Origin of the sequence: Pseudoalteromonas sp. APAL1 (assembly GCF_021532475.1) — a bacterium.
Lineage (GTDB): Bacteria > Pseudomonadota > Gammaproteobacteria > Enterobacterales > Alteromonadaceae > Pseudoalteromonas > Pseudoalteromonas lipolytica_C.
In genome coordinates, this window is record NZ_JAKGAW010000012.1 from 57672 (window position 1) to 111547 (window position 53876).

A 53876-nucleotide genomic window follows, 5' to 3' on the forward strand; every position below is an offset into this window, starting at 1 on the left:
TAATGATGAGTTAGATCTTGTGCTGACTTCTGATATTCGTGAACCCGATCAGCTTGAGTATGCTCACCTGTTTGATTTTAAATTAAAATTAATCGTTGCACCGGATCATGAGTTGGCAAAAAAAGCCTATGTCACCGCCCTTGATTTAAAAAACGAAACTATTATTTCGTACCCTATCCCGCGAGAGCGCCAAGATATCTTTAAACATTTTATTCAAAATGCACGCTTTGATGGCACGCTTAAAACTGTTGACCAAGGTTTATTAATTTTCCAATTAGTGAGCGCTGGAATGGGTGTTGCAGCATTACCAGACTGGCTAGTCACCCCTTATGAAAGCCAAGGACTCATTAAGTCGATTCCGTTAGGTGCACTTGGCCTTACTCGCCCTATGTATTTAGCGATGAAAAAGAATATGAAAGATAACCCTGTTTATCGCCACTTTTTAAATACGTGTAAGCAAAATAACGGTCGCTAAAGAAAGGCAAAATAATTAACATAGCTGCATATGTTACAAACAATAATGCTGATACATGTTTGAAATTAAAAAGATCATTGGCTCATTATTAATGCCCCTGCCGTTGTTGGGGCTGCTTACTTTAGTGATGGTATTTTTAGCCATTGCCCATAAACGCAAAGCACTCTATTTTGGCTTTGTTAGCATTTTAACTTTAATGATGATAAGCACGCCATTTATTGGTCAGTCACTGATAGCTGCAAGCAATAACCCTGCATGGCAATTTAACCAAGCAAAACACCCTAAACTCGATAATATTGTGGTACTTGGCTGCTCTATAATGCCCAACTCTCGCCTTGCCGCTAATCACCAGTTAGGCGATTGTGCGCTTGCTCGATTACTTGAAGGTGTTAAGCTTGCCCACCACTACCCAAACGCCACTCTCTATGTATCAGGGGGCGGTTTTGCTAACACCACCAATAGCCAGCTCATGTTTGAAACAGCAAAAGCGCTCGGCATTAAAGGCTCCCGAATTAAGCAAAATCACCTCGCTATGGATACCGCTGAAGAAGCGAAGCGACTTGCCATTTATTTAGTCGATAAAAAAACAGCCCTAGTCACCTCAGCAAGCCATATGCCACGAGCGAAAGATTTATTTAATGCACAAGGTGTTGATGTGCTCCCTGCTGCAACTGACTTCCAAGATTTTAGTCACTATCCGACGTATAAGCAGTTTATACCAGATGATGATGTACTGGTTGCCGTTACCAGAGTCGCTCATGAAAAAATTGGCAGTGCTTGGGTAAGTGTGCGCCGCTGGATTGATCCAGAGGCGCTGTAGACTTAATCAGACTGGATTGTCGATATCGATAAACGTTACATCAAAACCATGCTGCTCAGCTAAAAGTTCGCCTAAGGCTTTAATGCCATAACGCTCAGTAGCATGGTGTCCTGCTGCAAAAAAGTCGATGCCTTGCTCGCGTGAACTATGAATCGTTTGCTCAGAGGCCTCACCAGTAAGATAAGCATCAATCCCTTGAGCAGCCGCTAAATCAATATACCCTTGGCCACCCCCGGTGCACCAAGCGATGGTTTCGATTTTTTCTTTTCTGACCAAACTAGTTAATGGTGCTCTATTAAGTACTTTCGCAATTTTATCGGCAAATTCTTCACCGCTTAGTGGTGTTTTTAAACGCCCTTTTACCGGCACACTATTTGGGCCAGACTCAAGCCCACCAGTGAACTCAATACCAAGTAAATTTGCCAATTGTGCGTTATTACCAATGTCAGGATGAATATCTAGCGGTAAGTGATAGCCATATAAATTAATATCATTATTTAAAAGCGCTGCTATGCGGCGTTTTTTCATGCCCGTGATTGGCTGCGACTCACCTTTCCAGAAATAGCCATGATGTACCAAAATCGTATCTGCATTTTCTGCAATAGCGGCATCAATCAATGCTTGGCTTGCTGTGACACCCGTCACTATTTTTTTTACCTCGCTCGCCCCTTCAACTTGTAAGCCGTTTGGGCAAAAGTCAGCGATAGAATCAGGTTTAAGAATGTTGTTTAATAATTGAGTAAATTGTTTGCGTTGCATTTGAAAATCGTCCTTCAACCCTCTATTTTGTGCAAATTTTGGCGTTTATGAGTGAAAAATGGAAGGAAAATCGCAAAAAATTGAAAAGTAAGCTGAAAATAGGTATAAATATATATTCTTAATCTGTGTTTACAACGTATAGGGTCTCTGATGAGCAAACTAGACAAAACAGAAGTGTTAAATGCCTTCGAAGCAGCATACGAAGCAGCGAATGGTAAGAAACCTGAAATCACTACAAAACCTGGTTGGTATAGCATCGATGGTGGCAAAAACTTGCGCCTTGCTGATGTTGCAGCGCTGACTGAAGAGCTCACTTCTGGTAAAACAGCTGAGCCTAAAGCAGAAGAAGCACCAAAAGCACCAGCGAAAAAAACCAAAACTAAAACCGCTGCACCGGCTAAAACAGCTAAGAAAGCACCGTTTACTGTTGTTACAGCAAACGATGATGGTTACAAAGCTGAAGAGCTTTGGATTGTTAACCTAGCTGAAAAAGACCACGATTGTCGTTTACCGCGTGGTGTTGTGTAATCTCATTACACTCATTCATTTTAAAAAACCGCTACTCGTTAGCGGTTTTTTTATGACTATTCAATTGGTTGCTTAATATCCATTGACTTAAATAGCCAAACAACACAATAAATACGGTTCCGATTAATACGGGCATCACTAAAAAATCCCAGCTTTGCATAGATTGCATAATCAAAATAGGGTTTGCGCCTGCCGCTGGATGTACGGTATCTGTCAACATCATTAGGCTAATTGCCAGTCCTGTTGCTATAGCAATTTCAACAGCCCCTACACCGACATAATTTACAAATACAACACCGATTAAGGCAGTCAAAAGATGCCCACCGATAACATTCTTCGCTTTCGCAAGCGGACTGTGTGGCACACCAAACACTAGCACCGCTGTTGCTCCAAAGGGTGCCATCAACCACACACCGTAATGTCCTAATTGCTGTAAATAGGCCAATACAAAAATTGCCATACAAGCAAATATACCTGCAATAGCCGCTTTGCTTACTTTATTATCCATAAACCCTCCGAAAAGTAGACCGACTTGTCTACCCATCAAATAGTAGACAAGTCGGTCTACTTCTGTCAAGCTATCATTAGTCATCTAGTGAGGCCTTGTTATGGATAAACGAACACATATTATTTTGACCGCCTTGTCACTTTTTTATCAAAAAGGCATTCATAGTGTGGGAATAAACGAAATTATTAGTGTGGCGGGTGTCGCCAAAAAAACCATGTACCATCATTTCGCAAGTAAAGATGAGTTATTATTAGCGTGCCTTAGTGAGCGACATAACAGGTTTTTAAATTGGTTAACGCATGCCACCAGCAAGCTAACTACTGTTGAAGCATTTAAAGTAGCGTTGATAAGCTGCCATGAAGCTTGGTTTAACTCTGAGGTGACTGAATTAGGTGATTTCAATGGCTGTTTATTTATTAACACTGCCGCTGAGTTTGCTGATCCTGCAAGCCCGATAAATCAAGCCTGCAAAGAGCATAAAATGGCAGTACAGCAGTTAATTAAAAAGCGTTTATCAAACTGTAACAACATGGATAGTTCGCAGCTAAACTCACAGAGCCACTATTTGATGACGCTTGTTGAGGGCATGATCTGCCAAGCAAAACTAGTAGGAATTAAACAATTTCCTTATTTAAAACAATAAAAAAGCGGCACAATGGCCGCTTTCAGTTTAGATTTCCGCTAAGTTAAATTTCTTCAAAATATAACTTTTCGCGTTTTTTCTCACCCACTTCGTTCATGGTTGCAGCATCAAATAAACGACCATTGATCATGGTGTAATCGATTTTATCTGTATCACGAATGTTAGTTAGCGGATTACCGTCAATAACGATTAAATCGGCAAGTTTACCAGGCTCTAGAGAACCGATATTTTTATCAAGGCCAATGTATTTAGCAGGGTCTAACGTTGCTGCACGAATTGCTTGAAGTGGCGTCATACCACCTTGCGCAAACATCCAAATTTCCCAATGTGCTGCTAACCCCTCACGTTGACCGTGAGCACCAAGGTTCACTAATACACCTAAGTCTTGCAGCTCTTTTGCAACACGGGCATTGTTAAAGTGGTTATAGTGATGATCGGGCGCCTTAACACGGCGCATTGAGCGAGGTAAAAGCTGATTCTTTGGTACAAACTTACTTAAGCGCGGGTGATTCCACACATCGGTCTTATCGTACCAATAATTTTCCCCCCAAATACCACCGTATGCTACACCGAGTGTCGGCGTATAACCTACATCACTTTGTGACCAAAGCTGGCGAATATCATCGTAAATATTGGCAACAGGAATTGAGTGTTCAATACCCGTATGACCATCAACTACCATGGTTAAGTTGTGCTGTAGTAATGAACCGCCTTCTGGCACAACCATCATTTCAAGTTCACGACCTGCTTCAATAACTTGCTGGCGCTGTTCACGACGTGGTTGGTTATATGATTTAACACTAAACGCGCCCACTTTCTTTAAGCGCTCAAGATGGAACTTAGCATCTTCTAACGAATCAATATGCGATGTATAACCTGGCATATTTGCACCATATAAAATGGTACCCGTTGAGAAAATACGAGGAGCGACAATCATGCCCGCTTTTTGCATTTCGCTTGCAGCAAAAATCTCTGTGGTGTCGTTTGATGGATCGTGAATCGTTGTTACACCTAACGCTAAGCCCGCTAAGTTCTTCCAGTTTTGCTGTGGAATGATCTCATCGCTGCCTTGCGAGCCGTGAGCATGCGCATCAACAATACCCGGCATAATCGTCTTACCGGTTACATCAATGACTTCTGCGCCTTTAGGAATAGCAACACTGTCTTTACTGCCAACCGCTTTAATATGCTTACCATCAGTAACAATAACGCCGTTTTCAATGACTTGCTCACCGTTCATGGTGATAATACGTGCGCCAGTTAACGCAAATACTGATTTAGGCTCGGCCATGGTTTTTGTAAAACCGATGTTATCGCCGCTTTTAACTTTAAAGTCAGTCTCTGCATTTTGGTTAATATCAAATAAACCCGCTAGGCTTGCATGATATAACTCTGGTCCTAGGCTCCAATAAAGTTTATCGCTTGTGCCACTCCAGCTGATGTTTTCACCGGCGCGAACAGAAAGCTGCTCAATTGGGAATTGGCTATCTTTCGGTCCAATATTAATGGTTTTGCCACGCTCAACAAATGGCGTAACAAATACCTTAAAACGTTCTGCAAACGCTAGGTATTGACCATCTGGTGATACTCTAAACTCTGTTGCATGCTCTGACTCATAAAGTTTACGAACTTGTTTTGATTCCAGCTCAACAACACTTAATGTTGGTTTTGGCCAAGGGCTCATCACATAAATTCGGTCATTCGCTGCACCAAATTGCGGCTGATACCCTGATTTAGTGATAAGTGTTGAATTACCGCCTTTATTACTTACTGAGTAAATACCTGGCTCTAATGACCATGTTGGATTAAGGATACTGCCGCCAGACGCTTTACGGTAAACAACCGTTTTGCCATCTGGGCTAAATGTTGGCTCTACGTATTTACCTGGTTCTTTGGTAATAGTATCGCCACGACCACCACGTGCAGACACAACACGAACTGAGCCCTGCTCGTTGTCATCCCATGTGGTGTAAACAATCTTCTTACCATCACGAGAGAACTGCGGAAATAATTCAAAGTGATCGTCTTGCTTAGTCAGACGCTTTACTTTGCCAGACTCTAAATCACGCTTATAAATATGACCTAGCGCCTCAAAAATAGCTGTTTCACCATCTGGTGAAATTTGTACATTACGCAGCATTTTCACATCAAAATTATCGCTATCGATATTTTGTGTAAAGCGCACTGCTTTTTGAATCTGCTTATTGGTTTCAACTTTAAATGGAATAGTCGAGACAGACTTATCATCCACATCTAACTTATGGATTGACCCTCCCGCCCAAAATACTAGTTGTTCGTTGTCTGGTGTCCAAGCAATTGTCGGGTATACACCATGAATAGCCCATGTTTCTTGCATATCGCGCTCAAGCTCACCATAAAGCTTTGTATGCTTACCGGTATGGAGATCATATAAATACAAGCTTGTTTGGAAATCATCACGCTTGATATACGCAAGTTTTTTACCATCTGGTGAAGGTGTCGGTCGTATAGCCCCACCCATGCCATCAATAATTGTTTCAATCTCGCCGGTTTCACGGTCGTAGCGTTTAATTTTATAAATGCCCGCTACAGAGTCTTTTGAGTAATGGAATGTTTTACCCGGCGTTGCATCATGAGAGAAATAAACATAACGACCATCAGGTGAGAACATTGGCTCGCCTAAGTCTTTTTGGTCGTTCTCGCGTGCAGTTAGTTGCACACCCTTGCCACCCGCTTTGTGGTAAAGCCATACTTCACCAGCACCTAAAGAGCGGCTTGCTGTAAAGTGCTTACGCGCAACTAAATAATCGCCATCTGGGCTCCAAGCTGGGCTGTTTAACAAACGAAATGTTTCGTTCGTTACGGCTTTTTGGTTTTCACCATTTAAATCCATAACCCAAATATTGTCGCCACCTCCTTGGTCTGAAGTAAACGCAATGTGCTTACCATCAGGGCTAAAGCGTGGTTGCATTTGCCATGCAATATCACTGGTTAATTGCGTTGCTGTGCCACCTGACATTGGCATGGTATAAATATCGCCGAGTAGGTCAAACACCACTGTTTTACCATCAGGGCTAATATCTACGTTCATCCACGTGCCCTGCTCAACACTAATTTTAGCGTCTAGGAATTGGCCTTTTGGTGTATCTACTTGCCATTTGTCATCATTTGATTGCTCAGTTGCAGCCACTTGCCCTGATAGAGCAAGTGAAATCGATACAGCAAGCGCTGTATGAAGCATTTTCTTCATTGAAATCTCACTTTTTATTGTTTTGCTTATATGCACACTTTTAAGATTGCACCAAATAGCATAGCAAGATTCCAGCAATACGTGTTAAACAGACGTAAATAGACGACTAATGCCACGCAATCGGATCAAACTGATAAAAGCCAACCAGTAAATGATAAATTTCTGGGTCAAACTGCCTGAGTTCTGCAGGTTTTTCTAAAAAGGTTTCGGTGATAACAGCAAAAAACTCGGCCTCATTAGTTGCCCCGTAACTGTGAATAACATGAGGCATGCCATAGGCTAAGTGGGTTTTGAGTTGATTAAATGCGCGGCTAAATACTTTCGCCCATTTTTGGTAATCCTCATTACTCGAAAGCAATGGCGTGCCTGTGGTTTGCCCTGTTTCTTGGTCGAGTTGATGAGCAAATTCATGAAACACCAAATTATGTCCATCACTTGGTAAGCGATTGCCCTCAAGAACATCATGCCAGCTCAGTACTAAGGTTCCACCCGGCCAAGACTCTCCTTGGCGCACGGTATTGTGATAGCTTACGAGCCCTGCATTATCGCGGGAGGTTTGCGGCGCATAATAAGCGCTTGGATATAAAAGGATCTCTTTTACATTGCGATACAGGGGCCAAGGTTTATTAAGCACTAAAACACAGGCATCGGCCGCTACAATCAGCTTCATTGCATCATTAAGTTTAAGGCCATCACAGCCAATAAAGCGCTTTTCATTTAAAAACCAGACAATGTGACGCTCCAGCTTTTCACGGTCTGCATCCGTCATCTTTTGGTAGATGGGCATATAGTTTAATAGCAGTTTTTTTTGCTGAGCATTGAGGGAGTAATTAAGGTATTTTTTCTGCCAAAAGTGGTTACGGATGTCATCCCAGCGCCAGTAACAGACAATAAATATAATTAAAAAAACTAACAACAACAGGTTTAGCATTACTAACGCCTAAAAAACAGTCTTGTTACTTTAATGTGTGCAAACCAAAAAAGATCAATTGTTTGCACACTTTTTATTTTCAAAAACCTTAACTTGGTGTCATACAACCCTTATTATGCATGAAAACCCTGTTGCGGCCGCTATTTTTAGCACTGTATAAGGCATTGTCTGCATTAGATAGTAATCGATCATAGTCAGTGACTTTTGAATTATCTGCAACACCAAAGCTCACCGTAACACATAGTCCTGTTGCGATATCAGCAAAGTCATAGTCAGCTATCTGTAAACGTATATTTTCACACAACAGTGCTGCTTGTTCAGCATTTTTGTGCGGGAATAGTAAGGTAAACTCTTCACCTCCCCATCGTGCAGCATAGCCTTCATCTGGAAAACTCATTTGTAATAATCGTGCGATTTCACAAATCACCTTATCACCGATTAAATGAGAGAAATCATCATTAATCTGTTTAAAGTGATCAATATCCATAATCGCAATACTGAGCGCTTTATCCTCATCTTGAAACTGGTTAAAGTTATTTGCTAACCAACTATCAAAGGCGCGTCTATTCGGTAATTGCGTTAATTGGTCATGGTTTGCTAAGTGGGCAAATGCATCAGCTTGTGTTTTTAGTTCATGCATTTGCTGTTCAACTTTTTCCGTTAATTCGATTTCAATTCGCTTGTAGTGATATAGTCGATATTTATAAATGACATACGCGGTAAGAAGAACGGCAATTAAGATAAATAACTTAAAGCTGGTTTTTTGCCAAAAATAAGGAGCAATTTTAAAATGCAATACTTGCTCATTATTTTGCCAATCACTATTTGGGTAGCCTGCGCGCACTTTAAAGGTATATTCACCTGGCGGTAAATTTGTGTACTCGGTAATGGTCAGACGCCCCCGGTCTACCCATTGTTGATTGTACCCACTTAATTGAGTTTGATAGTTAAGCCGAGCAGGCATAATAAAACTAAGCCCTGCGTAATTAAAAGACACACGTGAGACACCTGCCGGCAAACTAATAAAATCAGTATCAGAAGTTAAAGGCATTGATTTACCATCTACCTCAAAACTTTCTATTACAGTCGACAAACGGCGTTTACTGGCCTCTTTTAAGCGCTCTGGTGCTGCAATAGCAACGCCCTTAGCGGTCGCAACCCATATTTGACCATCAGAATGTATTACCGCAGCAGGGTTTGAGCCACCATTCGCTTGCGCACTTAGCATGCCATCGCCTTCGTCATAAAGCTGCATGGAAACGTCCATTGGTTTAGCTGGGTTATCTAATAACGTATTGAGTTGTGATTTGTTAACCTGAATGACACCGCGATTACTGGTAAGCCAAAGTGAATCACCTTGTTCAATCACTTGGAACAGTTTATCAACGGGTAAACCTTGCTCTCGGCCAAACAAACTCATTTGATCTGTGCTGAGGTTGTAGCGAACTAGCCCTCGGTCTGTGGCGAGCCACATTATATCGCCATCCAAATAAAAACCGAATGCATACTCAGTGCTAAACTGATCAGGAAATTTTAATGAGCTGATTTGTCCAGAAGCTGAATCTAAGATAGATACGCCAACGCCTGTGCCAATCCAGATATTGCCATAAGCATCTTCAGCAAGGGCCATGATAAAGTCGCCAGCTAAACCATCGACTGTTGTATATGAATATGTTTGCCCTGAGGTATCTATTTTAGTTAACCCACCTGCAGTCCCAACCCACAAGTTATCAGACGAATCAAATAGCACCGCGCGAACTTCGTTACTAATAAGACCATTACTTCGATTTTTAACGGGATAAATTTTGTTATCTGCAACTTTCATTAAACCCGCAGTATAAGTACCAAGCCAAACACCTCCCTGTTTATCTTCGGTAAGGCTTAAAACTGATAAAGGGTCTTTGTCGTTAGCTTGTTCAAGCGTTGTTAACTCACCATTTTCAATACGATTTAAGCCGTTACTACTGCCCACCCATAAGCTGCCATCTGAGTGAGAGAGCACCGTACGAACATAATTTGATGCCAGGCCTCTACTCTTGTTCCAATTTGTAAAAGGGGCTTCTCTTAATCGAAATAAGCCCGCGTTAGTTCCTACCCAAATGCTTTTTTCACGATCTTGCATTAGCGATAAGATGCGATTATTTGGTAAACCATCGTCAGCGGCTAAATTTTCTAAACCCAATTCACTTAACCTAAACACCCCTTTATTAATGGTACCAAACCATAAATCACCATGTGCATCTTCAAGTAAGCTAGAGATAGATTCTTTATTAAGGACGGGGTCAACAGAAGTGAACTTGTCTTGTTGCTTTTTCCATACACCTTTTTCGGTGCCTACAATTAAGGTACCCGAATTCGTTAGTAGTAAAGTAAACACGGAGGCGTCGGGCAACCCTGAATCTCGGCCAACCTTACTAACCTTGTTATCTATAATTTGATACAAGCCATCACTGGTTGCCGCCCAAATAACGCCCTCTTGGTCTTGCAACAAGCGATAAACACTCAATTTATCAAGTAGTTTTTGTTCAGGTGCATGCTCTGCGGCCCGATAAGCAATCCCCTCTCCTTCGAGGGCAAGCCAAATCTCACCTTGTTCAGTTATAAGTGCATGATTTATCATAGCTGACGATGTTGCTAAAGCGCGCCATTGCCCTTGAGTTCGCTGTGCAATACCACCTCGTGCACCAACTATATATAAATCACCATTATCCATCGGAATAAGGCTACGCAATCCAGAGTCAGGTAAGCCGGGGATTTCTGTACGGGTAAAAAGTTTAAATTCACGACCATTGAAACGAGCGAGCCCTTCCCAAGTTGCTATCCAAATATAACCGTCATTTGTTTGTGTAACTGAATTTATGCTGTTATGTGGAAGGCCTGCCGGTGTACTCCAAGTCTCGGTAAAATAATCACTGAGAGAGAGGCGTGCAGAATCTGCAAAAGCATTGAAACACAAGAAAAGTAAAATACAGCTAACTACCCGCACCATAAACTAAGACCCTGATATTTATTATCATTCTTTTCAGTGATGTAGTTTTATAGGTTCAGGGTTAAGCAAAACCCCGAATGGAACCAACTTACTTAATTAAGCGAATTGCTAAAATACTACATTAGTTGCAATTTTTACTTACTTTAATCACATTTAGCAACAATCAATTACAAAAATTTGTAATTTTTTCTTGTAGTACCTTCAAAAACTGCGCTACATGAAGTCCATCCATCAAGGCATGATGAACGTCAATCGACAGAGGCATTTTTCCAGTTTTTGAATCAAACTGGCCGAATACAAACTTAGGAATACCAAGTCCGTGACCTTCACTTACCGCATGCGAAAAACCAGTAAAGTTTAACCATGGTAGCACTGAGATATGAATTAGGTCTGGCTGCCCTTCTGTTGCAGCAAATGCATCAGAGAAAAAAGCTTGTACTTTACTGTTTTTTCCCACTTCAATAGCATGTTTAGAAAACGCTTCAATCGACGTCTGTTTTTCAAAATAACTAAATCGGAACGTATCATCATCAGCAAGCTCAACCACACTCCCTCGTACCGATGACAGTTGTACCGGTAGAGAATCTATAATACGTTGCCGCATTGGGGCGTAGTCATGACACGCTTCCAAAGTAAGGTATACATATGTATGAAAAAATGAGTACGGCGATTTTTTACATTTTTCATAAAGCGCAGCCATATCAAGCGAAACACAGACATTAAAATAAGGTAAAGAAAATTCACTGAAAAAAGCAAAATGTTGCTTTCGAGGCCAAGAATCTAAATCAATCGGTGTGATTTCACAAAGTGCTGTATCCATAAGAGACCCTCGAAGATTAAAAATCGAGTTTAACGAGTTAAAATGGCTTCGTCACTTAGTTGCGACAAATTACGAGCACAAAAAAAGGTGCGACCTGCGCACCTTTTTGAACAACTAATTTAATTAATTATAAACCGTTTTCGATGATTTCTAATGCTAGTTCATCGGCAATTAAATGTGTTGATTTTTGTTCTTTCTCTGAGCGAGCAAAGATTTCAGTTAAGGTATCGTAAATACCTTCAACGTGCTTAGTTGAAGCTTCTGCACTATAACCTTCTGGCGCAGTTTCGTAGTAAACGTTGATGATACCACCAGCGTTAATAACGTAATCTGGCGCGTATAAGATACCTTTTTCACGGATGATCTCACCGTGACGAGACTCTGCTAATTGGTTATTCGCACAACCAGCAATAATCGTTGCTTTTAAGCGAGGGATGGTATTATCGTTTACCGTTGCGCCCAGTGCACACGGTGCATAAACATCAACATCTAAGTCGTAGATTTCATCAATACCAACAGCCGTTGCGTTAAAATCGTTAACAACGCGCTCAACAGCTTGCTCGTTGATATCTGTTACAAATAATGTTGCGCCTGCCTCATGCAGGTGCTTACAAAGGCCATATGCCACGGCACCTAAACCTTGCACGGCTACTTTGATACCAGCGAGGTCTTGATGACCACGTTGATGTTGTAAAGCTGCTTTAATACCTAAAAATGTACCATACGCTGTAAATGGTGAAGGGTTACCACTTTTACCTTCAAGACCTAGCACATAGTTCGTTTCTTTATTCATGATAGCCACATCATCACAGGTGATGTTTACATCTTCAGCTGAATAGTAGCTACCGCTTAAACGCTCTAGTTGGCGACCAAATGCACGGAAAAGTTGCTCTGATTTAATTTCTTTAGCATTACCGATGATCACTGACTTACCGCCACCAAATGGTAAACGTGCTACAGCATTTTTATACGTCATACCTTTTGATAAACGAAGTGCATCTGTTACAGCATCTTCATCTGTTGTGTAATCCCACATTCTGCAACCACCAACAGCTGGACCTAACTTGGTATTGTGAACCGCGATAATAGCTTTTAGGCCTGATTCTTTATCTGAACAAAATACCACTTGCTCGTGGTTATCAAAGTCGACTTTATTAAATACAGCCACAGTTAAATACTCCGAAATTTTCTTACCCTAAGGGGTGTGAGCGCTGAAATTGCCGAGACTTTATCACTTCATATGCTCGCTTACCACTATATGAGATGATAAAACTAAGCAAAGTTCAATGACAGAAATAACAACTCAAAAAACAACTTATAAAAGAAAAAATATACCAACCAAAGTTTGAATTGAGCATTGTTAATTCAAAACAAAATATTAACATCACCAACTTTATTACGTGAACGTAAAGGTAAAGTATAGCGTAAAGAAAAAGTGACAAGGAAAATGTGCCGATAAAGCTAAGTAGTATCTGCTTTTTAAGGGCATGCAGAGAAAATAGCCGAGACTGGTCAGAGCTGAAAAAAAACGGCGCAGATGCGCCGTTTTTTATTAAAAGACTTACAGGATGATTATTTTAATTTACCATCAAGTTCTTCGATTTTTGCTTTCCAAATAGCAGGGCCTTGTGTATGCGCATTCGCACCTTCGCTATCAACAGCAACCGTTACTGGCATATCTTCTACTTCAAACTCGTAGATTGCTTCCATACCTAAATCTTCAAAAGCCACTACACGTGCTTTTTTGATTGCTTTAGATACAAGGTAAGCTGCACCACCTACCGCCATTAAGTAAATAGACTTATTGTTCTTGATTGATTCAACTGTTGCAGGACCACGCTCTGCTTTACCAATCATACCGATGATGCCAGTGTTTTCTAACATCATATCAGTGAATTTATCCATACGTGTCGCAGTTGTAGGGCCTGCAGGACCTACCGCTTCATCACCCACTGCATCAACAGGGCCAACGTAGTAGATAAACTTGTTATCAAAATCAACGCCTTCAGGTAAACCTTCACCTGATTGGATCATATCTTGTAAACGTTTATGTGCTGCGTCACGACCCGTTAAAATAGTACCAGACAGAAGAACCGTTTCACCCATCTTCCATTCTTGCGTGTCTTCTTTAGTCAGTGTGTTTAAATCAACACGACGTGTACCTTCACCTACTTCAAACGTAACTTCTGGCCAATCTTCAAGTTTCGGCGCTTTAAGATCAGCTGGGCCTGAACCATCTAACGTGAAGTGAACGTGACGAGTTGCTGCACAGTTCGGGATCATTACCACTGGTTTTGATGCTGCATGAGTCGGTGCAGTTTTGATTTTCACGTCAACAACTGTTGTTAAACCACCCAGACCTTGTGCGCCAATACCTAATTTGTTTGCACGTTCGAAGATATCGATACGCATTTTTTCTTCAGTTGTTTCTGCGCCACGCTCAATCAGCTCATGAATATCAACCGGATCCATTAATGATTCTTTAGCAAGTACCGCGGCTTTTTCTGCAGTACCACCAATACCTATACCTAGCATGCCAGGTGGACACCAGCCCGCACCCATTGTTGGTAATGTTTTTTCAACCCATGCAGCCACATCATCAGATGGGTTAAGCATAACCATTTTCGTTTTATTTTCTGAGCCGCCACCTTTAGCTGCCACCATTACTTCAACTTCAGCGCCTGGCACTAAGTCGATATGAACAACTGAAGGTGTGTTGTCTTTGGTGTTTTTACGCGTACCAGCAGGGTCTGCAACAATTGATGCGCGTAACGGGTTATCTGGGTTTAAGTATGCGCGACGTGTACCTTCATCAACCATTTGCTGTACAGTCATGTCTGTTTTATCCCACTTAACATCCATACCTACTTTTACAAAACAGGTAATGATACCGGTATCTTGGCACAGTGGACGTTTACCTTCAGCAGACATACGAGAGTTAATTAAAATTTGCGCAATGGCATCTTTTGCCGCTTTGCTTTGCTCTTTGTTGTAAGCTTTTTCTAAGGCTTGTACGAAATCGAGAGGGTGATAAAAAGAAATGTATTGCAATGCATCTTCAATGCTATCAATGAAGTCTTGCTGACGAATTGTACTCATTACGGGTTCCTTAAGTTTTTATCGCGTAGCGCTGTACGTGATCCTGAGTAAACCGGTGACGAAGATTTACTCTACGGGTTAGTCATGGCATCACTATAAAGGAAATCATAACGCTGCCAATCAAATTTAACTTATGATACCCTCCTCGCCCGTTTCGGGCTAGTTATTCAGGGCAATGTAGATGATAAACGATGAAAATTTGTGCATTAAATTAGATTTAAGCGGTGATTGCATCGCGCTATTTACTCATTTTGCTCATTTGCCCCATGCCGTGTTGCTTGATTCAGCTAACAGTGAACATGTAAATAGTCGCTTTGATATCATTGCCATTGCGCCGCTAAAGCAATTAGAGGTGCACGAAAATCAGTGCTTTATCGACGGTAAGCAACAATCGAGTGATTGTTTTAGTTTAATGAAAGCGGGTCTTCAGGAATTTAATCACGCACCAAGCACGAATAACCTACCTTTTACGGGTGGTTGGCTTGGCTATTTTGGTTATGATTTAGGCCGTGTGATTGAAACCATGCCGAGTAATGCCGAAAACGACATTAACATGCCGCAAATGGCTGTTGGCCTTTATCCTGATGCCCTTATTTTTGATAAGCAACAACAAAGCTGGTTTTACGTCTGTCAGCCAAATTACAATCGCTTAGCGCTATACCAGCAGCATCTTAACGAAACACCAGCAAGTGCAGAGTTTGCGCTGCAAAGCGACTGGCAGTCAAACATGAGCAAAGCAAGCTACAGCGAAAAGTTTGAGAAAATTCAAGCTTATTTAAAAAGCGGTGACTGTTACCAGATCAACCTTGCACAACGATTCAAAGCTGAGTTTTCAGGTTCAACATGGCAAGCCTATAAACAACTTCGAGAAGCGAATAAAGCACCGTTTTCAAGCTATATCAATCACCCAGATGGCGCTATTTTATCTATCTCACCTGAGCGCTTTATCTCGATAAATCAAGGGCAAATTGAAACCAAGCCGATTAAAGGAACCCTGCCACGTTTGGCTGACTCTGAACAAGACCAAGCGCAAGCAACTCGCTTACAACAATCTGAAAAAGACCGTGCAGAAAATGTCATGATTGTTGACCTATTGCGCAACGATTTAGGCAAAGTGGCTCGTCCTGGCAGCGTGACTGTGCCATCGCTATTTGCCATTGAAAGCTTTCCTGCGGTACATCATTTAGTAAGTACAGTGCGCGCAGAATTAGCCGAGGGTAAAGATGCCGTTGACCAAATTCATGCCGCTTTCCCGGGTGGCTCAATTACCGGAGCACCGAAAATTCGCGCTATGGAAATCATAGAAGAGCTCGAACCACATCGCCGTAGTGTGTATTGTGGTTCAATTGGCTATTTAAGTGCCTGTGGCAATATGGATACCAGTATCACAATTCGTACTTTAGTGTGCCATCAAGGTGCTATCTATTGTTGGGCTGGCGGTGGCATAGTGGCTGATTCAAAGGTCGACTTGGAGTACCAAGAAACTTACGATAAAGTAAATAAAATACTGCCTTTATTAAAGTAAAAGTTGAAGTAAAAGCCTTGAATAGTCAGCAAATAATTGCCCGCTTTAGTTTAAGTCAAACCACAGAGCGCCCTACCACCATTCGCTTTAATGCCGAAAAGCGTGCCAGTGCCGTAATGCTCCCTCTGCTTGATGTTAACGACGAAGCGCATTTATTGCTGTGCAAACGACCAAGTTATTTACTTCATCACCCGGGGGAGATTTGCTTACCGGGTGGTAAGTATGAAGAGCAAGATGACACTTTAATGCACACTGCCCTTCGAGAGCTTAATGAAGAGCTCAACATTGCGACACATCAAGTGACTGTTCACGGTAAATTACACCAATATGCGACTCTAACTGGTTTCACTATTGAACCATTTGTTTGTGTACTTAGTAAAGGCACTACATGGCAAGCAGATCCTAATGAAGTGGCCGCCAGTTTTTTGCTACCGATATCACATTTGAGCAACCAGCAAAATTGGCAACCTCTCCCTTTTGAGCGCAATGGCAAAACCATCATATTACAGGGCTTGATGACCCCGCATGGCCTACTTTGGGGAGCAACCGCGAGCATAATTAACAACTTTATCAAGCAGCTCGCCCTACCAGTTTAATTATCCTGCTTTTAGGGTTACACAGCCACATAGAAACGTTATCATGTGGCACCGTTCAAAGACAGATATACCTTCCCCTAAGTTACTGAGCAAAGTATGTAAAGGGGACTACATTTTAGGTATAGCGTTTAATAGGAAAATGAGTAGCAAATTATGATCAGTGCATTCGATATGTTTAGTATTGGTATTGGCCCATCGTCATCTCACACAGTTGGCCCAATGCGCGCTTCGCGTTTATTTGTAAACGAATTAGAAGAAAAAAACATACTTACAAACGTCACCGATATTAAAGTAGAGCTGTTTGGTTCATTAGGCCAAACGGGCATTGGCCATGGCTCAGGTAAAGCCGTGATCTTAGGCCTTGCCGGTTATGATCCAGAAACCATTGATGCTGATTTAGTCGATGATATTCTCGCGAAAATCGAAAAAGAACAGGTTATTTACTTAAACCAAAGCCATAAAGCTAATTTCCCAAAGCAAGGTGCGATTGTATTCCATCGTCGTAAAACATTACCAAAGCATTCAAATGCGATGGAAATCATTGCGAGCCAAAATGGCGAAAAACTTTTTAGTAAGGTGTATTACTCAATCGGTGGTGGCTTTATCGTAAGTGATGAAGAGTTCGAGAACGAAAAACAAAAAGCGCTCGAAATCCGCGAAGAAAACCCAGCACCTTACCCATTCAATACTGCTAAAGAGTTATTAGAGCTGTGTCGCGAATCAGGGTTTAGTGTATCAACGCTTATGATGCATAACGAAAAAACTCTTCGTAGTGAAAAAGACATCAAAGATGAGCTGTTTAATATTTGGCAAGTCATGAAAGCCTGTATTGAACGTGGTATGCGCACAGAAGGTATCTTACCGGGCGGCTTAAAAGTAAAACGTCGTGCACCTAGCTTACACCTTAAATTAAATATTGAGGTTAACAACGACCCGCTTCGCGCTATGGATTGGGTTGATTTATTTGCCCTTGCTGTGAACGAAGAAAATGCAGCTGGCGGCCGTGTTGTTACCGCACCAACCAATGGTGCTGCAGGTATTTTACCAGCGGTATTGATGTATTATCACACTTTCATTAAAGAAGTAGACCGAGATATTGCCACCCGTTATTTATTAACAGCTGCGGCAATTGGTATTTTGTATAAAAAGAATGCCTCAATTTCGGGTGCTGAAGTAGGTTGCCAAGGCGAAGTGGGTGTTGCTTGCTCAATGGCGGCTGGCGCACTAACTGAAATAATGGGTGGTAATGTTGTGCAAGTTGAGAACGCTGCTGAAATCGGCATGGAGCACAATCTAGGTCTTACCTGTGACCCTGTTGGTGGTCTTGTGCAAGTACCGTGTATTGAACGTAATGCGATGGGTGCTATAAAAGCAATCAATGCGTCACGCCTTGCAATGCGTGGCTCTGGCGAGCAAAAAGTGACCCTTGATAAGGTAATTAAAACCATGCTCGACACAGGTAATGATATGAAAACCAAATACAAAGAAACCGCTCGCGGTGGCTTGGCGGTTAATATCATCGAGTGTTAATTTACAGCACGTCTTCAGCACATAAAAAAGCCGCTTTAAAGCGGCTTTTTTATCTCTATTTTACTGGTAACTCAATATTTTCGAAGAGCTTATCAACATCTTCTTGGTTACGTAATAAACTTGCTCGCTCAACTAACTCTTTAGTTAAGTGTGGTGCAAAACGCTCGATAAAGTCATACATGTAGCTGCGTAAGAAACTGCCTTTTCTAAAACCAATTTTAGTGGTACTGGCTTCAAATAAGTGGCTTGCATCAATACACACCAAATCATTATCAGTTACTTGGTCAATGGCCATTGATGCTACAACCCCCACTCCAAGTCCTAAACGCACATAGGTTTTGATTACATCCGCGTCCGTTGCAGTAAATACAATATGCGGCTCAAGCCCATGAGCATTAAAAGCTTTATCTAATTCAGATCGACCTGTAAAACCAAACACATAAGTTATAAGGGGATATTTAGCAACATCTGCAACTGTTAAGTTATCAGCCTTTTGCGCCAGTGGATGTGTTTTTGCAACAACGATACTGCGATTCCAGTGATAACATGGCAGCATCACTAGATCAGAGTACAAATGCAAAGCCTCTGTTGCAATGGCAAAGTCTGCGTCACCGCGTGCTGCGGCGTCTGAAATTTGCTGCGGCGTACCTTGATGCATGTGCAACGATACTGCAGGGTATTTTTTCATAAAGCCCTGAATAACATTGGGTAATGCATAACGTGCTTGGGTATGTGTTGTAGCAATGTTTAGCTTACCTTGATCCGGTAAAGTATGTTCATTGGCAACCGCTTTAATACCCTCAACTTTTGATAGTATCTCGCGTGAAATATTAATAATTTCGTTACCCGCACTGGTTACGTGCGTAAGGTGTTTACCACTACGACCAAAAATTTGTACGCCGAGCTCATCTTCAAGCATACGTACCTGCTTTGAGATCCCCGGTTGAGAAGTAAATAAACTTTCTGCTGTCGCTGAAACATTTAGTTTATGATTTTGGACTTCGACTATATATCTGAGTTGTTGTAATTTCATGGCTGCATTGTAAACGTTGTTATTGTTTATTTATAAAGGCTGCAAAGCGCAATGCCAAGTGATATTTCATCGCGCTATACTTTTATATCGATTGTTTCTAAGGCTAACACAATAAATTACTGCTCGGTAGCCGTGTTTACTCGCAAAATATTCAATAAAGATGCTGCTTTAACGCTATACTCATTAAAAAGTAGTAAACATCAGAAGTTTATTCTAGATAAGTAACCGCAAAACTATCCAGATCTAATCTTTTTAATGTAAGATAAAAAAATTAGATAGTTAAAACTGAGATTTAGTAATGATTGTTTCTATCATCATCATGCTCATTGTTGCATTAATCGTAATCGCACTGTGGGTAAGTGCTGTGCAGCAACACAAAGAAAAACAAGAAGCTGAGCGCCGCAAAGAACTAACAAAACAAAAAAAAATTATCGAAGAGGCAGAAGATGTACTTCTTAACAGTACGAACATCCCTATGTCTGAAAACACCTTACGCATTATTCAACGACGTATTTATGATGCACTAGCAAGCATGGTGCAACTTTCGCCAAACTCAAGAGAATTAAAAAATCGTTTAAAAGAATCAAAAGAACGCTTAACCGCTCCTCTCGAAGTCAACAACACAGAAGCGTTAGTATTACCAGATAACGACAAACAACTTATTTCACTTATCCAGGGTATAAAGAAACTGCGTACCTTACTTCGCTCTGAACATGGTAAAGGCAAAGTCGATAGCCAAGTTTTTGTTGCCGAAGATAAACGTCTGGAAAAACTTCAATTACGTATTAATGTCGAAAGCCAAATTAAGCGAGGTATGTCTGCTCGCTCTGCCAATATGGTTGGCTCTGCGAGACAATACTTTGAAAAAGCACTCGCAACACTATCATCTGTTAGTTATAGCGATGAATATGTTAATAGTAAAAAACAAGAAGTTGAGAATTACTTAGAAGCGATAAGCTCTGAACTGAAAGCATCTAATGCAACGTCACTTAAGAAAAAAGCAGAGCAAGAGCAAGACGACTTAGACGTGTTATTCGCACCAAAGAAAAAGTGGTAAACCACTTTTTCTTTGTGCTTTCTTTATTTAGTTGGTGTTTAAGATAAAAACGCGAACTTAACAATAAACAATGCTGTTAACACCCACACACTAATACTGATTTCATCTTTTTTACCACATACCAACTTCACCGCAGTATACGAAATAAAACCCAGTGCGATACCGTGCGCAATCGAGAAAGTTAACGGCGTCATTAATAATACCACGCTCACTGGAATGGCATCTGTCATATCATCCCAATTTACCAGCTTTAAGTTTTGCATCATTAAAACAGCAACATACAAAATCGCACCTGCCGTTGCATACGCAGGGATCATCCCGGCTAGTGGTGCAAAGAACATCATTAACAAGAAACAAATACCCACAACAACAGCTGTAAGACCTGTACGACCACCTACAGACACACCCGCTACAGATTCAATGTATGACGTTGTCGTTGAAGTACCAAGCATTGAGCCTGCAATCGTTGCTGTGCTGTCGGCACTTAACGCACGACCTAGGCGTGGCATTTTACCTTGCTCATCAGCAAGACCTGCCTTTTGCGTTACAGCAACCAAGGTGCCTGAAGTATCAAACAAATCAACAAATAAGAAGGCAAAGATTACCGTTAACATTGAAATTTCTAATGCTGCAGCAAAATCCAGTTGCATAAAGGTTGGCGCAATTGAAGGTGGCATTGAAATAATCCCTTGATACTCCACAAGGTCTAAGCCAAGGGCGATAGCCGTAACCAATAAAATGCTAATTAGCACGCCGCTTTTCATGTCGCGGTATAGAAGAGCCGCAATAACAAAAAAGCTAAAGATAGCCAGTAAAGGACCAGGAGCTGTGATATCGCCTAACTGCACTAAGGTTGCAGGACTTGCTACAATAATACCGGCATTTTTTAGTGCAATAAGCGCTAAGAAAGCACCAATACCTGTGGCAATCGCACGCTTTAATACCAGAGGGATCGCATCAATGATCCACTCTCGCACCTTAAATAGGCTTAAACACAAAAATATACAGCCAGACATAAATACTGCACCAAGTGCGGCTTGCCAAGTGTAGCCCATACCAAGCACTACACCATAGGTAAAGAACGCGTTTAAGCCCATACCCGGTGCCAGTGCTAATGGATAGTTTGCCCATAAGCCCATGATAAAACAACCAATTGCAGCAGCAATACAAGTTGCTACGAATGCGGCACCTTGATCCATTCCCGCTTCTGCAAGCATTGCAGGGTTAACAAATACAATGTAAACCATGGTAATGAATGTTGTGATGCCAGCAATAGTCTCGCGGCGCACAGACGTGTTATTTTCAGTGATTTTGAAAAGTCTTTCGAACATGTTTAACTTTAAGTTGAGATTAATTGGCTAATTTTATCATATTTTATCTCAATAAGAGGACATTTTACCTTGCAATGTTCTAAACTAATAAGGTCTTTTATTTCAAGAAAATAACTAAACTATGTCTGATAATTCGCCAGTAGGCTTAGATTTAGAGCAACAGCTTGATAATGTACTTGCCTTTATAACCCAACCCGATAAAGGGTCGGCGCCAAATAAAAGTACTCAATCTGTTGAAAACGTACTAAACAAAGCTTTGTATTATTTAAAAAATGAACAGCCTCCCCTTGCTGCCAAATGGATGCGCTTAGCAGCTATGGCGGGCAACCATAGGGCGCAATTTTATATGGGGCTGTTTTTCATCAAAGGGCAAGGTGTTCCACATAGTGTTTTTCATGGCGCAGTGTGGCTAAGTCTGGCCAGTAGCCAAGGTTATGAACCTGCAACGGCTGCACTTGATGATCTTCGAAAACACATCAGTACGCGCAGATTACATGATGCGCAAAGCTATGCAGCTACTCTATATGAACAAATCCACCAGCAGCAATTTGCACATTTAATTCCTCGCGATCCTGACGCAAGCTAACACGCGTCAGGTTCTACAACTCATTAATGCACTCTTGTCAGTTTACTCTCAAATGTTATGAGACCTGCACCAACTACAAACAATAAGATACCTATAAACTCAAGCCACACATGGCCTTTATGGGGCTTGATAACAGGTGTTTTTGAAGTAAGGTTATATAAACGCCTGCCTTGCTCGCCAGATTCTACAAACGAAAAACCTTTATAGTCCGCTGAGATAATAAATTTAAAATCATGCCTGCTAATCATTTCACGACGTTTAGCATCTATTTTCTCGCTGCTTTGTTCTACGAGCATACGCCAATCATGAAAAATGTCATCTGGTTCATTATCTTTCACCACACCATATGATTTGTACTCATAGAATTTTGTATTGAATAGCTTTTCTTGATGCCCTAAATAAAACATGGCACAGCCTAGCGCACTTAACAGTATGGCAATATAGACGAGTGAACGCTGTTTAATGAATTGCTTATTACTTTGTTGCTTATACCAAGCTTCAATGTCAGGCACATTAATCAACCGAGCTTTATCTACAGAATGTTTTAATGGCTCCATAAAGTCGCAAATTGTTAGATTGAGCGCCGTTAATATTGAACGAAATGTGTCATTCGAAGGCACTGATTTATCGTTCTCAAGTTTTGAAAGGTAACTTTGCTCTATTCCGACTTGCTCTGCAAATTCTGGTTGGCTAAGTTTTAGCTCACTGCGATAGTGTTTTAGCTGTGTTCCGAATGTACTCATAACGCATTTCCTTTTTGTTGTGGAGCCGCCATTCTTTGCTATTCATGCAGATATAAAAAGCTGAATAAATAGGAATAATGAAGAATATTAGCAAGATAGGATGAAAGATACGAGATACGAGATACGAGATACGAGATACGAGATACGAGATACGTTGTCAGTATAAGTAAATAGTAAGGTGTGATGTAAAAACTTATCTAATCATTTGTTTGAGGAAAACAAATGGCGGAGTGGACGGGACTCGAACCCGCGACCCCCGGCGTGACAGGCCGGTATTCTAACCAACTGAACTACCACTCCACATTTTCGTTGCTGACTGAGTCTCCCCTGACAGCGGCGTGAATAATACGAATCACCCTCTGGTTCGTCAAGGGGTTTTTTGTATTTTTACAGGTTTTTTAGTCATCTGACATCGAAAGGTTTAAAATTTCACCTGATTTGTCATTTTTTGAGCCATTTTTGCCGACTTCATTTTCTTTCGCTGCTTGCTCATCATTTTCAGTTTTATTTTTTTTCTTTAAAAATGGCAAAGAAACTTTAAATTTAAGTGGTTTTTTCTGCACAAAAATTCGAATCGCTAGCCACCCTAACAGTAGAACGATTAAATTTCCAACAACAATGAGTATCACCATTAGTGTAGTGGACGCTTTTTGTTCCTCTTCAATAATTCGTTGTTGCTCAGCTTGGGCTTCTAAATCAATTTCAGGGCGAACAATTTCTGGTACAGCTTCAATGGGTCGCTCAATTTCAAATTTATAAGTAGGTAAAGTAGCCATAAATTCACGGTCATTTATATTACTACCAAATACAGATAGCTCAACACTGTATCTACCCCAGTCATAATTTTTAATTGCAAGTTCGCGCATTTGTGATTTATCCGCATCAATTGAGAACATTTGCTCTTCATTATTCGGATAATAGATTTTCCCCTGAATGAGCACGGTTTCAGGTTTGACGATTTCAGGGTTTAAGGTGATCGTTAAAATGTGGTCATCTTCATCTTGCTCAGCAAGCGCTATTTCATAATCAAAAGGAGGCTCGTGCACCACAATCGGTTTTTGTACCACGGTGCGTTTCAGTATTGGCGTTTCGATATAAAGCTCTGGTTGCCACTCACCTGCAGGAAACGTCAGTTTAAATTCGCCAGTAAATACCCCATCAAGCGGGCGCTCATCAAAACCACGGCCATCATCTCTAAACTCAGTGACACTTTGCGTACCGGCACCAAAGTTTGAGTAATCACTATTATTAGTACTAACAAAATCGACATTCAAACTAATCACATCACGAAACTGCCCCACTTCGATGGGTTCTCCATCATTTAATACGCGACCAGTCAGTTTCACTGTCTCTCCGCGAAATAGCATCGGCGGTAAAGGATCTACATCTAATTCAATTTCTCCCATCACCATAATACGGCTTCCTGGCAAGATTTTGCCAACAACCTGCCATGGGCCCGGCATAGGATTAGTTATAGTGACTAAGTCATAACTGAGCTCATCATACCAATCAAGATCATGATTTTTCACTGAGTCTGTGGCGTAATACTTAGTCCCATCAGGACGAACCAATACAACGGCAGGTGCACCGCGGTTACGAAAAAACAGTAAGGTTACTTTATCGATTTTATGATCGATGCGAAAACGGTTTTCTAACAGAGGAATTTCATTTTTAACCCCATCCCGAGCTAATGGCGTTATCTTATCTTGTGCTGTTGCAAATCCCATACAAGGCATTAAGCACAGTATTCCTGCTAGTAGCTGTTTTCTCATTTCATTACCTTATTCTGCACGCCATAAACATTGACCACCCTTTGCCACTAAATCTAAACGTTCTTCATGGGCAGCTTGCTCTTGTTCGGTTGCTCTTAATACCACAAGGGGTGCTCTGTCGGCACTAAGACGACGAATACCACCCGTTTGATGTGTTGAGCCTTCATCTTTATTTTGATTGAGGTTCAGCTTTACTTGTCCACCGGTCATTGCCAAGTAAACATCTGCTAGAATCTCGGAATCCAGTAATGCGCCGTGTAAAGTACGCTTTGAGTTATCAATATCATAGCGGCGACAAAGCGCATCAAGGTTATTCTTTTGACCTGGATGCAAGTCACGCGCCATTTTCAAGGTATCAAGTACACTACATACATCGGCAGTATTCGGAAAACCTTGATTTAACAATGCAAACTCGTTGTCCATGTGGCCGATATCGAACGCAGCGTTATGAATAACAAGCTCTGCGCCACGAATATACTCTAAAAACTCATGAGCAATTTGGTGGTACAAAGGTTTATCACGCAAAAATTCATTGGTGATACCGTGTACGTCTATCGCTTCTTCTTCTATTTCACGTTGTGGATTGATGTACACATGAAAGTTGTTGCCAGTAAGACGGCGATTCACAAGTTCAACACAACCGATTTCAATGATGCGGTGGCCTTGCTTTGGGTCAATACCCGTGGTTTCTGTATCTAAAACTATTTGTCTATGTGCCATATCGTCTTAAGCCTGACTCTGGTATCTTTCTATATTCACTTTATTGTACACAATATCAAGGTAAAACAGTGCAGAAAACCGTAGAGATTTACACCGATGGATCATGTTTAGGAAATCCAGGGCCTGGAGGGTATGGCATCGTGATGCGATACAACGGCCACGAAAAGCAATTGAGTCAAGGCTATACCCTAACAACTAATAATCGGATGGAAATGCTCGCAGCTATCGTTGCACTAGAAACCCTCACCCGCTCTTGTCACGTCATTCTGACGACCGATAGTCAATATGTGAAACAAGGCATTGAGTCATGGGTCGAAAATTGGAAAAAACGCGGCTGGAAAACTGCAGCTAAAAAACCAGTTAAGAATGTCGATTTATGGAAACGACTCGATGCTGCCTGCCAACAACACGAGGTAGAATGGCGTTGGGTAAAAGGCCATAGCGGCAATAAATACAATGAGATTGTTGACGATCTAGCCCGCGAAGCAGCTGGCAGCGATCAATTACTTGAAGACACAGGTTACGACGGTAATTAAAAGTACCTTGAAATAAACTTGGCGCAGGTCGTTTTATATTTTTGTTATATGTTATAAGATTTGGCTATAAAGAAATATAAAGGATTCATTATGGCTCTGCGCATTCACTCTTTTTTTCATCAACAAAGCGCCACTCTCTGTTATTTAGTCAGTTGTGAAAGCACTAAAAATTGCATGCTGATTGATGCGCCAGCTGATTTTGATATGCCAAGTGGAGAGTTAAGTTTTACCACAGCCAATGAGATCATCAGCTTCATAAAAACTGAGCAGCTGACATTACAATGGCTACTTGAAACCCACGCCCATGCTGACCATATCACTGCAGCAAGTTATATAAAGCAGCAATTACAAGCCACACATCCTTGCAAGCTCGGCACTGGCGAAGGGATCACACAAGTACAAAAGCACTTTAGCCAACTTTACAATCTGGATATGCCGTGTAATGGCGAACCTTTTGATGCTTTATTTGCTAATAAAGCGCAATTTAAGTTAGGTAATTACATGGTTGATGTGATTGCCACGCCTGGCCACACTCCTGACAGTGTGTGCTATCACATTGATGGCAATGTATTTGTCGGTGACACTTTTTTTATGCCAGACAGTGGCACAGCACGCTGTGACTTTCCCGGCGGCAGCGCAGGCGAATTATATGATTCACTACAACAAATTTTAGCGTTTCCTGACGATACAGTGCTTTGGATGTGCCATGACTACCAACCTGATGGTCGACCTTTAGCAAACAAAACCACGGTTAAAGAGCAGCGTGAGCAAAACATTCACTTAAAAGGAGATAAACAAGATTTTATTGCAACACGTGAAAACCGCGATGCAACCTTGGCAGTGCCAAAACTACTGCATCCTGCTATTCAATTAAATATTCGTGCAGGTCAGTATCCAAGTAAAACAGACACGCAACAGCATTATCTAGCTATCCCGCTCACAGTGCTGCTTTGATGTTTGTCTAAGCCCTGCTCCTTTCACTGGCGAAAATTGCGGCCTTGCATGCCATTTAGGTTTAATTGGTGTCAGCGGGGCCACACGCTTTCTAGCCACCAGCATATACACACTGCCCATTGGCTTTAAATATTGCTGGCCAAAGCTGCGCCACGCAGCAAAGCGCGATAAGCGATTACCTCTTGCAAGCGATGAATGGATAAAACGCTCATCAGAGATTATTTCAAAGCCTAATAAATTCAACCAATCTTTAACTCGTGATGGCGTAAAAAACCGCCCTGTCCAAGGTAGCTTTTGGCGGCTAAAAGGTAATAACTGCGCCAATCCACACAAACTAAACGGGTTAAAGCCTGTGATCACGATGTAACCACCGGGGATCAAAGTACGATGCGCTTCACGTAAGATATGGTGCGGATCAGAATGATATTCTAAACAGTGCGATAATATGCAGGCATCAACACTGTGCTCATAAAACGGTAACTCGTCTACATCAGCAATAACACCGGTAAATAAGCCCTGCTCTGCTACGCAAACTTGATGCTTAATAGGACTTTCACTGGTTGCCAGCTCACCACTTAAATTACCGAGTTTGAGCATGTGATATCCAAACATGCGCGGCAGCCATGGTGTTAGCTTACGTTCAATTTCAGCACGTAAATAGTCACCATGAGGGAACTGCTGCCAAGAGTATGGCTTAGGACCTTCTTGAAAACTAAGGGCTGGTTTCATTTTCTGAGCTCGTTATACTGTGTGTTAACTGTCACTTTATAGAGCAATTAAACATGGTGCAAGTTAAAGCAATTAAAGCCTTTTCTGATAACTACATTTGGTGCATCAGCAATGAAGCTGAACAAACAGCGTGGGTGGTCGACCCAGGACAGGCAGAGCCCGTTCTAAATTACCTAAGCGAAAATAACTTATCACTCGCAGGGATTTTAATTACCCATCATCACTATGATCACACCGATGGCGTTGCAGCCTTGGTAAAAACATTTCGTGATATCCCGGTGTACGGACCAAGACACAGCCCTTTCAAAGGCATTAGCCATGGCGTTTGTGAAGCGGATAAGGTGACGGTGTACGATTACACTTTTACTGTGCTTGCGACACCAGGGCATACTCTCGATCATGTTTGTTACATTAATGACGAGTTAAGTTTTACTGGCGATACCTTATTTAGTGCTGGCTGCGGACGATTATTTGAAGGCAGTGCTGAACAAATGTGGCACTCTTTATGTAAATTAAGAGCTCTGCCTGATGAGTGTAAAATCTACTGCACTCATGAATACACGCAGGCCAACTTGGCCTTTGCAAAAGCTGTTGAACCAAATAACGAATACCTTCTCAACTACAGTGATAAAGTAGATGCACTGCGAGAAAGCGGCAAAATTAGCTTACCGACTCAATTAAGCGTTGAGAGGCAAATAAACCCCTTTATCCGTTGTCATTTTCCACACATAACTGATGAGCTTCCAAGCGAGCTGAAAGAAAATCTTGATCTAGCTGAACCTTGGCAACGCTTTGCGGGTCTCAGAGCCTGGAAAGATAATTTTTAAAAGTGTAACTCTACCGATTACATTTTTTCTATATTTAGATCAACACCTTGCAATAATGAGCTGACATATACTGGTCATAAAGTGGCAATATGTGCTTATAGCAGGTAATATTCGCCGAGTTTTTTTACCTGATTATATAGGTATATATGTATAAGTCTTCTTTAGTTATAACTCTTGCGCTGGTACTAAGTGGTTGTCAGTTAACAGCTTCTAACTCAGATACCACAGCTAATAATGATGTTGAGCAACAGCTCAATGGCGCAAGCCCAAGTGACGTTAATTATGCACTAATGATTAACGCACAGTATCAACAGGTCGCAGATCTTGATGAGCCACCACCGGTATTTGATGATGTATGGGAGCGTATTCGTTACCAACTTTCGATTGATGTGCCACAAAACCGCCCAGTGGTTGCTGAGCGTAACTACTATGCACGTCATCAGGCATATTTAGACCGTATTTCTAAGCGTGCAGAGCCTTACCTGTACTTTATTGTCGAAGAAGTCGAGAAGCGTCAAATGCCAATTGAAATTGCGCTTTTACCAATTGTAGAAAGTGCGTTTGACCCATTTGGTTATTCACATCGCAGTGCCTCGGGCATCTGGCAATTCATGCCACAAACTGGTGAGCGTTTTGATTTAAAACAAAACTGGTGGTACGACGGTCGTCGTGACATTGTACAGTCGACCCGTGCAGCACTTGATTATTTGTCATATCTTCACAAAACCTTAGAGGGCGATTGGTTAAATGCCATCGCAGCCTATAACTCAGGTGAAGGCCGTTTGCTACGAGCCATTAAAAAGAATCGTAAAAAGCATTTACCAACAGACTTTTGGTCTTTGGATTTACCAAAAGAAACGACCTCGTATGTACCTAAACTGTTAGCACTGTCTGATCTAGTTAAACGCAGTGACGAGTTTGGTGTTAAGTGGCAACCAATTATTAATGCTCAAGTAGTTGAAGCGGTCAATGTAGGTAGTCAAATTGACTTAGCGCTTGCAGCTGATATGGCAGGTATTAGCTTAACTGAACTTTATCGTTTAAACCCGGGTTTTAATCGCTGGGCGACCGACCCTAATGGACCGCACTTTTTATTATTACCGTCTGATAAGGTTGAAGAGTTCTCTGCAAAACTAGCAAAAACAGAGCAAAAAGACCGTCTACGTTGGCAACAATACGTGGTTGCGCGCGGTGACAGTTTATCTGTGATTGCGAAGAAGTTTTCTACTAGCACAAACGCTATTAAAACACTGAATAAACTCTCATCGAATACCATTCGTGTTGGTCAGCAATTACTTGTACCACTGAGTGATGGTGAGATAAATAGCCAGCATTTACCAAAATCAGTGCGTATGGCTGCTAATAAAGCAACACGTAAAAAACTAAGCCATAAAGTCGCCAGTGGCGATACGCTGTGGGATATTAGCCGTGAGTACGATGTGACCATTGCAGAGCTTGCAACATGGAATAAACTTAAAAAAGATGCTGTATTACGTGTTGGTCAAAAGCTAACTGTATATAAAGAAGAAAAGTCACAACTGGCCGCTACTCAAATCAAAGAGCGCACCATTACTTATAAAGTCCGTCGTGGTGATTCATTAGCGCGCATTGCTGCTAAGTTTAATGTGTCTGTAGAAGATATTATTAAATGGAACTCATTAGCTGGGCAAAAGTACATTCAACCTGGGCAAAAACTTAAGTTAAAAGTTGATGTAAGAAGCGCATAATTGCTTCATCTTGTTAATCAAAAAAAGAGCGCCTAATGGCGCTCTTTGTCTCTCTCATTTAGTATTTATGCTTCAAAGCCCATAAGTGTAATAACTCATTGGCAATGGTCGCTGCGGCAATCGCCGTTAACTCACTTTGGTCATAAGATGGTGATACTTCAACCACATCCATACCGACCATATTGATGCCCTTCAATGCACGAAGTACCTTAAGTACTTTATCGCTAGTTAAGCCACCACACACTGGTGTGCCAGTACCCGGAGCGAATGCTGGATCAAGGCAGTCAATATCAAAGGTGAGATACACAGGTAAGTCACCGACGCGCGCTTTAATTTGCTCTGCAATATCTTGCGCAGGCAAATCATTAGCAGCCATTGCATCAATCACTGCAAACTCATGCTTGCTCTGATCAAAGTCAGTACGAATGCCGATTTGAATGCTGTGTTCAACATCAATGAGTCCTTCCATCGGTGCATGATAAAACATAGTACCGTGATCATAACGTGAACCATTGCTGTAAGTATCGGTGTGGGCATCAAAATGAACTAATGCCATTTTACCGTGCTGTTTAGCATGAGCACGTAGTAGCGGCAAAGTCACAAAGTGATCGCCACCTAAGCCCAATAATGTTTTACCTTGACGAAGAATTTGCTCGGCCGCTAATTCTAATTGCGCGGTAAAATATTCAGGGTCGCCTACTGGGTAAGTAAAATCACCAGCATCAGCTAATTTTAAGCGCTCAAATAATGGGAACGTCCAAGGATACTTGGTTTCTTCCCATGCAAGGTGCACTGAAGCACGACGAATTGCATCAGGGCCTAAACGTGCACCTGGGCGACCTGAGGTCGCTAAGTCAAATGGTAAACCTAGCACCACCACATCGGCATCGATTGCAGTGATGTTTTGCACCATCGGCTGACGTAAAAACGTCATGCCGTTTGAGTACAACGAATGATCTGTGTGGTCAAACAATGTCGACATTGCTTATAACTCTTCTAAATAAGTGTAACCGTTTAAGCCAGTTTGCAGCTCATCTAATACGCTTTGCTGCTCAGTTTCTGGCAATTTAGCTGCCACCAGCTGGGCATAAGACTGCTGGAAGCTTTCTACATCTAAATGCACGTAACGCATCATGTCAGCAACGGTATCACCTTCGTTAATCTCGGTGATTTGCGCCTGACCTTGTTCATCCATTTTTATGATTGCACTGTGCGTGTCGCCAAATAAGTTGTGCATATCACCTAAAATTTCTTGATATGCACCTACTAAGAAAAAGCCCATTAAATAAGGTTTTTCTTCGCTAAATGCAGGTACTGGCAATGTGCTTTCAATACCTTGACCGTCTACATAGTGCTCCATAGCACCGTCTGAGTCACAGGTAATATCAAGTAACACAGCACGCTTTTGTGGTGCTTCTGTTAAACCACTTAAAGGCAGAACCGGAAACACTTGGTCAATGCCCCATGCATCAGGTAATGACTGGAACAATGAAAAGTTCACAAAAAACTTATCTGCTAATCGCGCATTTAATTCATCAATAATTGGGCGATGAAAACGGTTTTTGTTATCCATGTGTTTGTTAAGCTCATAACATACACGTAAGTTAACTTGCTCCGCCCATGCTCGCTCAGTTAAATCTAATAAACCAAGTGCAAACTGATTATGTGCCTCAGCTAAATCGCCTTGGCTATCATGATAGATTTCGATTAATGCACGGTCATCATTGTCATCACTTAACTGCTGCCATGATGTCCACATATTTTTTAATAAAAGTGGTGCATCAGCGGCTGGCGCTTGAATGTCTTCTGGTACATAGCTTTCGGTGCCAATAACATTTGAAATCAATACGGCATGGTGCGCTGTTAATGCACGACCTGACTCAGAAATAATGCGCGGCATTGGCTGCTCATATAACTTACAGGTGTCACCAATGGTGTATACGATGTTATTAGCATATTCACTTAGGCTGTAGTTCATTGAGTTATGAGACTGGCTACGAGTGCCATCGTAATCAACCGCTAAACCGCCGCCCACATCTAAGCAATCAATTTGTGCACCTAACTTGCGTAACTCGCAGTAAAAACGCGCAGCTTCGCTCACACCTAAACGCACATCACGGATGTTTGCCATTTGCGAACCTAGGTGAAAGTGTACAAGTTGGATCAAATCGAGTTGATCAGATGCTTTTAAGCGATTAACCACGCTCAATACTTGCGATGCAGATAAACCAAATTTTGATTTTTCGCCACCGCTTGCTTGCCATTTACCCTTACCTTGCGATGCTAAGCGTACGCGAATACCAATGCGTGGTTTTACATTTAACTCTTTTGCTTGGCTAAGCACCATGTCTAGTTCAGATAGTTTCTCGAGTACAATGTAAACCTTATGGCCTAGCTTTTCGCCAATCAGTGCTAAACGAATGTATTCTTGGTCTTTGTAGCCATTACATACAATCACCGCACTGGTTTTTTCAGCCATTGCTAATACGGTTAATAGCTCAGGCTTACTGCCCGCCTCTAAGCCCAATTGCTTCTTTTCAATATCAGCTTGGCTTGCAACAATTTCTTCAACAACTTCGCGTTGTTGATTTACTTTAATTGGGTAAACAAGCAAATAATCTTTCGGGTAACCATAGTTTTCAATTGCTGTATTAAATGCCTGACACAAGCTATGTACACGATGATGTAAAATTTGTGGAAAACGAACCAACGCAGGCAAGCTTAAGCCTTTGTCTTGTAATTGCTGTGCGATATCGATTAGTGCAATGGTTTGCTCTGGGGCATGGGCCTTTGGCGCAACATACACATCACCTTGATCATTAATACCAAAGAAACCTTGGCTCCAATGACGAACATTGTAACTCGTGCGAGCTTGTTCTAGTGATGTTGTTTCTTTCATCTATCTTTCTCTTTATTTTAGTAATGCCAAAATTGGCAAGCGGTAATTGCGCGCATTAAAAGAAAAATAGTGATTCAAGTCCAACAAGAATTTTTACTCGTAACGAGTGATTTTTGATGTGAAAAATTAATCGTTTATCGACTAATAATTTTAAAGTCTAAACAGACAGTTAAACTTTGGTGCTTAAGGGATAACTTTGTTTATTTCATCTGCTTTAGTAGAGCTTGAACCAAGCTGCCGCCATGCCTCATACTGCTCATTATTTACCCAGGTAATCCCGATATATTCCTGCCAATGTTGAAAATCTTTCGAGCGATACCTTTCAAGCCCACAACCCCCTGCTGCAAACGCTGTTCGACAAAGCTTTACTGTAAGGTATGTGCCATCATAGCTAAGTTGTGTTCGTTCTTCAGAACAGTAACTCATAAGGCGAGTAGGAAATGTAACAATGACTCTGGAGGTTATCTTGCCAGCATCATTAAAAACACCACTAAGAGACTGGCATGAGTTTAAGTAAAACTCGGCGTTATCAATAATAAGGTCGGGTTGTTTGTTTTGTAGCTGTTCAGGTATTGTGTGTTTTTTATCACACGCAATGAGCAGCAAAGCTATAAAAAGCCACATGACCTGCAAGGATTGTTTAGTAATAACGTTAACCTCACAAAAACAAAGCTTTAAATAGCTCTCACAATTACTGATTAAGTCCCAGTTCCATAAATAAACTTTGCGGGCTGTCAGTATAGTTGCCAAATGGACCACAACGATGAAAGCCTAAATTTTCATACAAACTAATTGATTCAGTTTGCTTAGGACCCGTTTCAAGACGAATTAGCGGGATTTGTTGTTCACCAGCATGATGCAATAAGATTTGCATAATTCGGCGAGACAAACCTTTACCTCGATAACTAGGTTTCACATACAGGCGACGGATTTCGCCGTACGGTGGGTTGCCTTCTTGCATCACAATCGCTCCGCAGGCAACAATACCATCTTCATTTTTTAAACCTATGGCGTAAACATTAGGCTCAGCCAACTCTTCAACACTTAATGATTGAGCTGTAGCTACGGGGTATAAAGAGTTAATGAGTCGGTCTATATCAGCAAACACGTTTACTACTTCTGGATCATCTGGATTTAAATCGACTAACTGCATAAAACTCCCATTTTTATATGTCTTTTTTGTTAATGATGTTAATAATAGTATCGGATATTAGTGTGATCCTCTACTGTTGTTTTCATTATTCGTTTTTATAGGTACTATCAGACAGTCATGGTATCGCTTAGTTCATCCCGATGTAACTGAAAATACGTTCAAATGATAAAAAACAACGTTTAACGTGAGTAGCCTTGCGGGTTGCCTAGCAGGTTAGTTGTAACTAAAAATCAATGTTCCGTAAATTAAGTTTACATTAGAATTTTTCGCTAACTTAAGACATTAATACCAGTGAGGCGGTATTGCTTAATATCTAAACAATTCACTTCACAATGATTTGTTAACAAACTAACTCACCTTAACCTCTTAAATTAATCAGTATGCCTGCTTGCTACAATTTTGCTCAATAAACACTTTGTTACGGAAAAAGACTGTTCAAACATATTGAAAACCCTATACTGCAAACAAGAAGAAATAAGATGAGGTTATCTCGTGCAGTTTACTCAAGGTATGGAATACTTCTTTTCTGGCTTTAAACTAATTAGCCAAAAGGGGTTAAAACGTTTTGTACTTATTCCTTTATTAATCAATATCCTGCTTTTTGGTAGTTCGCTGTTCTTTTTGTACGGCTGGCTAACTGATGGCTTTGCTTACATGAACTCATTGCTACCAGAATGGCTGAGCTGGCTTGAATGGTTAATGTGGCCGATTGCTGTGCTTGTCATTTTATTTAGCTACAGCATGCTCTTTACCGTTATTACGAACTTTATTGCAGCCCCATTCAACGGCTTGCTCAGTGAAAAAGTCGAACTTTACCTGACAGGTCAAAAAGTCAACGATGATGGTCTGCTTGATACAATGAAAGATGTGCCACGCATGCTAGGCCGAGAATGGACAAAACTTTGCTATTACCTGCCGCGCGCTATAGGCTTTTTTATTCTACTATGGATTTTACCTGTGATTGGGCAAGTTTTATGGGTGCTATTCACCTGTTGGATGTATGCTATCCAATACGAAGATTATGCCTTTGATAACCATAAAATTAGTTTTAATGCCATGAAAGATGACTTAAAACAAAAGCAAACCTTATCATATGGCTTTGGTTTAGCAGTGATGCTCTTAACAGCAATCCCCATTGTAAACCTTATTGTTATGCCGGTTGCTGTATGTGGTGGAACCCGGTTATGGGTTGAAAATTACCGCAGTAAATACCGCTCATAACTTTAACCACGTAAAGCTGATTTCAAATAAAAAAGGCCAATCGAATTGCGATTGGCCTTTTTTAATTTCAAATTGATGTTAACTGTAGAGGCTTTGTGGCACCTTAGTTACATTTAAATGAACGGTCACTTCTTCACGATCATGATATAAATGTTTTGCTTGTAACTCGTAACTTACACCGTACTTTTCAAGCTCTTCTTTAATCATTTTTAAGCATTCATAGACACTGTCAAAACGCTTCTTCATCGGCAGCTTTAAGTTGAAAATCAGCTCGCGGGCATAAGCATTTACTGCCCAGTCAATCATAAGATTCGTTACTTTAGCTGGCTTTTCTACCATGTCGCACACTAACCAGTCGATATTGCGCTTTTCAGGGCGATATTTAAAACCATCGACTCTAAAGTGTTTAACCTGCCCTGTTTCCATTAAATCATCATTCATTGGACCATTATCGATAGCGCTAACAAACATTCCACGGCGTACTAGCTGATAAGTCCAACCTCCTGGGCACGCACCTAGGTCAACACCACGCATGCCTGGTTGCATGCGCTCTTCAGCTTCATGAGGTGGAATGAATACATTAAATGCTTCATCTAATTTAAGTGTAGAGCGGCTCGGTGCATCACTTGGCATGCGTAATCGCGGAATACCCATAAAAAATGGCGAATTATTAAATGTATACGAATACCCCACATAAGCGCTGTTATTAGCTAAAAATAACACATGCATGACAGGTTTTTTCTGGGCAAGTTCACGTGTAACCTTTGCACGTTTTTCAAGCGACTTTTTAAGTGGTGTCGAAATCTTTTTGCAGAACTTAGAAAGCTCTTTACCTTCGTTGGTGTCGGGTGTTTCTACACGTAAGTCACCACACTCAGGAAAGTCAACGGTTGCATCAGCAATGGCACTAACGCGGTCTTCAAGTGGCATATTATCCACTAACGTGCCCGTAAACCACTGGCGGGCAAATACCATATTTTTAAAATCTACTTTTTTTATGATCTCATCGCCGTGGCTTGCATCAAAACATTCGTACACAACAATCCCTGTATTTGGTTTTGTTTTTACGTACCCCGCAAAACCTTGCTCGGCAGCCTGAAAAGTAATTTCAGCAGCGGCATCATTTTCAAAACCACTTCGGCAATAAATAACTACACTCGACATAGATACCCCTTAAAACTTATATCGTGCGGCTTGAACTAACAAAATAGCCCAACCAATAATAAAACAAACGCCGCCAATTGGGGTGATAGGCCCAAGCCATTTCATGCCCGTTAATGCGAGTAAATACAAACTACCGCTAAATAACACAGTACCTGCAATAAAAAAACCACCAGCCCAAGTCAGGTTCATTCCCCACTTAATTAAGATAGCAATCGCTATAAGCGCAAGACCATGCACCATTTGATATTCAGCAGCGGTTTTAAAAATACCAATTGCGTATTCTGATACGCGACTTTTTAAACCATGGGCAGCAAATGCGCCTAGTATTACAGAGAACATACAAAATATACTGCCTGTCATTAAATACAGTTTGATCATTTTTTCTCTCCAATTAAATTAGCCATAAACTGCACAGCGTAATCCGCAGCCTGCTGTAGGTTTTCTTGTTCTGTAATACCACTTTTTTTACGAGGTTTTAGTGAATGGTCACCATCTCTTAGCCATTTGATTTCTGGCGGGTTAACCATTTTAAGCTCAGCAAGCTCTTGTTGATTACCAAACGTATCGCGTTCACCTTGTAGGACTATAAATGGGCATGGCATATCAACAAAATGTTCTATGCGAAGTTTTTCAGGTTTACCCGGTGGGTGAAAAGGATAACCAAAAGCCACAACGCCAGCAATATTGGCCAAACCTTGCTCAGTACAAAGCATAGAAGCCATACGCCCGCCCATCGATTTGCCGCCAATAAATAGCGGCAACTCTGGCTGATGCTCAGCTAAAACTTCGGCAAAATATGCAAGCAGCTTAGGTGCGCGATCAGGTGGTCTGCGCTTACCTGTCTCTTTAGCAATTTGCATATACTGAAAATCAAACAACGCCACATCAATATTTTGCTGACTAATCAATTTAGCCATTGTTTGCATAAATTCGGAGTCGCTACCTGCCCCTGCGCCGTGGGCAAATATAAATTGTGCACGCGCCTTGCCCGTAGCACTTTTAAACCACTGTAACATGTTAATACTCTTGTTCTTGCTCTACTAAGCTCAGCATCCAGTCTTTGAAGGAAACAATTTTACCAAGCTCTGTTTGTGATTCGCGGATCACTAAATAGTAAGCATTTTTACTTTCTAATGAGTGATTAAATGGAATGACGAGTCGACCCGCATCAATATCGGGCTTTGCTAATACGCTATTACCAATAGCGACACCCTGCCCATGTACCGCAGCTTGCAGCACCATAGACGAGTGACTAAAAATTGGCCCTTGGTTAACTTGCACATTTCGTACGCCAGCTGTTTTCATCCACGTTTTCCAGTTTTTACGGGTCGTATCATGCAATAAGGTATGATTCGCCAAATCACTCGGTTGATTAAGCGGTTTTGGGCCTGTTAACAATAATGGGCTACATAACGGCACTAAGTATTCAGTGTGCAGTTTATAAGTTTGCACCCCACTCCAGTGGCCACGACCATAGTAAATAGCAATATCGACATCGTCAGAAAGTGAATTTTCGTCCTGATCTTGCGCTTTAATTCGCACGTCGATTTCTGGGTGTAATTCATTAAATAAACTAAGTCTGGGTACTAACCATTGAATCGCAAAACTTGGCGTTAAACTTACTGTCAGTGAACCTTTCGCACCTCGTGCTAGCAATTTCTCTGTGGCATCAATCAGCTGGGTAAAAATCTCTTTAATATCCAGAAAGTAACCTTGCCCTTCTTCGGTTAACAGCAACGAGCGATTTTTACGTAAAAACAGTTTTAAGCCTAGATGCTCTTCTAAGGTTTTAATCTGGTGACTCACCGCAGCTTGCGTGACATACAACTCCTCAGCCGCTTTGGTAAAGCTCAGATGACGAGCAGCAGCTTCGAAGGCTTTAAGCGCATTTAAGGGAGGTAAACGACGAGACATAAACACCAAGCTTTGAATTAGTTTTTCTTATGCATCGATTATAGCGACACAAATAAAAAAAGGCGACCTTGGTCGCCTTTTTCGTACTAAAATACTTATACTTATACTTATATCATTATAAATCGCTTGCACTGGTATCGAGTGGTGCAAAGCTCTTAACTAAGTCATCAACCGCTTTCATTTGCGATAAATAACCTTCAAGCTTACTTAGTGCTAAAGCACATGGGCCGTCACATTTTGCTTCATTCGGATTAGGGTGCGCTTCAATAAATAAACCTGCAATACCTAATGCCATGCCACTGCGAGCAAGTTCTGCAGCTTGTGCACGGCGACCATCTGCAGAGTCAGCTCGGCCTCCAGGGCGCTGTAGTGCGTGCGTTGCATCAAAAATTACTGGCGCCATAGGCTTCATGTCATCCATACCAAGCATATCAACCACAAGGTTGTTATAACCAAAGCTAGTACCACGCTCACACAGTGCAACATTGTTGTTGCCCGCTTCATTAAACTTTTTAATGATATGACGCATTTCGTGCGGTGCTAAAAACTGTGGTTTTTTCACGTTGATGATGGCACCTGTTTTTGCCATCGCTACAACTAAGTCAGTTTGTCGAGCCAGGAATGCCGGTAACTGAATTACATCAACAACTTCAGCAACTGGTGCTGCTTGATGTGGCTCATGTACGTCGGTGATAAGCGGCACGTTAAAAGTAGATTTAATTTCTTCAAAGATTTTTAAACCTTCTTCCATACCCGGACCACGGTAAGAGTTAATTGAAGAGCGATTAGCTTTATCAAAAGACGCTTTAAACACGTATGGAATGTTTAGCTTTGACGTTACTTCTACGTAATGTTCAGCAATGCGCATTGCTAAATCACGTGATTCAAGTACGTTCATACCACCAAACAAAACAAATGGTTTGTCGTTGGCTAATTCAATCTCGTTAATTTTAATTAACTGGTTGTTCATTTCTATTCCTTAGGGTGCAACAGCTTGTAGCATTAATCCACAAATATAAGCCATGTAAGTACCTACACCATAGCCCAAAACAGCAAGTAATACACCTACTGGCGCAAGTGACGGATGGAATGCTGATGCAACAACGGGTGCTGATGCTGCGCCACCTACATTTGCTTGAGAGCCTACTGCCATATAAAACAGTGGTGCTTTAATTAGTTTCGCGACAATAAGCATTAAGCTTGCATGGGTAATCATCCAAATCACACCCAGTACAAAATACATTGGTGAGTCAAAAATCGCGGTAATATTCATGTGTAAGCCAATTGAAGCAACAAGGATATATAAAAAGCTTGATGCTACTTTTGAAGCGCCAAAAGCTTCAATATGACGAACTTTAGTAAACGATAAACTAATACCAATTGTGGTTGAGATAACGATTAACCAAAAGAATTTACTGTTTAAACTATACTCTTGCGCCCAAGGGAAGTTAGCGCCAAAAAACGGACCTAAAAAGTCGGCACAAAAGTGCGCAAGGCCAGTAATACCAAAGGCAATAGCAATGATCGTCATGTAATCATTTAAGGTTGGCATACGTGCATGCTCTGCGTGATATTTCTCTACACGCTCTTTAAGCTCTTCAATCGCACGGGTATCTGCACCCGTTTTTGCATCAATCGCTTTATGATTTGCAGCCATTAATAGCAATACGGCCATCCATAAGTTTGCCACAATCACATCAACGGTAACCATTGCAGAGAAGATGTCGCCGCCTACTTCAAACATTTCTTTCATTGAAGCTTGGTTTGCACCACCGCCAATCCAACTACCAGCAATGGTTGTCATACCGCGCCAAACCGCATCAGGGCCATGACCGCCAACGGCCTCTGGGTACACTGCACTCATCACTAAAATAGCAAGCGGTCCGCCAATAACAATACCCATAGTACCCGTTAAGAACATAATTAGTGCTTTTGGACCAAGATTAAGAATTGCCTTTAAATCAATACTAATAGTAAGCAATATCAAGCAAGCTGGCAGTAAATAACGTGATGCCACAAAATAAACATTTGAAGAGTGGCCATCAACAATACCAAAGGTATTGAGTAACGAAGGTAAAAAATAACAAAGTAGTAATGCGGGTACATACTTATAAAATTTTTGGCAGGCAGCATTATTACTGTGAGAGGTTTTAAAAATAAACCCCAAAATAACGGCAAGCAAACCAAGTACGACTGCGTCATTGGTAATTAGCGCACTGTGGGCGTCAGTCATAAATGTTCCTTTAAATTAGTGGTGTGTATTATTATTGTCTTCTATTTCAGCAATTTGGTGCTGAATTATTTCAATAGCAGGATCATCTGGGCATTCATTCACAAAATACTGAAGATCATCTCTTGCCATTTTTGGGCAATCTAACTGATTAAGAAGATAACCCCGATCACGACGCTCATAAGGGTCATCCCCTAATAATTCCATGAGCATCTCTACACAATGAAGTGCATGACCAAATTTACTTTCGCTGATAAACGACCATTTTTGTTGAGCTAGGTAAAGCTTATATAGCTCTTCATCAAATACTAGCTCCAGCGGCTCTTGTTCATCACCATTTTCTTCGCACGCGTTTTCTGGGGTAATATACCAACTTTGTTGGCCTGTACTAGGCTCAATTAAGTAGCCCTCTTCATCACTTATACCTACATGTACATGCACTTCTCCTTGACTCAAGGTAACACTCGCGTCAAGTTCAGCATGCTGTATTAAGTGGCAAAGTAAAATAGCCAACGTTGTTTGTGTGCCACTACGCATAGTAATCGTATAGCGAAAACTATTTAATGTATATTCGGGGACTTTTAAACTAGAAACACTAAATAACCAGTGTTGATAAAACGTATCGAGTAATTTATCAAGACGTTCGTGCGGCTCTTTTATTTCAGAACAAAAAGTAGCTACCGTGTCTTCAAGTTGATTTAGTGTCTCGTAGCAAGCCGATAAATCTACTTGCGGATCCCACTTTAATTCAGCATCAATACAACGATAAAGCACTTTAGATGAATATGCATCGAAGGCTTCATCTTGATAGGATTCATTTTGATCTTCAAACCAAGGAATGGTCATTTATACTGCAACATCTATTTCAAAAAAGAGCAGCTAGTTTACCTACTTTTGACCTAAGTTACCAATACTGAGCGATGAGATACAAAAAAGCGGTACGATGGCGCACGCCATCAAAATACCGCTTAGAGATTCTTACAGAAGAAGTGCTGTTTTAGCAGAAGCTAAATAGCCAATTGCTAATAAGATGACTGTGGTGATCGCAAGTAAAGCGACTTTCATACCCTGTGCGCTTTGTTTTGCTGCAACAACGCCAAGTACAATGTAAAGGATCACTAGAATGATCTTTTCTAATAACCACGATTGCTCTAGAGGGTTAAAGCCCGCCATAACAATTAATGCAACGGCTGATCCAAGTAATAAAGTGTCGATACTATGACTACCAATAAACACCACTTTATTTTTTGCTAAAGCGCCCGTCTTTAAACGTGAAAAAGAGCGAACATAAAATAATACTATACTCAACACGGCAAATAACATGTGAGTATGCTTTACTGCTAAATAATCCATACGACCCTAAACTTGTTTTAATTAATCTGGATAACGTACAAGTACGTCTTCTAATTCTTGAACGCGTTCATTAAACACATCAATCAACTTGGGATCAAATTGTTTACCCTTTTGTGCGTTTATTTCTTTTATAACATCATCAAGCGACCAAGGCTCTTTATAGCAGCGCTTATGACGAAGTGCATCATACACATCTGCAAGTGCAACAATTCGGCCAGCTATAGGAATATCTTGCCCTTTTAAACCTTTTGGATACCCTGCACCATCCCAACGCTCGTGATGCGATAAAGCAATAGTAGCTCCAACGTTAACAATTTCTCGTTTAGAGTCTTTCAAAATACTATGGCCTTTTTCAGCATGCTGCTTCATCACACACCATTCATCATCCGTCAGTGGTCCAGGTTTGTTTAATATAGAATCTGGGATACCTACTTTACCAACATCATGAAGTGGCGCTGCAAGGCGAATTAACTCTGCTTCTCGTTTGTCTAAGCCATAGCCTATCGCCAGCTCATAACAAATATGCGATACACGTTTTACGTGGTTGCCTGTTTCTGTTGAGCGTTGTTCGAGTGCTTCGCTTAGCCTAAACACTAGCTCTTGTTGTGTTGCTTCTATTTCTGATTGTAGTTGCACATTTTCGTAGGCTAACTGTACATTTTGCGAAAAAATTTCGATTAGATGGCGCTGTGTGTCGGTAAGGTGTTTTGGAATACCTGATATAAATAACATTGAGTTATGATTGAACTCACTGCAACAATAGGCAAATAAGTAGTTTTCTCGATAAACAATGGTTTTTTCTTTTAAAGCTTGTTGGCAGGCTTGCAGTTGCTCATCATTAAGCACATCTTCAATCGCCTTACCCTCACTGCGTTCAAACTCACCACTGCCCGAAAACACCACTAGCTTCTTTTGGTTATCCTGCGGGTTACTAGCCACTAAACTTGTTGAATACATTGCTTGGTCAACCGTACCGAGCAAAGAAGTAAGCTGCTGCATTACACCTTCGATAAAGCTCTCAAGTGAGTGAGTAGAAAAAATATCGCGTGATGCTTTAATGATTTTTTCAAGACCCAAGCGTGACTGCTCAATCGATAAAATGTCTCGATACGACCGTAAACTCGACATCACTACCGTAAACAGCTTTTGTGCTGTTAATTCTGTTTTCGACTTATAATCGTTGATATCAAAATTGACTATTACTTGTCGCTCTGGGGCTTGGCCCGGTTGACCTGTTCTTAGGATGATTCGGATATGATTGTTTTTAGCAGTTTCACGGATAAATTTAGCAACCTTTAAGCCGGCATCATCCGTTTCCATAACAACATCAAGTAACACAATTGCCGCATCAGGATGCTCTTGTATAACTTGCTTTGCCTCTTCCCCAGAATAAGCACTTATAAATTCAAGACGCTTGTCTTGAAATTCGAAGTCACTCAACGCAAGCTTTGTTACGGCGTGTACTTCTGGCTCATCATCAACCACGATGACTTTCCAACTACCTTGGAGCACTTCATTTACTTCATCAAGTGCTTCATCCGAAAACAAAAAATCATCCATTATAAGGGATCCTCAAAGGCTATGTACGCACAAGCCTTTTTGTTATTATTTAGGCCATTGTGCAAGTGTTACACGGTCATTACCGCCAAGATCTTTAATTGTAAGTATATGGCTATACGACATTTGTGCAAAAAAATCTTGAACTTTTGCCCGTTGCTGGTAGCCATGTTCAATTAAAAGATAGCCATTTGTTGCTAAATAGTCACGCGCCATAGTAATTATTTGTTTGATGTCAGCCATCCCGTCATCATCTGCGACTAATGCTGATAAAGGTTCAAAGCGCACATCTCCACGGCTCAAATGGTCATCATCATGTTCAATATACGGCGGATTGCTGACAATTAGGTCAAACTTTTCTTTTTTTACTGCACTAAACCAATTACTCAATGCGAAATGAGCATTGTGAATGTTTAGCCGTTGTTTATTTTCTTCAGCTAGTGCGACTGCATCAGCGACCCTATCGACACCAGTAACCTGCCAAGTTGGCATTTCGCTGGCTAGCGCAAGGGCAATAGCCCCTGTCCCAGTGCCTAAATCAAGCACCTTAGCACTTGCTGGTAATTCTAAACCTAAAGCATATTCAACTAAGGTTTCGGTATCAGGTCTTGGGATCAAGGTTGTTGGATTGACCTTTAAAGGAAGGCTCCAGAATTCACGAAAGCCTACAATATGAGCAACTGGCTCGCCGTTTAAGCGGCGCTGGCATGCTTGTTCAAAAGCAAGTTGTTGTTGTTCGGTAAGTTGTTTTTCTGGCCAAGTGAATAAATAACTGCGGGGTTTATCAAGAATGGATAATAACAATACTTGCGCGTCAAGCTTGGCGCTGTCACTGCTAGGCGTTAATAACGCCGTCGCAGTAACAAGTGCTTGTTCTATGCTTTGCGGCACGATTATTCATCGCCCATCGCAGCAAGTAAGTCAGCTTGGTGTTCTTGCATTAGTGGCTCAATGACACAGCCTAAATCACCTGCAACCACTTCATTTAAACGATAAAGTGTTAAGTTAATACGGTGATCTGTAATACGACCTTGTGGGTAGTTGTAAGTACGGATACGCTCAGAGCGGTCACCACTGCCCACTAAGTTACGACGTTCTGACGCCTCAGCCGCTTGACGCTTTTCATCTTCAGCTTGTTGTAAACGTGCACCAAGTACAGACATCGCTTTAGCACGGTTTTTATGCTGTGAACGTTCATCCTGACACTCTACAACCACACCTGTAGGAATGTGAGTAATACGAATTGCTGAATCTGTTTTATTTACGTGCTGACCACCAGCACCCGATGCACGGAACGTATCGACTTTAATATCTGCAGGGTTAATCTCAATTGCTTCTGCTTCAGGAATTTCAGCCATCACTGCCACGGTACAAGCAGATGTATGAACACGACCTTGCGATTCAGTCTCTGGTACACGTTGAACACGGTGAGCACCCGATTCAAACTTCAGCTGACCATACACGCCTTCACCAGAGATGTGCGCGATGACTTCTTTATAACCGCCATGTTCACCTTCGTTAGTACTTACTACTTCAACTTTCCACTTTTTAGTTTCTGCGTAGCGGCTATACATACGGAATAAATCACCGGCGAAAATAGCAGCTTCATCACCACCGGTACCAGCACGAACCTCTAAATAGACATTATTATTGTCTTTCGGGTCTTTTGGTAACATCAGAATTTGGATTTCGTCTTCTAATTCGGTAATTTGTGCTTTTGCTTCTTTATATTCTTCTTGCGCCATTTCACGCATGTCAGGATCAGAGTCTTTTAGCATCTCTTCAGCCGTAGCAACATCATCTTGTGCTTGTTGATAGGCTAAAAACGCTTTTACGATTTCTTCTAATTCTGAGTATTCTTTAGATAAGGCACGAAAGCGATTTTGGTCGCTGATCACAGAGGGGTCGCTTAGCAGCGCTTGCACTTCCTCATAACGCTCAACTAAGGTTTCTAATTTTCTATAAACAGACTCTTTCATTTAACGACTATTCCTGATCAATACCTAACATTTTCTTTAATTGGCTTAACTCGGCTGCTTCACCTTTTTTAGCAGCATCTTGAATGGCACGGGTAGGTGCGTGCATCAAGCGGTTGGTCAGTTTATTTGCCAACTCGAGTATAACTTTTTCTGCCTCTTTGCCTGCTTGCAGCTGACTGAGGGCTTTTTCAACAAGTTCTGACTTTATATCTTGTACATCGTTGCGATAATGGCGAATCAAATCCACCGAATCGAGTGAACGCAACCACATAGCAAATTCATCGGTACGAGAGCGAATAATGGTTTGCGCTTGTTCGGCGGCCTGCTCTCGGGCGGCGATATTCTCGCTTACTATGGCTTGTAAGTCATCAACTGAATACAAATAGGCGGCATCTAATTCGCCTACTTGACTCTCGATATCGCGTGGCACTGCAATATCTATAAATAACATTGGTTTATGGCGACGCTTTTTTAGCGCTTGCTCTACCACCCCTTTACCAATAATAGGTAAGGTACTAGCCGTTGAACTAATTACGATGTCCGCATCATGAAGGCGCTCAGGTAGCTGGGCAAGTGCAATCACATCCGCGTTGACATCGCTGGCAAGGGTCTTAGCACGTTCAATAGTTCTGTTGGCAACAGTAATTTTTTGCGGATTATTTTGGTACAAATGTTTAGCAACCAACTCTATTGTTTCACCAGCACCAATAAGCAGTACATTGGTTTTATCTAACTTGCCATATATGTGCTTTGCTAAATTAACCGCTGCGTAGGCAACCGAAACAGCGCTGGCACCGATATCGGTTTCAGTACGAACCTGCTTTGCTACTGAAAAGGTTTTTTGAAACAAGCGATCGAAGGTTACACCGATTGCATCGTGAGTCTTTGCATTGTGATAGGCTTGCTTTATTTGCCCTAAAATTTGTGGCTCACCAAGCACCAGCGAATCTAAACCACAAGATACTCGCATTAAATGATTAATGGCTTCGGTACCTTCGTGATAATAGATATTGTTGCTCAGTTCTTGTTCATCCAAACCATGGAAACTGGCTAACCAGTGCAACAAGGTTTGGGAATTACGCTCGGCAAGGCTACAATAGATTTCAGTTCGGTTGCAGGTCGAAACAATGACCGCTTCATTGAAATGCGCATGGCCACTTAATTGTTGTAACGCCTCAGACATTTGCTCAGGCGAAAACGCAACTTTTTCGCGTAATTCTACGGATGCGGTTTTGTGATTTATACCAAGTGCTACGATGGTCATATGTACCAAATATTGCTAAGCCCAGCTGTAAAGGCATTAATTTTACCAAAAATCAGCGGAATATGGAAAGTAAGGAACGACATTTGATTAAACAATATTTGATTTTATTCATATTTTTTTTATTTATCAGCGGTTGTGCGCAAAAAATTTCAACGGTTGATTACATTTACCCTGATTGGAAAACCCGCCTAGACCAACAGACCCAGTGGCAAGTACAAGGTAAAATGGCGTTTATCAGTACCGAGCAACGCCAATCAGCCAATTTAAATTGGCAACATGATGAACGCAACAGTGACATGGTTTTAACTAGCTTTATTGGCACACGCATTCTGTCGTTACAGCAAAACCCTCAAGGTGCTGTTTTAGAGTATGACGGCGACACCTACACAGATCAGGATGCATCTAGACTACTTTACCGGTTAACAGGCTTTTCAATTCCATTAGATAATGCCGCAAAATGGCTAAAAGGTACTGCACAGAATGAGCAAGCATCATTCGATGAACAAGGTCGTTTAAAAACACTGCTTTGGCAAGCAGAGAATGGTCAACAATGGCACATTACCTATGCAAATTACCGCAAGCAAGATGGTTATTGGTTGCCAGAAAAACTGACTTTAAAAAATCAACATATTCGTATTAAAATTCAACTTAATGATTGGCAGTTACATTAATCATGACACACATTTTAAAGCCCCCTTTCACATTAATCGCACCCGCTAAACTAAACCTATTTTTGCATATTAATGGTCGTCGCGATGATGGCTACCATGAGCTTGAAACCTTATTTACCTTTTTAGAATTTGGTGATGACTTAACATTTACAGTGACCCATGAACCCGATATCACTGTCATTGGCGATACAAACGGCATTGCTTTAACAGACAACCTTATATATAAGGCAGCTCGTTTATTACAGCAGCATTGTGGTTGCCAACAAGGTGCGACTATCGAGCTATTAAAACGTTTACCGATGGGCGGTGGTGTTGGTGGCGGTTCATCCGATGCGGCTACGACCCTACTTGCTCTCAATAAGTTGTGGGAGTGCGATTTATCGCTCGAAGAATTAGCTAAACTTGGGGTGACGCTTGGAGCCGATGTACCAGTGTTTATAAATGGCCACACAGCAATTGCTCATGGTATTGGCGAGCAACTAGAAAATGTAGAATTACCGCAAAGTTGGTTTTGTGTAATACATCCTGGGGAGCATGTCAGCACCGCGAAAATTTTTACCCATCCTGATTTAAAACGTGACACACCCAAGTTAAAAGTAGACTGGCAAACGGAAAATTTAGGCAATGATTGTGAGCCTTTGGTTAAAAAGCTCTGCCCCGAGGTTGAAAAAGTCCTGCAGTGGTTGCTAAAATACGCCCCGTCAAAGATGACTGGTACGGGCGCTTGTTGCTTTGCTGAGTTTTCAACCCAGGCACAAGCACAACAAGTTTTAGCTCAGTTACCAGATAAATGGACAGGTTTTGTTGCAAGTAGTGCTACACTTTCACCTGCTCATAAAGCATTAAATGCTCACTTTGCTATGAAGTAACGTACAAGTAAATGTTAACCTGCTTTGGTGTCTACCATAGCCTGTTAGTCCCAAAATTCAGTGCCTGAGGAACCCTACCGTGCCTGACATGAAGCTCTTCGCTGGTAACGCAACACCTGAGCTAGCTCAAAAAGTTGCAAAACGTTTGTATATTGAATTAGGCGATGCTGTTGTTGGCCGTTTTAGTGACGGTGAGATCAGTGTTCAAATTAATGAAAATGTTCGTGGTTCTGACGTTTTCATCATTCAATCAACCTGTAACCCTACTAACGATAACTTAATGGAGCTTATCGTTATGGTTGATGCCCTTCGTCGTGCATCTGCTGGTCGTATCACAGCAGTTATTCCATACTTTGGTTATTCACGTCAAGACCGCCGTGTGCGCTCTGCTCGTGTGCCAATTACTGCTAAAGTTGTTGCAGACTTCCTTTCTAGTGTTGGTGTTGACCGCGTATTGACGGTTGATTTACACGCTGAACAAATTCAAGGTTTCTTCGACGTACCAGTTGATAACGTATTCGGTAGCCCAGTGCTATTAGAAGATATGAAAGAACGCGACTTCGATGACGTTGTTGTTGTTTCTCCAGATATCGGTGGTGTTGTTCGTGCTCGTGCTATTGCGAAGCTATTAAATGACACTGACCTAGCTATTATCGACAAGCGCCGCCCACAAGCAAACGTTTCACAAGTAATGCACATTATTGGTGACGTTGAAGGCCGCGACTGTATCATCGTTGATGACATGATCGATACCGGTGGTACATTATGTAAAGCCGCTGCTGCTCTTAAAGAGCATGGTGCTAAACGTGTATTTGCGTATGCAACTCACCCTGTGCTTTCAGGTAATGCCGCTGAAAACATCCGTAACTCAGTAATTGACGAAGTGATTGTAACTGACTCAATTACCTTATCTGATGAGCTTAAAGCAATTGATAAAATCAAAGTGCTTACGCTTGCAGATATGCTTGCTGAAACAATTCGTCGTATCAGCAATGAAGAATCTATCTCAGCGATGTTTGAACACTAATCAACAACGCGAAGATATTCAAAAAGCACCGTCTAGGTGCTTTTTTTGTAGTCGTTATTTATTTTCCCCGAAAGGGGTGGTATGATAGCGCGCCTTTTGGCTGGGGACCTTGGTCGCAAAGGCCCTAAGACTATTAATTATTGGAGACATTATGTCAACTTATACATACAATGCAGAATTACGTACAGAAACAGGTACTGGTGCGAGCCGCCGCCTACGCCGTGAAGATAAAGTTCCTGCAATCCTTTACGGTGCTGACAAAGAAGCTGCATCTATCGTTCTTGCACACAAAGATATGATCAAAGCGCAAGAAGACGAAGGTTTCTACACGCACATCCTTACTTTAAACATCGGTGGCGAGTCAGTTGAAGCTATCCTTAAAGATATTCAACGTCACCCATTCAAGCCTAAGATCACTCACTTAGACTTCCAACGTGTAGATGCTTCTCACAAACTTCACACTAAAGTGCCAGTACACTTCATCGGTGAAGAGAAAGTAACTAAAGCAGGTAACACTGTTGTTCACCAATTAACTGAAATCGAAATCACGTGTCTTCCTAAGTCACTTCCTGAGTTCGTTGAAGTTGACGTTGCAGGCTTAGTAGCTGGTGATTCAATCCACCTTTCTGACCTTAAACTACCAGCAGGTGTTACATCTGTTGAGCTAGCTAAAGGCGCAGACCACGATCAGTCAATTGTTACTGTTAAAGCTAACAAAGCTGCTCCTGCTGAAGACGAAGCTTCAGAAGACGCTGCAGAATAATTTTTAAGGTGTCAACACCTTGAATTCTATTCAAATGCTTGTGGGCCTGGCTAATCCAGGCCCCGAATACGCAAACACACGCCATAATGCAGGTGCCTGGTTCATCGAAGAACTTGCTGCACGTTATAACTGCACACTCAAACACGATCCTAAATATCATGGCCTAACAGGCAAAGTGATCATTCAAGGCCAAGAATTTAAATTACTGATCCCTACTACTTATATGAATTTAAGCGGTAAGGCGGTGAGTAGTCTCGCTAATTTCTTTAAAATTCCTGTCGAAAATATCCTCGTCGCACATGACGAAATGGATCTCGAACCCGGGATTGCTAAACTAAAAAAAGGTGGCGGTCATGGCGGCCACAATGGTTTAAAAGACATTATCGCGAAAATGGCAAACCAAAAAGATTTCATGCGCCTTCGTATTGGCATTGGTCATCCTGGTCACCGTGAAATGGTTACGGGCTGGGTACTGGGTAAAGCCGCGAAAGAAGACCAAGAAAAAATGGATGCCGCAGTTGACGAAGCAGTTCGTTGTATGGAAATTCTTGCAAAAGATGGTGTGTTAAAAGCACAAAACAGACTACATTCATTTAAACCTTAAATCGTTTATTTGAAATTACACAAGGTATCTTACTATGGGTTTTAAATGTGGCATCGTTGGTTTGCCAAATGTTGGTAAATCAACACTATTTAATGCACTAACTAAAGCGGGTATTGAAGCCGCTAACTTCCCTTTCTGTACCATTGAGCCAAACACTGGCGTGGTTCCGGTTCCTGATGCACGCTTAAATGCGTTAGCTGCTATTGTAAATCCTCAGCGTATTTTACCAACAACGATGGAATTCGTTGATATTGCAGGTCTAGTAAAAGGCGCATCTAAAGGTGAAGGTTTAGGTAATCAGTTCCTTGCAAACATTCGTGAAACTGACGCGATTGGCCATGTTGTTCGTTGCTTTGAAGATGAGAACATCGTACACGTAGCAGGCACTATTGACCCTGCAGATGATATTGATGTTATTAATACTGAGTTAGTACTAGCCGATATGGATAGTGCCGATAAAGCACTTGTTCGTAACGCTAAAAAGGCAAAAGGCGGCGATAAAGACGCTAAAGAGCAAAATGCAGTACTTGAAAAGGTAAAAGCACACCTTGATGAAGGTTTAACTCTTCGTTCATTAGAGTTAACAAAAGAAGAAAAAGCAGCAATTAAGCCACTTAACTTCTTAACGATTAAACCGACTATGTACATTGCAAACGTTGCTGAAGATGGTTTTGAAAATAATCCATACCTAGACAAAGTTCGTGAAATCGCTGCTGCAGAAGATGCCGTTGTGATCCCAGTTTGTGCGGCTATCGAATCTGAACTGTCTGAGCTTGAAGAAGAAGACAAGTTAGAGTTTATGGCTGACCTAGGTTTAGAAGAGCCTGGTCTTAACTTAGTGATCCGTGGTGGTTACGAGTTACTTAAATTACAAACTTACTTCACCGCTGGTGTAAAAGAAGTACGTGCATGGACAATTCCAGTAGGTGCAACTGCGCCTCAAGCTGCAGGTAAAATTCACACTGACTTTGAGCGTGGCTTCATCCGAGCACAAACTATCGCTTTTGATGATTATATCGAGTACAAAGGTGAAAGCGGTGCAAAAGAAGCAGGTAAAATGCGCCAAGAAGGTAAAGAGTACATTGTTAAAGACGGCGATGTAATGAACTTCTTATTCAATGTATAAGCAGCTTCGCTGATAAAATTTTAAAAGGCTCGTTACTACGAGCCTTTTTTATTGCTTATCATCTTTTAAACTTGCTACTAACCACCATATCATTTGTCACTCCTAGCTATTTGCTAGATTTAACCGTCTATTCCAAGCAATGGACGCTTATCACGAACTTGGCAAATTGGTATTAGCGCCGATACAGCCAAACATAATTTGACAAAGGATTAAGGTTTTTTAGTGCTGGATTGTTCCGCTGTTAGTTGATTTACTACCAAACCACGTCTTTACTTAAAGAAACAAAGATCGAAATCGAGTGCTCTTTTAGCTGCAATCACTTTAAGAAATAAGTTCTTTTGTTGTTTTTAACAAGCAAACATCCTATAAAAAGAAATTATCTATTTTTGTTGCTTGATTTTTGTTTGAAAATCAAGCAACTTAAAATCAGTATTTAAACAGTTACAAAACACATTGCAGTTTTAAATTGGTAAATAGCAGTCAAAAAAACAGCAATTCAAATGAAATTTAGCCACTTAGCTTAATTTTAATGCAAACAAACACTGATAAGCGTTTTTTTGCAAAAAAGGTATTGACGGATTTAGGTCATATCAGCATAATACGCCCCGCACTCAGCGATGAAGTGCTAACAAAAAAGATGGCTAAGTAGCTCAGTTGGTTAGAGCACATCACTCATAATGATGGGGTCACAGGTTCAAATCCCGTCTTAGCCACCATTCTTTCTTGTTGCTCAATGAAGAGTTTAAAATAACTACCAGTACTTTTAGTACGAATGATGCGGGAGTGGCGGAATTGGCCGATGTCTTGATTAAGACGCTGGATTTAGGTTCCATTACTATAGACTTGCATCACACTATGTGCGGGAGTGGCGGAATTGGTAGACGCGCTGGATTTAGGTTCCAGTAACTTCGGTTGTGAGAGTTCAAGTCTCTCCTTCCGCACCATGTTCTTGATAAGAACTAAAACTATCAAGCTTTTGTTGGGATATCGCCAAGCGGTAAGGCAGCAGGTTTTGATCCTGCCATTCCCAGGTTCAAATCCTGGTATCCCAGCCACGATGGCTAAGTAGCTCAGTTGGTTAGAGCACATCACTCATAATGATGGGGTCACAGGTTCAAATCCCGTCTTAGCCACCATTCTTTATTTAGAATGGCTCTGCAGGAGTTTAAGCTGCACTCAATGAAGAGTTTAAAATAACTACCAGTACTTTTAGTACGAATGATGCGGGAGTGGCGGAATTGGTAGACGCGCTGGATTTAGGTTCCAGTAACTTCGGTTGTGAGAGTTCAAGTCTCTCCTTCCGCACCATGTTCTTGATAAGAACTCAAACTATCAAATTATTCTTTGTTGGGATATCGCCAAGCGGTAAGGCAGCAGGTTTTGATCCTGCCATTCCCAGGTTCAAATCCTGGTATCCCAGCCACTTTCTTAAAGTGACGAAGAATGCTCAATGAAGAGCTTAAAATAACTACCAGTACATTTAGTACAAATGATGCGGGAGTGGCGGAATTGGTAGACGCGCTGGATTTAGGTTCCAGTAACTTCGGTTGTGAGAGTTCAAGTCTCTCCTTCCGCACCATGTTCTTGATAAGAACTCAAACTATCAAATTATTCT

The 53876-nt window shown here is 41.4% G+C and carries 50 protein-coding genes and 8 tRNA genes (1 of these 58 only partly in view); 27 read left to right on the forward strand and 31 right to left on the reverse strand.

Annotation, left to right across the window (positions count from 1 at the left end; all coding sequences use genetic code 11):
- Both L1264_RS08175 and L1264_RS08180 read left to right on the forward strand, forming a co-directional pair.
- On the forward strand, positions 1-475 hold the 3' portion of the coding sequence (locus L1264_RS08175; protein WP_054551603.1) for a LysR substrate-binding domain-containing protein. Its footprint begins 413 nt before the window's first position; only the last 475 of its 888 coding nucleotides appear in the window; its start codon lies beyond the left edge, outside the window; it ends in the stop codon at positions 473-475.
- Between the two features lie 55 nt (positions 476-530).
- Positions 531-1295: a YdcF family protein gene (locus L1264_RS08180; RefSeq protein WP_199525804.1), complete on the forward strand. Its 765-nt coding sequence runs from the start codon at positions 531-533 to the stop codon at positions 1293-1295.
- A 6-nt stretch (positions 1296-1301) separates the two neighbouring features.
- Here the strand turns inward: L1264_RS08180 and L1264_RS08185 are convergent, their stop codons facing one another.
- Positions 1302-2054, reverse strand: coding sequence for a Nif3-like dinuclear metal center hexameric protein (locus L1264_RS08185; RefSeq protein WP_199525806.1), 753 nt, complete (start codon positions 2052-2054; stop codon positions 1302-1304).
- 150 nt (positions 2055-2204) lie between these two features.
- Between L1264_RS08185 and L1264_RS08190 the strand changes: the two genes are divergently transcribed.
- Positions 2205-2582: a hypothetical protein gene (locus L1264_RS08190; RefSeq protein WP_063706001.1), complete on the forward strand. Its 378-nt coding sequence runs from the start codon at positions 2205-2207 to the stop codon at positions 2580-2582.
- A 31-nt stretch (positions 2583-2613) separates the two neighbouring features.
- On the opposite strand, the gene L1264_RS08195 is transcribed toward L1264_RS08190, so the two are convergent.
- Complete coding sequence (locus L1264_RS08195) at positions 2614-3090, reverse strand: HPP family protein (protein WP_135924172.1); 477 nt, start codon at positions 3088-3090, stop codon at positions 2614-2616.
- Between the two features lie 100 nt (positions 3091-3190).
- On the opposite strand from L1264_RS08195, the gene L1264_RS08200 reads away from it, so the two are divergent.
- Entirely contained in the window at positions 3191-3733 is a 543-nt protein-coding gene (locus L1264_RS08200) for a TetR/AcrR family transcriptional regulator (RefSeq protein ID WP_199525808.1), read from the forward strand.
- Positions 3734-3776: 43 nt separating this feature from the next.
- On the opposite strand, the gene L1264_RS08205 is transcribed toward L1264_RS08200, so the two are convergent.
- From L1264_RS08205 to L1264_RS08230, 6 genes are all read right to left on the reverse strand, one after another.
- Positions 3777-6962, reverse strand: coding sequence for an amidohydrolase family protein (locus L1264_RS08205; RefSeq protein ID WP_199525810.1), 3186 nt, complete (start codon positions 6960-6962; stop codon positions 3777-3779).
- A 106-nt stretch (positions 6963-7068) separates the two neighbouring features.
- Complete coding sequence (locus L1264_RS08210; protein WP_199525812.1) at positions 7069-7893, reverse strand: M90 family metallopeptidase; 825 nt, start codon at positions 7891-7893, stop codon at positions 7069-7071.
- An 88-nt stretch (positions 7894-7981) separates the two neighbouring features.
- On the reverse strand, positions 7982-10882 hold the full coding sequence (locus L1264_RS08215) for a ligand-binding sensor domain-containing diguanylate cyclase (protein ID WP_199525814.1): 2901 nt from the start codon (positions 10880-10882) through the stop codon (positions 7982-7984).
- Positions 10883-11045: 163 nt separating this feature from the next.
- On the reverse strand, positions 11046-11702 hold the full coding sequence (locus L1264_RS08220; RefSeq protein WP_268833816.1) for a CatA-like O-acetyltransferase: 657 nt from the start codon (positions 11700-11702) through the stop codon (positions 11046-11048).
- Between the two features lie 127 nt (positions 11703-11829).
- Positions 11830-12870 carry a Leu/Phe/Val dehydrogenase gene (locus tag L1264_RS08225; protein ID WP_135924167.1) on the reverse strand — a complete coding sequence of 347 codons (1041 nt, stop codon included), beginning with the start codon at positions 12868-12870 and terminating at the stop codon, positions 11830-11832.
- 404 nt (positions 12871-13274) lie between these two features.
- Positions 13275-14801 carry a fumarate hydratase gene (locus L1264_RS08230; RefSeq protein ID WP_062570698.1) on the reverse strand — a complete coding sequence of 509 codons (1527 nt, stop codon included), beginning with the start codon at positions 14799-14801 and terminating at the stop codon, positions 13275-13277.
- A gap of 181 nt (positions 14802-14982) precedes the next feature.
- On the opposite strand from L1264_RS08230, the gene pabB reads away from it, so the two are divergent.
- The 3 genes from pabB to L1264_RS08245 all read left to right on the forward strand — a co-directional run bounded on the left by pabB (position 14983) and on the right by L1264_RS08245 (position 18452).
- Positions 14983-16326, forward strand: a complete 1344-nt coding sequence (gene pabB / locus L1264_RS08235; RefSeq protein WP_235403867.1) for an aminodeoxychorismate synthase component I — start codon at positions 14983-14985, stop codon at positions 16324-16326.
- Positions 16327-16343: 17 nt separating this feature from the next.
- A complete protein-coding gene (locus L1264_RS08240) occupies positions 16344-16922 on the forward strand; it encodes an NUDIX hydrolase (RefSeq protein ID WP_138556782.1) in 579 nt (192 codons plus the stop codon).
- Between the two features lie 153 nt (positions 16923-17075).
- Positions 17076-18452, forward strand: a complete 1377-nt coding sequence (locus L1264_RS08245; RefSeq protein WP_135924164.1) for an L-serine ammonia-lyase — start codon at positions 17076-17078, stop codon at positions 18450-18452.
- A gap of 55 nt (positions 18453-18507) precedes the next feature.
- Here L1264_RS08245 and cysB read toward each other — a convergent pair whose 3' ends face one another.
- Positions 18508-19485, reverse strand: coding sequence for an HTH-type transcriptional regulator CysB (cysB, locus tag L1264_RS08250; protein ID WP_135924163.1), 978 nt, complete (start codon positions 19483-19485; stop codon positions 18508-18510).
- 298 nt (positions 19486-19783) lie between these two features.
- Between cysB and L1264_RS08255 the strand changes: the two genes are divergently transcribed.
- On the forward strand, positions 19784-20542 hold the full coding sequence (locus L1264_RS08255) for a hypothetical protein (RefSeq protein WP_135924162.1): 759 nt from the start codon (positions 19784-19786) through the stop codon (positions 20540-20542).
- A gap of 38 nt (positions 20543-20580) precedes the next feature.
- Here the strand turns inward: L1264_RS08255 and L1264_RS08260 are convergent, their stop codons facing one another.
- Entirely contained in the window at positions 20581-21873 is a 1293-nt protein-coding gene (locus tag L1264_RS08260) for an NCS2 family permease (RefSeq protein ID WP_168246726.1), read from the reverse strand.
- Between the two features lie 121 nt (positions 21874-21994).
- Between L1264_RS08260 and L1264_RS08265 the strand changes: the two genes are divergently transcribed.
- Positions 21995-22459, forward strand: a complete 465-nt coding sequence (locus tag L1264_RS08265) for a sel1 repeat family protein (protein WP_054551621.1) — start codon at positions 21995-21997, stop codon at positions 22457-22459.
- Positions 22460-22482: 23 nt separating this feature from the next.
- On the opposite strand, the gene L1264_RS08270 is transcribed toward L1264_RS08265, so the two are convergent.
- The 4 genes from L1264_RS08270 to dnaQ all read right to left on the reverse strand — a co-directional run bounded on the left by L1264_RS08270 (position 22483) and on the right by dnaQ (position 25694).
- On the reverse strand, positions 22483-23202 hold the full coding sequence (locus L1264_RS08270) for a helix-turn-helix domain-containing protein (RefSeq protein WP_199525818.1): 720 nt from the start codon (positions 23200-23202) through the stop codon (positions 22483-22485).
- Positions 23203-23425: 223 nt separating this feature from the next.
- Positions 23426-23502: transfer RNA gene (locus L1264_RS08275), tRNA-Asp, on the reverse strand.
- A gap of 98 nt (positions 23503-23600) precedes the next feature.
- Complete coding sequence (locus L1264_RS08280; protein ID WP_235403871.1) at positions 23601-24938, reverse strand: TIGR03503 family protein; 1338 nt, start codon at positions 24936-24938, stop codon at positions 23601-23603.
- A 45-nt stretch (positions 24939-24983) separates the two neighbouring features.
- A complete protein-coding gene (gene dnaQ, locus L1264_RS08285; RefSeq protein WP_135924158.1) occupies positions 24984-25694 on the reverse strand; it encodes a DNA polymerase III subunit epsilon in 711 nt (236 codons plus the stop codon).
- A 68-nt stretch (positions 25695-25762) separates the two neighbouring features.
- On the opposite strand from dnaQ, the gene rnhA reads away from it, so the two are divergent.
- A complete protein-coding gene (gene rnhA, locus L1264_RS08290) occupies positions 25763-26230 on the forward strand; it encodes a ribonuclease HI (protein WP_054561796.1) in 468 nt (155 codons plus the stop codon).
- Between the two features lie 90 nt (positions 26231-26320).
- Positions 26321-27184, forward strand: coding sequence for an MBL fold metallo-hydrolase (locus L1264_RS08295; RefSeq protein WP_199525820.1), 864 nt, complete (start codon positions 26321-26323; stop codon positions 27182-27184).
- On the opposite strand, the gene L1264_RS08300 is transcribed toward L1264_RS08295, so the two are convergent.
- Positions 27155-27913, reverse strand: a complete 759-nt coding sequence (locus L1264_RS08300) for a class I SAM-dependent methyltransferase (RefSeq protein ID WP_135924156.1) — start codon at positions 27911-27913, stop codon at positions 27155-27157. The two genes, L1264_RS08295 and L1264_RS08300, sit on opposite strands and share 30 nt — an antisense overlap.
- 53 nt (positions 27914-27966) lie before the next feature.
- Here L1264_RS08300 and gloB point away from each other — a divergent pair, with 53 nt between their 5' ends.
- Both gloB and L1264_RS08310 read left to right on the forward strand, forming a co-directional pair.
- Positions 27967-28740, forward strand: a complete 774-nt coding sequence (gloB, locus tag L1264_RS08305) for a hydroxyacylglutathione hydrolase (RefSeq protein WP_138557644.1) — start codon at positions 27967-27969, stop codon at positions 28738-28740.
- Between the two features lie 146 nt (positions 28741-28886).
- Positions 28887-30467, forward strand: coding sequence for a LysM peptidoglycan-binding domain-containing protein (locus L1264_RS08310; protein WP_199525822.1), 1581 nt, complete (start codon positions 28887-28889; stop codon positions 30465-30467).
- 58 nt (positions 30468-30525) lie between these two features.
- Here L1264_RS08310 and speB read toward each other — a convergent pair whose 3' ends face one another.
- The 4 genes from speB to L1264_RS08330 form a co-directional block, all read right to left on the reverse strand.
- Positions 30526-31449 carry an agmatinase gene (gene speB / locus L1264_RS08315; protein ID WP_119852051.1) on the reverse strand — a complete coding sequence of 308 codons (924 nt, stop codon included), beginning with the start codon at positions 31447-31449 and terminating at the stop codon, positions 30526-30528.
- A 3-nt stretch (positions 31450-31452) separates the two neighbouring features.
- Complete coding sequence (gene speA / locus L1264_RS08320) at positions 31453-33366, reverse strand: biosynthetic arginine decarboxylase (protein WP_130151368.1); 1914 nt, start codon at positions 33364-33366, stop codon at positions 31453-31455.
- 183 nt (positions 33367-33549) lie between these two features.
- Positions 33550-33990, reverse strand: coding sequence for a hypothetical protein (locus L1264_RS08325; protein ID WP_138557641.1), 441 nt, complete (start codon positions 33988-33990; stop codon positions 33550-33552).
- A 67-nt stretch (positions 33991-34057) separates the two neighbouring features.
- Positions 34058-34519, reverse strand: coding sequence for a GNAT family N-acetyltransferase (locus L1264_RS08330; protein WP_135924151.1), 462 nt, complete (start codon positions 34517-34519; stop codon positions 34058-34060).
- Between the two features lie 510 nt (positions 34520-35029).
- Between L1264_RS08330 and cysZ the strand changes: the two genes are divergently transcribed.
- Positions 35030-35740 carry a sulfate transporter CysZ gene (gene cysZ / locus L1264_RS08335; RefSeq protein WP_199525844.1) on the forward strand — a complete coding sequence of 237 codons (711 nt, stop codon included), beginning with the start codon at positions 35030-35032 and terminating at the stop codon, positions 35738-35740.
- A 78-nt stretch (positions 35741-35818) separates the two neighbouring features.
- Here the strand turns inward: cysZ and rlmM are convergent, their stop codons facing one another.
- The 12 genes from rlmM to hemA form a co-directional block, all read right to left on the reverse strand.
- Positions 35819-36904, reverse strand: coding sequence for a 23S rRNA (cytidine(2498)-2'-O)-methyltransferase RlmM (gene rlmM / locus L1264_RS08340; RefSeq protein ID WP_135924149.1), 1086 nt, complete (start codon positions 36902-36904; stop codon positions 35819-35821).
- A 9-nt stretch (positions 36905-36913) separates the two neighbouring features.
- The gene (locus L1264_RS08345; RefSeq protein WP_168246725.1) at positions 36914-37282 is read right to left on the reverse strand and encodes a DUF423 domain-containing protein; all 369 of its coding nucleotides are present in this window, start codon (positions 37280-37282) and stop codon (positions 36914-36916) included.
- Positions 37279-37920 (reverse strand): alpha/beta family hydrolase, encoded by a 642-nt coding sequence (locus L1264_RS08350; RefSeq protein ID WP_199525824.1) that lies wholly within the window; start codon positions 37918-37920, stop codon positions 37279-37281. Before L1264_RS08350 ends, L1264_RS08345 begins: the two co-directional genes overlap by 4 nt.
- 1 nt (position 37921) lies before the next feature.
- A complete protein-coding gene (locus tag L1264_RS08355) occupies positions 37922-38818 on the reverse strand; it encodes a transcriptional regulator GcvA (RefSeq protein ID WP_063706073.1) in 897 nt (298 codons plus the stop codon).
- A gap of 115 nt (positions 38819-38933) precedes the next feature.
- A complete protein-coding gene (gene kdsA, locus L1264_RS08360; RefSeq protein WP_054561809.1) occupies positions 38934-39788 on the reverse strand; it encodes a 3-deoxy-8-phosphooctulonate synthase in 855 nt (284 codons plus the stop codon).
- Positions 39789-39797: 9 nt separating this feature from the next.
- Positions 39798-41051: a DUF819 family protein gene (locus L1264_RS08365; protein WP_135924147.1), complete on the reverse strand. Its 1254-nt coding sequence runs from the start codon at positions 41049-41051 to the stop codon at positions 39798-39800.
- 15 nt (positions 41052-41066) lie between these two features.
- Positions 41067-41894: a tetratricopeptide repeat protein gene (locus L1264_RS08370; protein WP_135924146.1), complete on the reverse strand. Its 828-nt coding sequence runs from the start codon at positions 41892-41894 to the stop codon at positions 41067-41069.
- Positions 41895-42026: 132 nt separating this feature from the next.
- Entirely contained in the window at positions 42027-42401 is a 375-nt protein-coding gene (locus tag L1264_RS08375; RefSeq protein ID WP_199525825.1) for a SirB2 family protein, read from the reverse strand.
- A 21-nt stretch (positions 42402-42422) separates the two neighbouring features.
- Positions 42423-43961 carry a DUF3369 domain-containing protein gene (locus tag L1264_RS08380; protein ID WP_199525826.1) on the reverse strand — a complete coding sequence of 513 codons (1539 nt, stop codon included), beginning with the start codon at positions 43959-43961 and terminating at the stop codon, positions 42423-42425.
- 45 nt (positions 43962-44006) lie between these two features.
- Positions 44007-44849: a peptide chain release factor N(5)-glutamine methyltransferase gene (gene prmC / locus L1264_RS08385; protein WP_199525828.1), complete on the reverse strand. Its 843-nt coding sequence runs from the start codon at positions 44847-44849 to the stop codon at positions 44007-44009.
- A 2-nt stretch (positions 44850-44851) separates the two neighbouring features.
- Positions 44852-45937: a peptide chain release factor 1 gene (gene prfA, locus L1264_RS08390; protein ID WP_135924142.1), complete on the reverse strand. Its 1086-nt coding sequence runs from the start codon at positions 45935-45937 to the stop codon at positions 44852-44854.
- Between the two features lie 7 nt (positions 45938-45944).
- Entirely contained in the window at positions 45945-47201 is a 1257-nt protein-coding gene (hemA, locus tag L1264_RS08395) for a glutamyl-tRNA reductase (RefSeq protein ID WP_171040414.1), read from the reverse strand.
- Between the two features lie 83 nt (positions 47202-47284).
- Here hemA and lolB point away from each other — a divergent pair, with 83 nt between their 5' ends.
- From lolB to L1264_RS08460, 13 genes are all read left to right on the forward strand, one after another.
- Entirely contained in the window at positions 47285-47872 is a 588-nt protein-coding gene (gene lolB / locus L1264_RS08400; protein WP_135924140.1) for a lipoprotein insertase outer membrane protein LolB, read from the forward strand.
- A gap of 2 nt (positions 47873-47874) precedes the next feature.
- Positions 47875-48741 (forward strand): 4-(cytidine 5'-diphospho)-2-C-methyl-D-erythritol kinase, encoded by an 867-nt coding sequence (gene ispE / locus L1264_RS08405; RefSeq protein ID WP_135924139.1) that lies wholly within the window; start codon positions 47875-47877, stop codon positions 48739-48741.
- A 79-nt stretch (positions 48742-48820) separates the two neighbouring features.
- Complete coding sequence (locus tag L1264_RS08410; RefSeq protein WP_135924138.1) at positions 48821-49768, forward strand: ribose-phosphate pyrophosphokinase; 948 nt, start codon at positions 48821-48823, stop codon at positions 49766-49768.
- 151 nt (positions 49769-49919) lie between these two features.
- The gene (locus L1264_RS08415) at positions 49920-50531 is read left to right on the forward strand and encodes a 50S ribosomal protein L25/general stress protein Ctc (protein WP_135924137.1); all 612 of its coding nucleotides are present in this window, start codon (positions 49920-49922) and stop codon (positions 50529-50531) included.
- 19 nt (positions 50532-50550) lie between these two features.
- On the forward strand, positions 50551-51135 hold the full coding sequence (gene pth / locus L1264_RS08420) for an aminoacyl-tRNA hydrolase (RefSeq protein WP_135924136.1): 585 nt from the start codon (positions 50551-50553) through the stop codon (positions 51133-51135).
- 34 nt (positions 51136-51169) lie between these two features.
- Positions 51170-52261, forward strand: a complete 1092-nt coding sequence (gene ychF / locus L1264_RS08425) for a redox-regulated ATPase YchF (protein ID WP_135924135.1) — start codon at positions 51170-51172, stop codon at positions 52259-52261.
- A gap of 639 nt (positions 52262-52900) precedes the next feature.
- Positions 52901-52977, forward strand: a tRNA-Met gene (locus tag L1264_RS08430).
- A gap of 143 nt (positions 52978-53120) precedes the next feature.
- Positions 53121-53205: transfer RNA gene (locus tag L1264_RS08435), tRNA-Leu, on the forward strand.
- A gap of 36 nt (positions 53206-53241) precedes the next feature.
- Positions 53242-53316 (forward strand) — tRNA-Gln (locus tag L1264_RS08440).
- Positions 53317-53320: 4 nt separating this feature from the next.
- Positions 53321-53397, forward strand: a tRNA-Met gene (locus L1264_RS08445).
- Between the two features lie 87 nt (positions 53398-53484).
- Positions 53485-53569, forward strand: a tRNA-Leu gene (locus L1264_RS08450).
- Between the two features lie 40 nt (positions 53570-53609).
- Positions 53610-53684 (forward strand) — tRNA-Gln (locus L1264_RS08455).
- A gap of 71 nt (positions 53685-53755) precedes the next feature.
- Positions 53756-53840: transfer RNA gene (locus L1264_RS08460), tRNA-Leu, on the forward strand.
- Positions 53841-53876: the final 36 nt, after the last annotated feature.

Bases quoted from the DNA above. Each gene is read 5' to 3' on its own strand.
- cysZ (WP_199525844.1), top strand. From the start codon at position 35,030: ATGGAATACTTCTTTTCTGGCTTTAAACTAATTAGCCAAAAGGGGTTA.
- L1264_RS08185 (WP_199525806.1), bottom strand. From the start codon at position 2,054: ATGCAACGCAAACAATTTACTCAATTATTAAACAACATTCTTAAACCT.
- L1264_RS08310 (WP_199525822.1), top strand. From the start codon at position 28,887: ATGTATAAGTCTTCTTTAGTTATAACTCTTGCGCTGGTACTAAGTGGT.
- L1264_RS08380 (WP_199525826.1), bottom strand. From the start codon at position 43,961: ATGGATGATTTTTTGTTTTCGGATGAAGCACTTGATGAAGTAAATGAA.
- L1264_RS08375 (WP_199525825.1), bottom strand. From the start codon at position 42,401: ATGGATTATTTAGCAGTAAAGCATACTCACATGTTATTTGCCGTGTTG.
- prfA (WP_135924142.1), bottom strand. From the start codon at position 45,937: ATGAAAGAGTCTGTTTATAGAAAATTAGAAACCTTAGTTGAGCGTTAT.
- L1264_RS08325 (WP_138557641.1), bottom strand. From the start codon at position 33,990: ATGTGGCTTTTTATAGCTTTGCTGCTCATTGCGTGTGATAAAAAACAC.
- ispE (WP_135924139.1), top strand. From the start codon at position 47,875: ATGACACACATTTTAAAGCCCCCTTTCACATTAATCGCACCCGCTAAA.
- rlmM (WP_135924149.1), bottom strand. From the start codon at position 36,904: ATGTCGAGTGTAGTTATTTATTGCCGAAGTGGTTTTGAAAATGATGCC.
- L1264_RS08355 (WP_063706073.1), bottom strand. From the start codon at position 38,818: ATGTCTCGTCGTTTACCTCCCTTAAATGCGCTTAAAGCCTTCGAAGCT.
- ychF (WP_135924135.1), top strand. From the start codon at position 51,170: ATGGGTTTTAAATGTGGCATCGTTGGTTTGCCAAATGTTGGTAAATCA.
- L1264_RS08220 (WP_268833816.1), bottom strand. From the start codon at position 11,702: ATGGATACAGCACTTTGTGAAATCACACCGATTGATTTAGATTCTTGG.
- L1264_RS08295 (WP_199525820.1), top strand. From the start codon at position 26,321: ATGGCTCTGCGCATTCACTCTTTTTTTCATCAACAAAGCGCCACTCTC.
- pabB (WP_235403867.1), top strand. From the start codon at position 14,983: ATGATAAACGATGAAAATTTGTGCATTAAATTAGATTTAAGCGGTGAT.
- L1264_RS08350 (WP_199525824.1), bottom strand. From the start codon at position 37,920: ATGTTACAGTGGTTTAAAAGTGCTACGGGCAAGGCGCGTGCACAATTT.
- L1264_RS08210 (WP_199525812.1), bottom strand. From the start codon at position 7,893: ATGCTAAACCTGTTGTTGTTAGTTTTTTTAATTATATTTATTGTCTGT.
- hemA (WP_171040414.1), bottom strand. From the start codon at position 47,201: ATGACCATCGTAGCACTTGGTATAAATCACAAAACCGCATCCGTAGAA.
- L1264_RS08195 (WP_135924172.1), bottom strand. From the start codon at position 3,090: ATGGATAATAAAGTAAGCAAAGCGGCTATTGCAGGTATATTTGCTTGT.
- L1264_RS08300 (WP_135924156.1), bottom strand. From the start codon at position 27,913: ATGAAACCAGCCCTTAGTTTTCAAGAAGGTCCTAAGCCATACTCTTGG.
- L1264_RS08230 (WP_062570698.1), bottom strand. From the start codon at position 14,801: ATGAGTACAATTCGTCAGCAAGACTTCATTGATAGCATTGAAGATGCA.
- L1264_RS08200 (WP_199525808.1), top strand. From the start codon at position 3,191: ATGGATAAACGAACACATATTATTTTGACCGCCTTGTCACTTTTTTAT.
- dnaQ (WP_135924158.1), bottom strand. From the start codon at position 25,694: ATGGCACATAGACAAATAGTTTTAGATACAGAAACCACGGGTATTGAC.
- L1264_RS08260 (WP_168246726.1), bottom strand. From the start codon at position 21,873: ATGTTCGAAAGACTTTTCAAAATCACTGAAAATAACACGTCTGTGCGC.
- speA (WP_130151368.1), bottom strand. From the start codon at position 33,366: ATGAAAGAAACAACATCACTAGAACAAGCTCGCACGAGTTACAATGTT.
- speB (WP_119852051.1), bottom strand. From the start codon at position 31,449: ATGTCGACATTGTTTGACCACACAGATCATTCGTTGTACTCAAACGGC.
- L1264_RS08370 (WP_135924146.1), bottom strand. From the start codon at position 41,894: ATGACCATTCCTTGGTTTGAAGATCAAAATGAATCCTATCAAGATGAA.
- L1264_RS08265 (WP_054551621.1), top strand. From the start codon at position 21,995: ATGTCTGATAATTCGCCAGTAGGCTTAGATTTAGAGCAACAGCTTGAT.
- kdsA (WP_054561809.1), bottom strand. From the start codon at position 39,788: ATGAACAACCAGTTAATTAAAATTAACGAGATTGAATTAGCCAACGAC.
- L1264_RS08215 (WP_199525814.1), bottom strand. From the start codon at position 10,882: ATGGTGCGGGTAGTTAGCTGTATTTTACTTTTCTTGTGTTTCAATGCT.
- L1264_RS08205 (WP_199525810.1), bottom strand. From the start codon at position 6,962: ATGAAGAAAATGCTTCATACAGCGCTTGCTGTATCGATTTCACTTGCT.
- L1264_RS08180 (WP_199525804.1), top strand. From the start codon at position 531: ATGTTTGAAATTAAAAAGATCATTGGCTCATTATTAATGCCCCTGCCG.
- gloB (WP_138557644.1), top strand. From the start codon at position 27,967: ATGGTGCAAGTTAAAGCAATTAAAGCCTTTTCTGATAACTACATTTGG.
- L1264_RS08415 (WP_135924137.1), top strand. From the start codon at position 49,920: ATGTCAACTTATACATACAATGCAGAATTACGTACAGAAACAGGTACT.
- L1264_RS08330 (WP_135924151.1), bottom strand. From the start codon at position 34,519: ATGCAGTTAGTCGATTTAAATCCAGATGATCCAGAAGTAGTAAACGTG.
- L1264_RS08280 (WP_235403871.1), bottom strand. From the start codon at position 24,938: ATGCCTTGTATGGGATTTGCAACAGCACAAGATAAGATAACGCCATTA.
- L1264_RS08345 (WP_168246725.1), bottom strand. From the start codon at position 37,282: ATGATCAAACTGTATTTAATGACAGGCAGTATATTTTGTATGTTCTCT.
- cysB (WP_135924163.1), bottom strand. From the start codon at position 19,485: ATGAAATTACAACAACTCAGATATATAGTCGAAGTCCAAAATCATAAA.
- L1264_RS08270 (WP_199525818.1), bottom strand. From the start codon at position 23,202: ATGAGTACATTCGGAACACAGCTAAAACACTATCGCAGTGAGCTAAAA.
- L1264_RS08365 (WP_135924147.1), bottom strand. From the start codon at position 41,051: ATGACTGACGCCCACAGTGCGCTAATTACCAATGACGCAGTCGTACTT.
- L1264_RS08255 (WP_135924162.1), top strand. From the start codon at position 19,784: ATGATTGTTTCTATCATCATCATGCTCATTGTTGCATTAATCGTAATC.
- L1264_RS08190 (WP_063706001.1), top strand. From the start codon at position 2,205: ATGAGCAAACTAGACAAAACAGAAGTGTTAAATGCCTTCGAAGCAGCA.
- L1264_RS08245 (WP_135924164.1), top strand. From the start codon at position 17,076: ATGATCAGTGCATTCGATATGTTTAGTATTGGTATTGGCCCATCGTCA.